The sequence below is a fragment of the Micromonospora acroterricola genome, assembly GCF_003172955.1.
GTDB classification, from domain to species: Bacteria; Actinomycetota; Actinomycetes; order Mycobacteriales; family Micromonosporaceae; genus Micromonospora; species Micromonospora acroterricola.
Genome location: NZ_QGKR01000364.1, coordinates 1 through 57,671 on the forward strand (window position 1 = coordinate 1; position 57,671 = coordinate 57,671).

Annotated in this window: 46 protein-coding genes (1 of these 46 running past the window's edge); 16 read left to right on the forward strand and 30 right to left on the reverse strand. The window is 71.8% G+C overall.

Going from position 1 to position 57,671, the window contains the following annotated elements; genetic code table 11:
- The 10 genes from DKT68_RS30240 to DKT68_RS30285 all read right to left on the reverse strand — a co-directional run.
- The coding region (locus tag DKT68_RS30240) for an ATP-binding cassette domain-containing protein (RefSeq protein ID WP_109820783.1) at positions 1–716 on the reverse strand (716 nt) is incomplete at its 3' end.
- Entirely contained in the window at positions 713–1,762 is a 1,050-nt protein-coding gene (locus tag DKT68_RS30245) for an ABC transporter ATP-binding protein (protein WP_109820784.1), read from the reverse strand. The genes DKT68_RS30245 and DKT68_RS30240, both read right to left, overlap by 4 nt.
- A complete protein-coding gene (locus tag DKT68_RS30250) occupies positions 1,759–2,646 on the reverse strand; it encodes an ABC transporter permease (RefSeq protein WP_109820785.1) in 888 nt (295 codons plus the stop codon). The genes DKT68_RS30245 and DKT68_RS30250 overlap by 4 nt, the downstream gene beginning before the upstream one ends.
- Positions 2,643–3,599 carry an ABC transporter permease gene (locus DKT68_RS30255; RefSeq protein WP_109820786.1) on the reverse strand — a complete coding sequence of 319 codons (957 nt, stop codon included), beginning with the start codon at positions 3,597–3,599 and terminating at the stop codon, positions 2,643–2,645. The genes DKT68_RS30250 and DKT68_RS30255 overlap by 4 nt, the downstream gene beginning before the upstream one ends.
- A 6-nt stretch (positions 3,600–3,605) precedes the next feature.
- A complete protein-coding gene (locus DKT68_RS30260) occupies positions 3,606–5,282 on the reverse strand; it encodes an ABC transporter substrate-binding protein (protein WP_109820787.1) in 1,677 nt (558 codons plus the stop codon).
- Between the two features lie 77 nt (positions 5,283–5,359).
- A complete protein-coding gene (locus tag DKT68_RS30265) occupies positions 5,360–6,586 on the reverse strand; it encodes an MFS transporter (protein ID WP_109820788.1) in 1,227 nt (408 codons plus the stop codon).
- 525 nt (positions 6,587–7,111) lie between these two features.
- On the reverse strand, positions 7,112–9,049 hold the full coding sequence (gene nhaA, locus DKT68_RS30270; protein WP_109820789.1) for a Na+/H+ antiporter NhaA: 1,938 nt from the start codon (positions 9,047–9,049) through the stop codon (positions 7,112–7,114).
- An 88-nt stretch (positions 9,050–9,137) separates the two neighbouring features.
- Positions 9,138–10,643, reverse strand: a complete 1,506-nt coding sequence (locus DKT68_RS30275) for a tripartite tricarboxylate transporter permease (RefSeq protein WP_109820790.1) — start codon at positions 10,641–10,643, stop codon at positions 9,138–9,140.
- A 20-nt stretch (positions 10,644–10,663) separates the two neighbouring features.
- Positions 10,664–11,125, reverse strand: coding sequence for a tripartite tricarboxylate transporter TctB family protein (locus DKT68_RS30280; RefSeq protein ID WP_201749250.1), 462 nt, complete (start codon positions 11,123–11,125; stop codon positions 10,664–10,666).
- Between the two features lies 1 nt (position 11,126).
- Positions 11,127–12,149, reverse strand: coding sequence for a tripartite tricarboxylate transporter substrate-binding protein (locus DKT68_RS30285; protein ID WP_109820792.1), 1,023 nt, complete (start codon positions 12,147–12,149; stop codon positions 11,127–11,129).
- Positions 12,150–12,295: 146 nt separating this feature from the next.
- Between DKT68_RS30285 and DKT68_RS30290 the strand changes: the two genes are divergently transcribed.
- Positions 12,296–12,979 (forward strand): response regulator transcription factor, encoded by a 684-nt coding sequence (locus DKT68_RS30290; RefSeq protein WP_109820793.1) that lies wholly within the window; start codon positions 12,296–12,298, stop codon positions 12,977–12,979.
- A gap of 6 nt (positions 12,980–12,985) precedes the next feature.
- On the forward strand, positions 12,986–14,467 hold the full coding sequence (locus DKT68_RS30295) for a sensor histidine kinase (protein WP_109820794.1): 1,482 nt from the start codon (positions 12,986–12,988) through the stop codon (positions 14,465–14,467).
- 23 nt (positions 14,468–14,490) lie between these two features.
- Here DKT68_RS30295 and DKT68_RS30300 read toward each other — a convergent pair whose 3' ends face one another.
- Positions 14,491–15,450: a TAXI family TRAP transporter solute-binding subunit gene (locus DKT68_RS30300; RefSeq protein WP_109820795.1), complete on the reverse strand. Its 960-nt coding sequence runs from the start codon at positions 15,448–15,450 to the stop codon at positions 14,491–14,493.
- 97 nt (positions 15,451–15,547) lie between these two features.
- On the opposite strand from DKT68_RS30300, the gene DKT68_RS31655 reads away from it, so the two are divergent.
- Positions 15,548–15,685 carry a hypothetical protein gene (locus DKT68_RS31655; RefSeq protein ID WP_201749251.1) on the forward strand — a complete coding sequence of 46 codons (138 nt, stop codon included), beginning with the start codon at positions 15,548–15,550 and terminating at the stop codon, positions 15,683–15,685.
- 278 nt (positions 15,686–15,963) lie between these two features.
- On the opposite strand, the gene DKT68_RS32310 is transcribed toward DKT68_RS31655, so the two are convergent.
- Together DKT68_RS32310 and DKT68_RS30310 are read right to left on the reverse strand one after the other, a co-directional pair.
- Positions 15,964–16,146 (reverse strand): hypothetical protein, encoded by a 183-nt coding sequence (locus tag DKT68_RS32310; protein WP_236647143.1) that lies wholly within the window; start codon positions 16,144–16,146, stop codon positions 15,964–15,966.
- Between the two features lie 2 nt (positions 16,147–16,148).
- On the reverse strand, positions 16,149–16,544 hold the full coding sequence (locus tag DKT68_RS30310) for a hypothetical protein (protein WP_146218454.1): 396 nt from the start codon (positions 16,542–16,544) through the stop codon (positions 16,149–16,151).
- 171 nt (positions 16,545–16,715) lie between these two features.
- On the opposite strand from DKT68_RS30310, the gene DKT68_RS30315 reads away from it, so the two are divergent.
- Positions 16,716–17,552, forward strand: a complete 837-nt coding sequence (locus DKT68_RS30315) for an aldo/keto reductase (RefSeq protein ID WP_109820797.1) — start codon at positions 16,716–16,718, stop codon at positions 17,550–17,552.
- A gap of 168 nt (positions 17,553–17,720) precedes the next feature.
- Here DKT68_RS30315 and DKT68_RS30320 read toward each other — a convergent pair whose 3' ends face one another.
- Entirely contained in the window at positions 17,721–20,249 is a 2,529-nt protein-coding gene (locus DKT68_RS30320) for an alkaline phosphatase D family protein (protein ID WP_146218455.1), read from the reverse strand.
- A 177-nt stretch (positions 20,250–20,426) separates the two neighbouring features.
- Positions 20,427–22,496, reverse strand: a complete 2,070-nt coding sequence (locus DKT68_RS30325) for a phosphocholine-specific phospholipase C (protein WP_109820799.1) — start codon at positions 22,494–22,496, stop codon at positions 20,427–20,429.
- A 183-nt stretch (positions 22,497–22,679) separates the two neighbouring features.
- On the opposite strand from DKT68_RS30325, the gene DKT68_RS30330 reads away from it, so the two are divergent.
- The 5 genes from DKT68_RS30330 (at position 22,680) to DKT68_RS30350 (ending at position 30,672) form a co-directional block, all read left to right on the forward strand.
- Positions 22,680–23,729, forward strand: a complete 1,050-nt coding sequence (locus DKT68_RS30330; protein WP_236647144.1) for an SEC-C domain-containing protein — start codon at positions 22,680–22,682, stop codon at positions 23,727–23,729.
- A gap of 89 nt (positions 23,730–23,818) precedes the next feature.
- Entirely contained in the window at positions 23,819–24,994 is a 1,176-nt protein-coding gene (locus DKT68_RS30335; RefSeq protein WP_109820800.1) for an ROK family transcriptional regulator, read from the forward strand.
- A gap of 70 nt (positions 24,995–25,064) precedes the next feature.
- Entirely contained in the window at positions 25,065–26,918 is a 1,854-nt protein-coding gene (locus tag DKT68_RS30340) for an alpha-galactosidase D (RefSeq protein WP_109820801.1), read from the forward strand.
- A gap of 80 nt (positions 26,919–26,998) precedes the next feature.
- Entirely contained in the window at positions 26,999–29,404 is a 2,406-nt protein-coding gene (locus DKT68_RS30345) for a glycosyl hydrolase family 95 catalytic domain-containing protein (protein WP_109820802.1), read from the forward strand.
- Complete coding sequence (locus DKT68_RS30350; RefSeq protein WP_109820803.1) at positions 29,404–30,672, forward strand: SGNH/GDSL hydrolase family protein; 1,269 nt, start codon at positions 29,404–29,406, stop codon at positions 30,670–30,672. Before DKT68_RS30345 ends, DKT68_RS30350 begins: the two co-directional genes overlap by 1 nt.
- 47 nt (positions 30,673–30,719) lie before the next feature.
- Here the strand turns inward: DKT68_RS30350 and DKT68_RS30355 are convergent, their stop codons facing one another.
- Positions 30,720–31,382, reverse strand: a complete 663-nt coding sequence (locus tag DKT68_RS30355; RefSeq protein WP_109820804.1) for an HAD family hydrolase — start codon at positions 31,380–31,382, stop codon at positions 30,720–30,722.
- A gap of 90 nt (positions 31,383–31,472) precedes the next feature.
- Between DKT68_RS30355 and DKT68_RS30360 the strand changes: the two genes are divergently transcribed.
- Entirely contained in the window at positions 31,473–32,012 is a 540-nt protein-coding gene (locus tag DKT68_RS30360; RefSeq protein ID WP_109820805.1) for a DUF2231 domain-containing protein, read from the forward strand.
- A 108-nt stretch (positions 32,013–32,120) separates the two neighbouring features.
- Here DKT68_RS30360 and DKT68_RS30365 read toward each other — a convergent pair whose 3' ends face one another.
- Entirely contained in the window at positions 32,121–35,486 is a 3,366-nt protein-coding gene (locus DKT68_RS30365; protein WP_236647145.1) for a S8 family serine peptidase, read from the reverse strand.
- A gap of 282 nt (positions 35,487–35,768) precedes the next feature.
- Between DKT68_RS30365 and DKT68_RS30370 the strand changes: the two genes are divergently transcribed.
- The gene (locus tag DKT68_RS30370; RefSeq protein ID WP_236647146.1) at positions 35,769–37,649 is read left to right on the forward strand and encodes a Xaa-Pro dipeptidyl-peptidase; all 1,881 of its coding nucleotides are present in this window, start codon (positions 35,769–35,771) and stop codon (positions 37,647–37,649) included.
- 204 nt (positions 37,650–37,853) lie between these two features.
- Positions 37,854–38,285, forward strand: coding sequence for a histone (locus DKT68_RS31300; protein ID WP_161556716.1), 432 nt, complete (start codon positions 37,854–37,856; stop codon positions 38,283–38,285).
- Between the two features lie 71 nt (positions 38,286–38,356).
- On the opposite strand, the gene DKT68_RS30375 is transcribed toward DKT68_RS31300, so the two are convergent.
- Positions 38,357–39,289: a diacylglycerol/lipid kinase family protein gene (locus tag DKT68_RS30375; protein ID WP_109820807.1), complete on the reverse strand. Its 933-nt coding sequence runs from the start codon at positions 39,287–39,289 to the stop codon at positions 38,357–38,359.
- A gap of 1,180 nt (positions 39,290–40,469) precedes the next feature.
- On the opposite strand from DKT68_RS30375, the gene DKT68_RS30380 reads away from it, so the two are divergent.
- From DKT68_RS30380 to DKT68_RS30390, 3 genes are all read left to right on the forward strand, one after another.
- Positions 40,470–41,126, forward strand: a complete 657-nt coding sequence (locus DKT68_RS30380) for a C39 family peptidase (protein WP_109820808.1) — start codon at positions 40,470–40,472, stop codon at positions 41,124–41,126.
- A gap of 249 nt (positions 41,127–41,375) precedes the next feature.
- Entirely contained in the window at positions 41,376–42,269 is an 894-nt protein-coding gene (locus DKT68_RS30385; protein WP_109820809.1) for a DUF1996 domain-containing protein, read from the forward strand.
- 73 nt (positions 42,270–42,342) lie between these two features.
- Positions 42,343–42,984 (forward strand): DUF305 domain-containing protein, encoded by a 642-nt coding sequence (locus tag DKT68_RS30390; RefSeq protein ID WP_109820810.1) that lies wholly within the window; start codon positions 42,343–42,345, stop codon positions 42,982–42,984.
- On the opposite strand, the gene DKT68_RS30395 is transcribed toward DKT68_RS30390, so the two are convergent.
- From DKT68_RS30395 to DKT68_RS30445, 11 genes are all read right to left on the reverse strand, one after another.
- Positions 42,972–43,793, reverse strand: coding sequence for an HpcH/HpaI aldolase/citrate lyase family protein (locus DKT68_RS30395; protein ID WP_109820811.1), 822 nt, complete (start codon positions 43,791–43,793; stop codon positions 42,972–42,974). The genes DKT68_RS30390 and DKT68_RS30395 overlap by 13 nt on opposite strands.
- Entirely contained in the window at positions 43,793–44,980 is a 1,188-nt protein-coding gene (locus DKT68_RS30400; RefSeq protein WP_109820812.1) for a CaiB/BaiF CoA transferase family protein, read from the reverse strand. Before DKT68_RS30400 ends, DKT68_RS30395 begins: the two co-directional genes overlap by 1 nt.
- Entirely contained in the window at positions 44,977–46,944 is a 1,968-nt protein-coding gene (locus DKT68_RS32315; protein ID WP_109820813.1) for an SUMF1/EgtB/PvdO family nonheme iron enzyme, read from the reverse strand. Before DKT68_RS32315 ends, DKT68_RS30400 begins: the two co-directional genes overlap by 4 nt.
- Complete coding sequence (locus DKT68_RS30410; RefSeq protein ID WP_109820814.1) at positions 46,941–47,879, reverse strand: ribokinase; 939 nt, start codon at positions 47,877–47,879, stop codon at positions 46,941–46,943. The genes DKT68_RS32315 and DKT68_RS30410 overlap by 4 nt, the downstream gene beginning before the upstream one ends.
- Positions 47,880–47,910: 31 nt before the next feature.
- On the reverse strand, positions 47,911–49,263 hold the full coding sequence (locus DKT68_RS30415) for an ADP-ribosylglycohydrolase family protein (RefSeq protein WP_109820815.1): 1,353 nt from the start codon (positions 49,261–49,263) through the stop codon (positions 47,911–47,913).
- Positions 49,260–50,426, reverse strand: a complete 1,167-nt coding sequence (locus DKT68_RS30420) for an ADP-ribosylglycohydrolase family protein (RefSeq protein ID WP_109820816.1) — start codon at positions 50,424–50,426, stop codon at positions 49,260–49,262. The genes DKT68_RS30415 and DKT68_RS30420 overlap by 4 nt, the downstream gene beginning before the upstream one ends.
- 2 nt (positions 50,427–50,428) lie before the next feature.
- Positions 50,429–51,721, reverse strand: a complete 1,293-nt coding sequence (locus DKT68_RS30425) for an ABC transporter substrate-binding protein (protein ID WP_109820817.1) — start codon at positions 51,719–51,721, stop codon at positions 50,429–50,431.
- Between the two features lie 30 nt (positions 51,722–51,751).
- Complete coding sequence (locus tag DKT68_RS30430; protein WP_109820818.1) at positions 51,752–52,591, reverse strand: carbohydrate ABC transporter permease; 840 nt, start codon at positions 52,589–52,591, stop codon at positions 51,752–51,754.
- 1 nt (position 52,592) lies between these two features.
- Positions 52,593–53,528, reverse strand: a complete 936-nt coding sequence (locus DKT68_RS30435; RefSeq protein ID WP_109820819.1) for a carbohydrate ABC transporter permease — start codon at positions 53,526–53,528, stop codon at positions 52,593–52,595.
- A complete protein-coding gene (locus tag DKT68_RS30440; protein WP_236647147.1) occupies positions 53,525–54,616 on the reverse strand; it encodes a LacI family DNA-binding transcriptional regulator in 1,092 nt (363 codons plus the stop codon). The genes DKT68_RS30435 and DKT68_RS30440 overlap by 4 nt, the downstream gene beginning before the upstream one ends.
- A gap of 199 nt (positions 54,617–54,815) precedes the next feature.
- Entirely contained in the window at positions 54,816–55,421 is a 606-nt protein-coding gene (locus tag DKT68_RS30445; RefSeq protein ID WP_109820821.1) for a TetR/AcrR family transcriptional regulator, read from the reverse strand.
- 142 nt (positions 55,422–55,563) lie between these two features.
- On the opposite strand from DKT68_RS30445, the gene DKT68_RS30450 reads away from it, so the two are divergent.
- The gene (locus DKT68_RS30450) at positions 55,564–56,667 is read left to right on the forward strand and encodes an aldo/keto reductase (protein WP_109820822.1); all 1,104 of its coding nucleotides are present in this window, start codon (positions 55,564–55,566) and stop codon (positions 56,665–56,667) included.
- Between the two features lie 115 nt (positions 56,668–56,782).
- Here the strand turns inward: DKT68_RS30450 and DKT68_RS30455 are convergent, their stop codons facing one another.
- Positions 56,783–57,671 carry the 3' portion of an alpha/beta hydrolase gene (locus DKT68_RS30455; RefSeq protein ID WP_161556717.1) on the reverse strand. 116 nt of this gene lie beyond the right edge of the window, so the window shows 889 of its 1,005 coding nt (coding positions 117–1,005); the start codon falls outside the window, past its right edge — the gene reads right to left on this strand; it ends in the stop codon at positions 56,783–56,785.

Here is a 57,671-nt window from a genome sequence, read left to right on the forward strand (position 1 = left end):
GGACGGGCGAAGATCCGCTCGCGCGAGCCCTTCTCCACGAGCTGGCCGAGGTACATGACGGCGATGTCGTCCGCCAGGTACTCGACCGCGGACAGGTCGTGGGTGATGAAGAGGCAGGCGAACCCGATGTCCCGTTGCAGGTCGGCGAGGAGGTTGAGCACCGACGCCTGCACGGAGACGTCGAGCGCGCTGGTGGGCTCGTCCGCGATGAGCAACCGGGGCTCGGAGATCAGCGCGCGGGCGATGCTGACCCGTTGGCGTTGCCCGCCGGAGAGCTCGTGGGGGTAGCGGCGCGCCACCTCGGCACGCAGGCCCACCCGTTCGAGTTCCGTGGCGACCCGGGCCTCCCGGTCGCGCCGCGGGATCCGCTTCCCGGCCAGCCGCAACGGCTCCGCCACGACCTCACCGACCAGCATGCGCGGGTCCAGCGAGGCGGCGGGGTCCTGGAAGACGATCGACACCTCGCTGCGGTGCGGGCGTAGCTGCCGCCGGGACAGGTGCGTGACGTCGGTCCCGGCGATCCGGACCACGCCCGCGGTCGGTTCCACGAGCCGCACCACGCAGCGGCCCACGGTCGACTTCCCGGAGCCGCTCTCCCCCACCAGGGCGGTGACCCGGCCCTTCGGGATCGTCAGCGACACCCCGTCCACGGCGCGTACCGGGCCGAAGTGCATCACCAGGTCCTCGACCTCCAGGGCGTTCGGCTCCGGCGTCATCGGTTCACCTCCTCAATCGGGGATCGGGGCGATGGGCACGGGTGCCAACAGGCCGCGAGGTGATCGGTCGTGCCGGCCCCCACCACCTCCAGCGGCGGGGCGGAGTCGCGGCACCGCGAGTCGGCAGCCGGGCAGCGGTCGGCGAACGTGCACGCGTCCGGCTGGGTCGACAGCACGGGCACCAGACCGGGAATCTCCTGTAGACGGTCGGTGCCGGCGTGTCGTCCCGGAGTCGGTGACGCCGACAGGAGCCCGGCGGTGTAGCGGTGGTACGGGTGCGCGAACAGGTCGGTGACCGGTGCCCGCTCCACCACCCGCCCGGCGTACATGACGACCACGCGGTCGGCGATGTCGGCGATCACGCCGAGGTCGTGCGTGATGATGAGGATGCTCGTGCCGAGCCGGTCGCGCAGGTCCCGCAGCACCTGGAGGATGCCGGCCTGGACCGTGACGTCCAGCGCGGTGGTCGGTTCGTCGGCCACCAGCACCTTCGGGCCGCAGGCCACCGCCATCGCGATCATCACGCGCTGGCGCATGCCACCGGAGAGCTGGTGCGGGTAGTTGTCGACCCGTCTCGCGGCGGACGGGATCCCGACGAGCGTCAGCAGTTCGACGGCGCGGGCCCGGGCCGCCCGGCGGGACATCCGCTCGTGGATCTGGAGCACCTCGCCGATCTGACGCCCGACGGTGAGCACGGGATTGAGGGACGTCATCGGCTCCTGGAAGATGTAGGCGATCTCCTTGCCGCGTACGCGGCGAAGCGCCGACTCGCGGCTGCCGACCAGCTCGGTGCCGTTGAGCCGCACCGAGCCGGAGACCCGGGCGCTGCCGGGGAGCAGGCCCGCGATGCTCATCGCGGTGACGCTCTTTCCGCAGCCCGACTCGCCGACCATCCCGACGATCTCGCCGGGTGCGAGATCCAGGCTCACCGCGTCGACCGCCGAGACGGTCCCCGTTTCGGTCGGGAACGACACCGAGAGGTCGCGTACCGCCAGGACCGGTGTGTCGACCGTGGCGGCGGTTCCCGCCCGTTCGGCCGTGGTCATCGCCGGTCTCCCTTCGGGTCGAGGGCGTCCCGGAGGGCGTCGCCGAAGACGTTGAACGCCAACGCCAGGCCCATGATCACAACGCCGGGGAGGACCGCCGCCCACGGGGCTCGGGCGGCGAACTGCTGGGCGGTGGCCAGCATCGTGCCCAGGCTGGGGGCCGGGGGTTGGATGCCGAGGCCGAGGAACGAGAGCACCGCCTCGCCCAGGATCGCGGCCGGGATCGCGACCGTGGCCTGCACCAGGATCACCGACGTCGCGTTGGGCAGGATGTGCCGGGCGAGCACCCACAGGTCGCTCGCGCCGTCCACGACGGCCGCGGCGACGAAGTCCAGCGACTTGAGCCGGAGCGTGTCGGAACGCACCACACGGATCACCCCGGGGATCTGGGCGATGCCGATGGCCACGGCGGCGTTGCCGAGGCTGGCGCCCCGGATGGCCGCCAACCCCACCGCCATGATCAGGAACGGGAACGCGAGCAGCAGGTCGGTGAAGCGCGAGATCACCGCGTCCCAGGCCCGGAAGTAGCCGGCTGCCAACCCGAGCGGGACACCGATGACCAGGGAGGTGGCCACCGCCAGAAGTCCCACCTGGAGCGACGCCCGCGCCCCTAGCATGATCCGGGACAGGACGTCCCGGCCCAGGTCGTCGGTGCCGAGCACGTGGCCGGGGCTGCCGGGAGGCGCGAACGTGCGGGCGAAGTCGGTCTGGTCGACCGAGTAGGGGGCGATCCAGGGTGAGAGCAGCGCGATGACGGCCGCCAGCGCGAGCACCACGAAGCTCACGACGGCGAGCGGGTTGCGCCGCAACCGCCGCAGGACGCGCATACGCCGGGTGATGTCGGCGGAGCCGGTCTCCGCCATCGGAACGGTGAGGACGGTCATGCCGGATCTCCCGTCACCCGGATACGCGGGTCGATGACCGAGTAGAGCAGGTCCACGAAGAAGTTGATCACAATGTAGGCCGTCGCGGTGAGCAGGACGACCGCCTGGATGACCGGGTAGTCCCGCTGGAACACCGCGTCGATGGTCATCTTGCCGAAGCCCGGTAGCCCGAAGATCTGCTCGGTGACGACCGCGCCCGAGATCAGCCCGCCGAGCTGGAGACCCACCACGGTCACCACCACGATGAGGCTGTTCCGCAGGGCGTGCTGGGTGATGACGGCGCGCGGCCGGAGGCCCTTCGCCTTCGCCGTCCGCACGTAGTCGGAGGAGAGCGAGTCCAGCATCGCCGAACGGGTCTGCCGCATGATGATCGCGGCGAGGCCCGTCCCGAGGATCACGGCCGGCAGGACGATGTGGTGCAGGTTGTCCACCGGATTCTCCAGGATCGGCACGAAGCCGGAGGCGGGGAACAGCCCGGTCGCCACGGACAGGTAGAGGATCGCGAGCAGCCCGAGCCAGAAGTGCGGCACCGACAGGCCGATCAGGGCCAGACCGTTGGCCACCCACTCCGCCGGGCGCCCGCGGCGGACCGCCGCGAGCACTCCGGCGCCGACGCCGAGCGCCGTGGCGAGCAGGATCGCCAGGACGGCGAGTTCAACGGTCACCGGCAGGGCGGTCGTGAGCATCGACGAAACTGGCGTACCGGTGCGGATCGACACCCCGAAGTCGCCCTGCGCCATACGTTCCACGTACTGCGCGAACTGCACTGGCAGCGGCTGGTCGAGCCCGTAGTGCCGACGGATGGCTTCGAGGGCCTCCGGGGACCGGTCCTCCCCGGCCAGCGCCAGGGCCGGGTCACCGGGGAGAGCCCGTACACCGAAGAACACCACGATCGTCGACAACAGCAGGGTCAGCGCCGACTGCCAGGCGCGGGTGAGGAGATACCGGGCCACGGCGCCCTACTTGGTGAATCCGGCGAAGGCCGCGCGGATCACGCCGTCCGGGAAGACCTGCAGGCCTTGGAGCTGCTTGCTGACCGCGGTCAGGTTCCGCTGCCGGTAGAGGTAGATCAGCGCGTCGTCCTGCTGGAGCAGCGTGACCACCTGCCCGTACAGCTTCTTGCGCTCCTCGATGTCACCGGACTGGCGGGCCTGGGTCAGCAGGGTGTCGAGCTGCGGGTTGCTGTAGCCGGAGACGTTCTGGCTCGCGCCGGTGCCGACGAAGTTCGTGATGTTGGCGTCCGGGTCGATCCGCCCGCTCCAGCCGAGCTGCAGCAGCTCGAAGTTGCCGCGGTCCTGCTCGTCGAGGAGCGAGGAGTACTCCACCGGGTTGATCTTCAGATCGAACCCGCCGTCCTTGAGCATCGACTGGAGCGCCTGCGCGAGGCGCAGCGTGTCCGGCGTGTTCGACGCCAGCATCGTGACCGTGTACGGCGTCTGCACGCCCGCCTCGCTGAGGAGCTGTTTCGCCTTGGCGGGGTCGTGCGCCGGGCAGGTCTGCGCTTCCGGGGACGAGAACGGGCTCGCGGGAGAGATGGGTGAGCAGGCGGCGGTGTGGATCCCGTTGAAGACGGCGTCGACCAGCGCCTTCCGGTCGATCGCGTGCTCGAAGGCCTGACGGACCTTGGCGTTCTGCGCGAGGGGGCGGTTGATCGGCTTGGGCGCGGTGCCCACACCGTCGACGTTGCCGATGTTGATGGTGAGGCCCTGGTAGCCGAGGGACTGCGACTGGAGGACGGAGACGGAGGATTCCTGCCGCAGGGAGGCGACGTCCTGGGTGGAGATGCTGTCGGCGACCTGGGCGTCGCCGGAGCGCAGGTTGGCGGCGCGGATGCTCGCGTCGCTCAGGATGCGCCAGGAGATGGCGTCGAGGTGGACCTTGTCGGCCTCGTAGTAGTTCGGGTCCTTCACGACGTCGATCGAGTTCTGCGGCACGCGCTTGGCGAACTTGAAGGGGCCGACGCAGACCGGCGCCGAGGCGAAGTCGTCGCCAAGGCTCTGCAGAGCCTTGGCACTCATGATCATGCCAGCGCGGTCGGCGAGGGCGCCGAGAAGCGGCGCGAACGGCTGCTTGAGCCGGAGGACGACGGTCTGCGCGTCGGGGGTGTCGACGCCGTCGATGGGACCGAGTTCGCTCTTGCGCGCCGACCGGGAGTTGGTCAGGTGCCGCTGCAGGGTGGCCTTCACCGCGGCGGAGTCGAACGGCGTCCCGTCCGCGAAGCGGGCGCCCTGGCGCAGCGGGATCGTCACCGTCCGGCCGTCGCCGCTCGTCGTGGGCAGGGCGGTCGCGAGCTGGGGTACGACCTGCGCCTGCTCGTTGACGTCGTAGAGCTTCTGGCACATCGCCTGGAACACGTAGCGGGAGTAGAGGCTCCGCGACAGCGTCGGGTCCAGCGCGTCGGGCTCGGCGGAGAGGGCGATGACGAGCTTGCCGCCCTGCTTCACGGCAGCGGGGTCTGCCGGCGTACCGAAGGAATCCTGGCCCGCCGACTGGCTGTCGCCGGACTGGGTGTCGCCCCCGCTGTTCGACACCGGTGAGCAGGCAACGACCGTGCAGACGACAGCGACCGCCGCCACAGCGGCCCGGAACGGACGGCGCCAGGGCCGGCTCGTTTCGCTGAGGGAGAGGTTCGTCATGGGGAGCTCCTCGAGTGGGCGATTCGGGGAGCGTATGTTGTATACGATGACCGACGCAAGACCTCCGTGGATGCCTCTCAGCCGGCGGGTCGCGGCCGAGCCGGGCCGGCCCGGAGCAGGCTGAAGAGGACGATCACCGCGAGCGCCGCCACCACCACGCAGAAGATCTCCCCGGCGGGGCGCAGGCCGATGACCTGGATCAGCAGGCCGACCCCGACAGCCGGCAGGCCCAGCATCGTGAACAGGATGGCGAAGAACGTGGACACCGCCGCCGCCTGGCGCTGCGGAGCGGTCTTCATCGTGATCGTCGCGATGCCGTCCCCGACCGCCACGCCGGACGCGACCCCGTTGATCGTCGCGCTGACGATCAACGTCGCCAGCACGGCCATCCACATGCTGAACGCCAGCAGGCCGGCCGCCACGATCAGGCCGGCGCAGGCCGAGGCCAGCGCGGCGCGTGACGACAGCACACGGGTCAGCAGCTGCCCGAACGCGGCGCCCGTGAAGGCCAGGAAGAGCACCAGCGCGGCCAGCGTGTGCGAGGCCTCGTGCAGGACCATGCCGAGGAACAACCCCGTCACGGCCGTGAGCACGCCCAGGGCGGCGAAGCCTGCGCCGGCGGTGACCGCCGAGCGGAGGAAGTCGCCGCGGATGTTCTGCGGTATGTACAGCCGCTGAAGCCGCAGGGTCAACGGGGAACGCTGCGCCACCGTCTCCGGCACCCCCGCCATCGCGATGATCGCGATGATCGCCAGGACCAGCACGATCGCCCAGGGCAGCCGGAGCGGTTCGGGCGCCACGTCCGACACGATCCCGGCCAGCAGGGTGCCGGCGGCGAGCCCACCCAGGTTGGCGAAGATCGCCACCGTGGCGGCCCGCCGCGGATGCCGCGGACTCTTGATCAGCTCGGCCAGCGCCGCGGTCGCCGCCCCGATGACCAGCGCGGCGGAGAGACCCGCGAGCACCCGGCCCACGACGATCATCGCCAGGTCCACGGCGGCCAGGAACACCGCGTCGGCGGCGACGGAGAGGACCAGCGCGGTGAGGATGACCGGACGACGGCCGATCTGGTCCGAGAGCCGGCCCAGGACGAGGAGCCCGACGACCACACCGAGCGCGTACACCGCGTAGACGACGGTCACGGTCAGCGACGAGAAGGCGAACTCCATCTCGTAGAGCGGGTAGAGCGGGGTCGGCACGGTCGTGCCCACGAGCGTGATCCAGAACGCGAACGCGACCCGCGCCGGGGCTGATCGCGAGCCGGACCGCGCCGTCCCGCCGTCGGCGCGGCTGACGTTGGACATGACCAGTCCCCCCGGGCTCGGACCCCTGCTGCGGGCCGGTTGCCGCACCCACCGCCCGGTACAGCATCGGCCGCGAGGTCTGGTGGACGTGTCGTAACGGTCCGAAACGCCCTCATCAGGTGGCGCAGGGCTCAGCACGGGCCCTGTCTCGCCGCCCGGCGGTGACAAGGCCCCGGCTCGGGGCGCAGCATCCACTTGCTCGTTGCTGGACGCGGCCGGGCCCGGTCGGTGTCATCGGCGCGATACCTGTGAGGCATAACTATGCCTCTGAGGTATCACGCTCGTTGACGACTTCGCCTCGCTCCTCGCGGCCCGGCATTCGCCGTCCGGCAGCTCCAGCCGCACCCGGTGCAGTCCGCCACCGTCCGGCGCGGCCAGCGGAAACACCGCCGACGTCGACGAGCGGGCGACGTCCACGATTCCAGGGACACATGTGCGTGCGGCCACCGCCGACACCCGGGAGGTGACCCCGGCCCTTGTCGACCGCGTCGCCGGGTGACGGCGGCAGGGCCTGCCGCTCAGCCGTCAGCTCGCTGGTCCGCCCTCGCCTCGGCGCCCGGGATCCCGAGGGTGGTACTCGGGGCGAAGCTTCGCGCTGGCGAACGCCGACTTCACCGCCGCCGAGAGCGCGGTGATGTCGTACGCGCCGTGGTGGCGCCTGCCATTGATGAAGAACGTCGGGGTGCCGGTGACGCCGCTGAGGTCGGCGGAGTCGACGTCCTCGGCGATCCGGTCGACGCCCATCCGTTTGACCATGTGCTCCCGGAACCCGTCGAGGTCCAGGCCGATCTGTTCGGCGTAGCCGAGCACGTCGGCGGGATAGAGTGCGTCCTGGTGCGCGAGGAGCAGGTCGTGCATCTCCCAGAACGCGTTCTGCTCGCCCGCCGCCTCCGCGGCCTCGGCGGCGAGTTGGGCATGCGGGTGGACGTCGGTGAGCGGCAGGTGCCGCCAGACGTACCGGACGTTGGCGAAGTCGGCCAGCAGTTCCCGGACCACCGGTTCGGCCTGCCCGCAGTAGGGGCACTCGAAGTCGCCGTACTCCACGACCGTCACCGGCGCCTCGAGCGACCCGCGCACGTGGTCGCGCTCCGGATCGACCGGCAGCATCAGGTCGACGATCCCCTCGGTGACGCCCAGCAGCGCACGCGCACGCCGTGCCGGCGAGAGTCGCCCGACAGAGCGGAACACCAGCCAGGTGACCAGGGACGCACCAAACGTCGCGACGAGGATGCCGAGCTTCGCCTCATCCAGGGCGGGCCCCTTCAGGGCATGGGTGGCGATCAGGAGCGCGACGGTGAACCCGATGCCGGAGACGGTGCCGACCCCCGCGACGGCGACCCAGCCGACGGGTGGCCGGAACCGGTTGCCGCTCAGCCGGGCCACCAGCCACGAGGCGGTCACGATCCCGACCGGCTTGCCGACGACGTACGCCACCACGACGCCGAGCGTGACCGGGGAGGTCACGGCCCTGGCCAGAAGCTCGCCGTCGAGCACGATCCCGGCGTTCGCCAGCGCGAAGAGCGGCACGACCACGTAGCTCGCCCACGGATGGTAGAGGGTCTGCAGCCGCTCGTTCGGCGACAGCGCCGAGGTGAGCCCGGCCCGGGCCATCCGGGCGAGCTGCGGGGTGGGCTGTTCCCGGAAGAGGCGGAACTGGTCGCTCGCCCGCTGCAGTTCGCCCCGACCGGGAGCGTAGGCGTAGGTCAGCAGCCCCATCACCAGGCCCACCACGACCGGGTCGACACCGGACTCCGACACGGCGAGCCAGGCCGCCACCCCCAGCAGCGCGTAGACCGGCCCGAACCGCACACCGCAGCCCCGGACGAGCAGGACGCCGCCGAAGATTCCCGCCGCGACGAGCAGCGCCGTCGGCGAAGGATGTTCCGGGTAGGCGATCGCCAGCACCGCGATCGCGACCAGGTCGTCGACGACGGCGACGGTCAGCAGGAAACCCCGCAGCCGATCGGAGAAGCGCGGCCCGAAGACGGCCAGCGCGCCGAGCGCGAGCGCCGTGTCCGTGGCCATCACCGCGCCCCAGCCCGCAGCGGTGGTCTGCCCGGCGTTGATCGCGAGATAGATCGCGATCGGCAGGAGCATGCCGCCGAACCCGGCCAGCATCGGCAACGCCAGTCGACGCCGTTCCCGCAGCTCGCCGATGTCGAACTCCCGTCGCAGCTCCAGCCCCGCGACCAGGAAGAAGAACGTCATGAGCCCGCTGTTGACCCAGGTCCGCAGGTCGTGTGACACGGGCCAGTCGCCGAGCTGGATCGAGAGCGAGGTGCCCCAGACCGACTCGTACGACGACACGTGCACGTTGGCCCACACGAGCGCCACCACCGCGGCGACCAGCACCACCCTGGCGCCGCCGGTCTCGGTGCGCAGGAACGCGCGCAGCGGGGCATTGAAACGGTCTTCCCAGGTGGTCCGGGCGGACCATCCCCCGCGCGGGTTGTCGCTCGTCACGGGGACAATCTTCGTTGACCTGATCGTCACGTGGTTCGAATTGGGGCACATGGCGACCGGCCGATACGAGCACGGGGTCTGAAGTCGTCTACTCCTCCTCGGCGAACACGACCGCGCGGCGCTGACGAATCGTCGGGAGGACGGCGACAAGGAGAGCTGCCAAGGCCAGGGCCAGGAGCACCGCGGAGATCGGTCGGGTCAGGAAGACCGACGGGTCACCGCGGGAGATGATGAGCGCGCGCCGCAGGTTCTCCTCCAGCAACGGGCCGAGGACGAAGCCGAGCAGCAGTGGCGCCGGCTCGCAGCCACACTTGATCAGGATGTAGCCCAGGATCCCGAAGAACGCGATCGCGTAGACGTCGTACGCGTTGAAGTTCAGTGAGTAGGTGCCGATCGCCGCGAACAGGATGATCATCGGGAACAGCACCTGGTACGGGATACGCAGCATGCGCACCCAGAGGCCGATCAACGGCAGGTTCAGCAGCAGGAGCAGCACGTTGCCGATCCACATCGACGCGATGAGGCCCCAGAACAGCGCCGGTTCGTCGTTGATGACGTTCGGGCCGGGTGTGATGCCGTGGACGATGAACGCGCCGATCATCAGTGCCATGACGGGGTGGGCGGGCAGACCCAGGGTGAGCAGCGGGATGAACGACGTCTGTGCGGCGGCGTTGTTCGCCGACTCGGGGCCGGCGACGCCCTCGATCGCACCGCGCCCGAACTCCTGCGGCCGCTTCGAGACCCGCTTCTCGACGGCGTACGAGGTGAACGAGGCCAGCACGTGGCCGCCGCCGGGCAGGACGCCGAGCGCGGCGCCGAGACCGGTGCCACGCAGGATCGGGGCGACGATCCGACGCCGGTCCTCGCGGGTCGGCCAGAGGTTCGTCACCTTGCTGACGATCGCCGTACGGGTCTGCTCGTTCTCCAGGTTGCGCAGGATCTCGGCCACCCCGAACAGGCCCACGGCGACCGACACGAAGTCGATGCCGCCGTACAGCTCGCGCTGCTCGAACACGAAGCGGGGCGTTCCGGTGTAGATGTCCTGCCCGACCGTGCCGAGCAGCACGCCGAGCGCGATCATCGCCAGTGCCTTGAGCGCCGTGCCACGCGCCAGCGCGATCGACACGATCAGGCCGAGCAGCACGAGCGAGAAGTAGTCGGCCGGGCCGAACTTCAACGCGACGCTGGCCAGGGGCGGAGCCGCGGCGGCCAGCACGACGGTGGCCACCGTACCCGCGATGAAGGACCCTATCGCCGCGGCCGCCAGGGCCGGCCCGGCCCGGCCCTGGCGGGCCATCTCGTGCCCGTCCAGCGCGGTGACCGCCGCGGACGACTCACCGGGCAGGTTGATCAGGATGGCGGTCGTCGAGCCGCCGTACTGTGCGCCGTAGTAGATACCGGCCAGCATGATCAGCGCCGTCACCGGCTCGAAGCTGAACGTGATCGGCAGCAGCATCGCCACCGTCGCCGTCGGCCCGATGCCGGGCAGCACGCCGACCGCGGTCCCCAGCAGCACTCCCACGAAGCAGTAGAGGACGTTCTGGATCAGGAGGGCCGTCGAGAAGCCCAGCGCGAGGTTGTCGAGAAGTTCCATGCCTCAATCCGGATGCCGCGTCAGAGCCCCAGCCACGGGCCCCATAGCGGGATCCTCAGCTGAAGTCCGACGACGAAGATGAGCGTGCTGGCCACGGTCAGCCCGGCGGCCACGGCCACGGCCGTGAGCAGGCGTACGCGTGGGCTGGCCAACGTGGTGAGCAGGGCGGTCACCGCCGATGTCGGGACGAATCCGAGGCGCCGGACGGTGAATCCGAAGAACAGGACCGCGACCACGATGAGGGCGACCGCACGCCACGGGATCGGTCCGAACGAGACCACCTCACCGGCGATGAGTCCCTTGATGACGATCGCCAGGCCCAGGACGGCCATGGTCGCACCGACCAGCAGCGGGAAAGCGCCGGGGCCCATCCGCGTCGGGGTGCCCAGCTCGTAGCCGAGCGACCCCACCACGAACGCAACACCGACCCCGACGAAGATCCCCCCGGCGAGGACGTCCGGGAACGACCGACGGCGCTCCACCTCAGGAGACCTTGACCCCGGAGTCAGCGATGATCTTCCCCCAGGTGCCGAGCTGCTCCTCGAGCTTGGCCCGGTGCGCCTGCGGGGTCGCGTCATCGGCCGGAACCGGCGCGGTGCCAAGCTTGGCCATCTGGTCGATGACCCCCTGGTCGGCCAGTGCCACCTTCAGCGCCTCGGACAGCTTCTGGACGATCTCCTGCGGCGTGTCGGCCGGGACGTAGAGACCGTGCCACACGCTGACCTGAAGCTGGGGCAGCCCGGCCTCGGCCGTGGTGGGCAGGTCGGGAAGACTCTTCACCCGCTCGGGCGTGGTGACCGCGTACGCCTTCACCTTTCCCGCGGCGATCTGGCCGCTGGTGTTGGTCGTCTGGTCACACATGAAGTCGACCTGGCCGCCGACAAGGTCGGTCAGCGCGGGGCCGGTGCCCTGGTACGGGACCTCCTGGAGCTTCACACCGGTGGTGCTCTGGAACAGGAGGCCGCACAGGTGGGATGCGGCGCCGATGCCGGCGTTGGCCAGCGTGACCTTGCTGGCGTTCGCCTTGACGTGGGTCACGAGGTCCTGGAGCGTCGTGGGCGCGAAGTCCTTGCGGGCGACGATCGTCATCGGCACCTCGGTGACGAGCCCGACCGTCTCGAAGTCCTCAAGCGGTTCGTAGCCCAGGCTCTTGTACAGGGCGGGCGCCGTGGACATGCCGATGTGGTGCATGAGCACGGTGTAACCGTCGGGGTCGGCCCGCGCGACGTCACCGGCGCCGACCGTACCGCCCGCGCCCTCGACGTTCTGGACGACGACCTTGCCGCCGAGTTTGGCGGCCATCGGCTCGGCGATCATTCGGGTGACCGTGTCCGTCGGGCCGCCCGCGCTGAACGGCACGACGATCGTGATGTTCTGGTCCGGGTAGCCTGCGGCGTCGCCTCCGCCGTTGGCGCCGCCGTTGCCGGAACAGGCGGCGACGAGCGAGACGACGCCGACCGCGGCGACCATCCGTGCGGTAGCCCGGTACCTGCTGGTCGTTTGCATACAGCGGCCTCCCCATCAGCGCATGCACATTCCTCGGTGAATGAGTGGCCTCAGTCTCGGCTCGCCGGGACGCGGATGGTGTCAGAGAAATCCCAAGAACTCGCGGGCCAGCACGAGCGCCGGCCCGGGCCGTACAATCCGCTGGCATGCGGATAACCGTCATCGAGGATGACGACCGCGTGGCGCGGGGTCTGGTGACCGTCCTGACCCAGGCAGGCTTCGAGGTCCACCGCATCGCCACCGCCGCGGAGGCCGTGCGCGCCGCGCCGTCCGACGTTGTCCTCGTCGACCTGGGCCTACCCGACGGCGACGGGCTCGATGTGATCCGCATGCTGCGTGACCACCCGCAGACCGCCGTCATCGCGGTGACCGCGCGATCCGAGGAGTACGAGCGGGTCCGTGGCCTGCGCGCCGGCGCCGACGACTACATCGTCAAGCCGTTCGGCATCCCGGAGTTGCTCGCCCGGATCGATGCCGTCCTGCGGCGTACCCGGGCCGCTCGCGCCCTCAGCCACTCCGACGAGCCGCTCGCCCTCGGCCCGATGAGGATCGGCGTCGGCACCCGCGAGGTCACCGTCGACGGCACGCCCGTGCCGTTGACCCGCAAGGAGTTCGAGTTGCTCCTGCTCCTGGCCCGGCGGGCGCCCAACGTGGTCAGCCGCGACGTCATCCTCGACCAGATCTGGGGCGCGACGTGGGAGTCCTCCAGTCGCACCCTGGACACCCACATCGCGGCGTTACGGCACAAGCTGGGGCCGAGCGTGGTCATCCGCACGATCCACGGCGTCGGCTATCGGCTCCTGGCCGACCAGCCGGAGCTGATCGGCTGACGCGCCGTGCACCGCCGCCTGCTCGTGGTCCTGGTTCCCCTCGCGGTGCTGCTCGTCGCGGCGCTCGGGGTACCGCTCAGCGTTACCGTGGCCGAACGGGAGATGCAGGAGACCTACGTCAACCGGCTCAACGACGTCGGCCGGTTCGCCTCGCTGGCCGAGACCGCGCTGTCGACCGGGCGAACCGAGGCGCTGCGGCAGGAGCTGACGCGATACCACGAGCTCTACGGCATCCCGGTCGCGCTGATCGACACGTCGGGCACGGTGCTGCTTGGGCCGGCTGACGCGTACGAGGAGGCGGCACGCGCCGAGCCGGCGTTGCCCCGGATCGTGACCGCGGCGCTGGCCGGGGCGCGGTCCGAACCGTCCTGGGAATGGGCGCCATGGGACGACTCCGCACTCGTCGTAGCGGAGCCGGTGGGTCGGGACAGTGAGGTCGTCGGCGCCGTCGTGACGATCTCCGACCTGTCGAAGACGCGCGAACTCATCCTCGTACGCTGGGCCCGGCTGGCCGGGCTCGGGCTGCTGCCGTTGATCGCACTGGCGGCCGTCGCCTGGCCGGTATCGGCGTGGGTGCTGCGGCCGGTGCGGAAACTGGACGCGGCGACCTCGCGGATCTCCGAGGGTGACCTGACGATCCGCGCCGACGCCGAGGCCGGCCCGGTCGAGCTGCGCCGGCTGGCAGAGTCGTTCAACACCATGATGGACGCCGTCGAGAACGCCGTGCAGCGGCAGCGGGCGTTCGTGTCCGACGCGTCGCACCAGTTACGCAACCCATTGACCAGCCTCCGGCTCGCGGTGGAGAGCCTCGCACCACACCTGCGGCCGGAGGGCGACGGGCGGCAGGTGTACGACGTCGCCGTCGACGAACTGAAGGCGATGCAGCGGATGCTGAACTCGCTGCAGGCCAGTGCGCGGATGGAGAGCATGCGGACGGCGTCGCCGGTGGATCTCGACGAGGTGCTGACGACCCGGGTGGACCGGTGGCGGGCATTGACGGCCACGGCTGGGCAGGCACTGACGGTCGACGTGCCGCCGGGGCTGCGATTGCTGGAGCCGCCGGGCGGACTGGGCAGCATCCTGGACGAGCTGATCAGCAACGCGTTACGGCTGTCCGGCGCGCAGGCGGTGGAGGTGACCGCCCGAGTTGTCCCCGGTGGTGGGACCGCCGGACACCGCATCGGCTCCGCGGCCGGAGGCGTGGTTACGGTCGCCGTCCGTGACGACGGCCAGGGCATCGACGTTTCCGAGCGGGCCCAGGCGCTACGACGGTTCTGGCGGTCCCCGCGGCACCAGAACGTGTCCGGGACCGGCCTGGGACTGGCGATCTGCGCCGACCTGATCGGGGCGGCCGGGGGCGAACTGCGGCTGGAGGAGGGCCTGCCGCGTCCGGACGGGTCCGGGCACGGGTTCGCCGCGGTGGTTACGTTGCCGGTCGTTCCGCAGGTGACCTCGCCGTCCGGTGCTCCCACGTCGGCGCCGGTTTGACGACCCGGGGTCCGTGTCTTAACTCAGCGCTTTCGGTCGCGGAACCAGGCCGCCGCGCCCGGATGGAGCGGGACCGAGGCGGTGGAAATCCCGGTACGCACGTTGATCTGCCACGCCTCGGGAAGGGCTTCGGCGTCGTCACGGCTGGCGGAGGTGATCGCGCCGGTGTGGGTGAAGATCGTGTCGGTGATCGCGTAGACCAGGTCGTCGGGCAGATCGTTGCGCGCGAGCAGCACGTTCGGCACGGCCACGGTGCGGGTGGCCGGGACGCCGGCGTAGGCAGCCGCGTGGATCATGGCCGGAGCGTAGGGACCCGGATACGCCGTGAAGAGCGCGTCCGCCTGCGCGTCCAACGGGATCAGCCGGATCGGGTGCCGCTGCGCCAGCTCAGTGATGGCGGGTGTCGGGACGCCGGTCAGGGAGAACATCGCGTCGATCGTGCCGTCGCGCAGCGCCGCCGCCGATTCGGCCTGGCTGAGATACCGGCCGTGGGCGTCCACCGGGCCGAGCTTCAGAACCCGCAGCGACGTGAACTCCGTGCCCGAGTCGCGGGCACCGAGGGATAGTCGCCTGCCCTCAAGACCCCGGAACTCGTCGATCGCCGAACCGGCCATCACCACGAGATGCAGGTGACTGTCGTAGAGCCGGCATATCGCCGACAGCCCTTCGGGCGCGCTGCCATCGGTTGTGATCAGCGCATCCAGGCTCGTCAGGCCGAGGTGCACCTCGCCGGCCCGCAGCATCCGGATGTTGTCGGTGGACGCCCCGCTCGGCACGGTGGTCACCGTGGCACCCGGCACCTGCTCGGAGATGTGGTCGGCCAGCGCACCGCCGATGCGCCGGTAGACCGCCCCCGCCGGCCCGGTGGCCAGTCGCAGATTGACGTCGCCAGCCTCGGGCTGCGGTGAGCAACCGACGAGCGCCCCTCCGGCGGCCAGGAGCACCGCCCGCCGGCCGAACCGCACCTCCGGGCCCAGCACCATGCCGAGATGATACGGACGGCGGCACGACCTGACCGCGACTCCGCACGCCTCGATCGCAGTGCGGCCGGCCTCGACACCGCCCGACAGGCAGGCCGGGATGTCCGGCTGGGGCACCGACGCCCACGGGCAGCTCCGCGCGATGATGCCGGTGCTGCTCGACGGCGTGCAACGGGAGGGCCGGCCTGGCGGTCACCCGACCGGTCGAGAGGGCCCCGGCCGTACCACCGCGTACTAGCCGCGCGCCCACTCCGGAGGTGGCACCACGGCGAGCTGCGGTTCCCCGGAGATCGGCTCGAGCGCGTGCACGACCCGGAGGTCTCCGTCGGCAGCGGCGTCCTCATCGGTCACGACTCGTCCGCTGCTTCCGTCGGCACTGACCAGCAGCCACCGGTCGGGATAGACGCTGCCGTCGTCGACAAGTGCCCGCACCCCGAAGGTACGCGCCAGGCTGACGGCGAGATCCCGCTCATTCCGCCCGGTGGCGTCGGCGAGTTCGGTGTCACCGGTGAGAATCTAGCCGAATCCCTCGTCCTCGTCAGGCGGGGTGAACATGGCCACCGGACGTGGATCGTCCGCCGCCCGGTCCTCGACCCGACCGACGTACACGGCGTCGGGGGTGATGCCGTAATCCTGCTGCAGGTGCCGGCGCAGCGCGTCCGCGGGCAACTCTTCCTCGAAGTGGATCTGGTACAGCACGTCTACCCCCGGTAGCTCTTGTGATTGCGGAACACATCGAGTGCGCGCTCCTGCGCGGCCTCGGTCAGGAACGGGTTCCGGGCCATGGCCGCCTCGGCCTTCTCGATGTCGCCGCCAGCGGAAATGTACTCCTTGAGCGCGCCGTACTCGGCTCGGCTGAGTTGTTCGAGCCCAGGCCCCGCCTCGGGAAAGACCGTGCCGCTCGGCTCCACGGCGTACGTGCGGCCGTTCACCTCGTACCGTTGACGGTCAGGGTCCCACCTTGCGCGGCCCGCGGCGATGTCGTCGAGGTCCTTGGCGACGTCGGTCCCAGGCAGAACGACGGTGTTGACCTCTTTCACATGGCGTCGGTCGAGCCGATGCGGCAGCTCCGCCAGAAGGTCCTGATGCTCCGTCAAGCCGGCGAACTCGCAGGGCTGACCCTCGGTGCACTGAGGGCGTCGAGCAGCGCCACGGATACCCGCTCCCACCAGCGGAATCTGAACGGCGGTTCTCTCGGATCGAGCCTCCGCCGGCATCCGGCTCGTGCGGGTAGGGTCCAGTCACGGGCAACGAAAGGCAGATCAACCATGGCAATTCCCCATCTGACGGCCGCCGACGGCACCACGTTGCCGGCGATCGGGCTCGGCACGTACCGGCTGAACGGCTCGGCGGGTGTCGACGCGATCGCTGAGGCGATCCGGGCGGGCTATCGGTTGATCGACTCGGCGGTGAACTACGAGAACGAGGGCGCGGTGGGTCGGGCGGCCCGTTCGGCGGGTGACGCGCGGGACGAGCTGCTCGTCACCTCGAAGCTGCCGGGGCGGCACCACCGCTTTGACGAGGCGCTGACCACCATCGAGGAAAGTGTGTTCCGCACCGGCCTCGACCGGATCGACCTGTACCTGATCCATTGGCCGAACCCCAGGGTCGACCTGTACGTGCAGGCGTGGCGGGCGCTGATCGAGGCCCGCGAGCGCGGTCTGGTCAGGCACATCGGCCTCTCCAACTTCCTGCCCGAGCACATCGACCGGCTGGTGGCCGAGACCGGGGTCGCGCCGGTGGTCAACCAGATCGAGGTGCATCCGTACTTCCCGCAGCAGGAGGCGATCGACTACCACCGGGCGCACGGGATTCTCGTGCAGGGCTGGAGCCCGCTGGGCCGTGGCAACGACCTGCAGCAGCACCCCATCGTGGCGGAGGTCGCGGCGGCCCACGGCATAAGCCCGGCGCAGACCATCCTCGCCTGGCACGTGGCCCGCCAGGTGATCCCGCTGCCCAAGGCCGCCTCCCCGCAGCGGCAGGTCGAGAATTTGGACGTCTTCGGCGTCAAGCTCACCGACGCGGAGGTCGAAGCCATCACCGCGCTGGGCCGCCCCGACGGGCGCCTCGCGGACCAGGACCCGGCGGTGTACGAGGAGTTCTGACCGCCCCGAACCGCTCAGCCGGCACCACGGTCTGGAGGTACGGAGCGTGACGTCCGAACGAGCGGACGCGCTGACGAGCGTGATGACTCTGAGGTATGGATATACCTGTGAGTCATCACGCTCACCAGTACGTCCGCCGCCGACCAGAGAGAGCGGCCGGAGTGTCGGTCAGAGCTGGCCGAGCACCGCGAACGGGTCGGCGCCGGCACCGCTGTCGACGGCCACAATCCGGCGCCGCAGCGTAAACGTCCCGCCCGGGGCGAGGGTTATCTGACGCTGGCTCATCACCCAGTTGTACGCGGCGTACGCGACGAAGCCGTTGTCCTCGTAGAGCAGGCCGTAGGTCTGCCGGTCCGAGCCGGTCATGCCGATCCACGGCGCTGCGGGCGGGTAGTCGGCCGGGGTGCTGCTGGTGATGGTGCCGTGCCCGGCGATCCCGCTGCGCTGGCCGGCGCCGTCGTGGTCGAGCGCGTCACCGGTCCAGAAGGTACGCGACGCCGTGCCGACGTTGGTGAAGACGCTCTCCGCCAGCACCCACGGTTCGTTCGGCCGGATGGTGTACGTCGTGACGACCTGGAGGTCGGCGACCGCCGTGCTGACGCCGGTGGCGCGGACAGACGCCAGCGGCCCGGTCGCGGAGAGCACCTCGACGGCACTGGAGCGGACGGTCCGCTGCTGCCACGCGTTGGTGCCGCGCGGCTGCGTCGCCGAGGCGTACGGCAGGTTGATCCAGTCGAGCTGGTCGAGGCGTCCGACCGCGGCCAGGTCCAGGGGCTTGCCAACGGTGACGCCGGCCAGTTGCGGGTCGTCGGTGCCGGTCGACACGGCGAGGGCCAGCAGGTCGTTGCTGAGCACCAGGTCGGAGGCCTTCGCCTCGGCCTGCGGGCCGGGGATGACGCGGCCGGTGCCGGCCGTGGTCGCCGCCCGGGTCAGCCGCAGGTCGAGCTTCGTCGGCGCGCCCTGGACGACCGTCGCCGGTCGGCTCACCGGCTCGTAGCCGACCCCGTTCACGGTGACGGTGTAGCCGCCGGGCGGCGCGAAGGCGAGAACCTCCCCCGACGGGTCGGTCGTGCTCGCCACGAGTCGGCTGCCGTCCGCCCGGAGCACGGTCACCTGCACGTTCGGAAGGGCGGCGCCGGTGGCCGCGTCGGTGACCCGTCCGACGATGCCGTCGCCGGCGTCGATCCGGTACGCCCCCGGCACGCCGTCGCGCACCTCGAACGCCGCGATCGTGTACGCCGGTGAGAGGGCGTCCCGCGCGTCCAGCACGATGCGCAGGTCGGCACGCCAGCGCCGCTCGGTGACGTCGCAGATCACGTAGCCACGGTAGCTGCCGTTGTAGAACCTGACGTGCGGGTTGGCCGCGAGGCCGGCCCGGACGTCGGCGTCCCACCCGGCGCCGGAGGAGATCGACGTGCCGACGAACTCGGTGGCGACCGTCTTGGCGGCGGGGTCGGTGAAGTCGGTCTTCAGGTCGTTCACCCAGTGGGTGTGCCAGTCTCCGCCGAGGACGACGGGATTCGACACCCGGTGCGTGGCGATGAAGTCGAGGATGCGGGAGCGGGCCGGCGGGTACCCGTCCCACTGGTCGAGGTTGACGATCTGCCCCGGGCCGAGGTCGTAGTCGAACGCGGCCATGATGGTCTGCTGGGCGATGACGTTCCAGCGCGCCTTCGACCGGCGCAGCCCGTCGAGCAGCCAGCGTTCCTGCTCGGGGCCGGTCATCGTGCGGGTCGGGTCGAAGACCTCGCCGGTCGGTTCCTTCCGCCCGCCGCCGAGCGCCTGGTCGCTGCGGTACTGCCGGGTGTCGAGCACGCTGAACTGGGCCAGCCGGCCGAAGTCGACCCTCCGGTACATGAGCATGTCCGGCCCGGTGGGGCGCTGCTCCGGCCGCAGCGGAAGGTGCTCGTAGTAGGCCTGGTAGCCGTTGGCGCGCCGCTCCAGGAAGGGCCGGCCGTCGCCCGCCCCGGACGGGACCGCTCCGGCGTAGTTGTTCTGCACCTCGTGGTCGTCCCAGGTCATGATGAACGGGAACCGCGCGTGCGCGGCACGCAGGTCGGGCGAGGTCTTGTAGAGCGCGTGCAGCCTGCGGAACTCGGTCAGGCTGCCGTTGGTGGTCTCGTAGATGTAGTCACCCAGGTGCACGACGAAGTCGAGCTCCTGTCCGGCCAGGTCGCGGTAGGCCGGGTAGGGGCCACCGGCCCAGGACTGGCAGGAGACGAACGCGAACCGCATGTGGTCGGCCTTCGCGCCGGGCGGCGGCATGGTCCGGGTACGCCCGGTGCGGCTGGACACCCCGTCGGCGGAGAAGCGGTACCAGTACCAGCGGTCGGGCGCCAGGTCGTCCACGAGCACGTGCACGGTGTGCGCCGCCGTCGGCGTGGCCGTCACCTCGCCGGAGCGGACGACGTGGCGGAACTCCGGGTCGCGGGCCACCTCCCACCGGACCGGAATGGGCTCCGGCGGCATGCCGCCGTCCGCCGCGTTGAGCGGGTCCCGCGCCAGCCGCGTCCACAGCACGACGCTGGTGTGGTCCGGCTCGCCGGAGGCGACGCCCAGGGTGAACGGCGCCGGGTCCAGCTCGTCGGCGTACGCCGCGGGGAGTTCGGCGACCAGTTGGCTCACCGCGATCACGCCGGCGGTACCGCCCGCGATGGTCAGGAACCGTCGACGGCTGATGGGGGATGGGTCGGGCACTGCCACACCTGCCTTGCTCGAGACGAAGATCGTCCCGACAGCCTCGACAGTCCGTCCGCCCGACTACTGAAGATCATGTGAAGGGCGGAGGTACGGCGGGTGGCAACATCCCGCTCAGCATCTGCCGGGGCCCGGCGGGGTCGAAGGACGGACGCCCTCCTTCGACCCCGGAACCACCTAGACGAGCCCGCCGAGGGACGGGTCGCTGATGCTGTCCTTGCCGTTCTCGACGTGCCCGGCGCAGCGGTACGCGAAGTCGGCGTCACCCGCGACGGTGACGGTCAGGTCGTACCAGCCGCGGGTGCGGGACAGGGTCCACTGTGCGCGTTCGGACTGGCCGGGGCGCAGCGACAGCTTGACCGGCCGGGAGTTGTACCCGTCCCGGACGGTCACCTCGACCCGCTTCGACCCGCGGTTCCCGAGCGTGAGGCCGACCCTGTACTCCCGCTCGTCGTATGCGGGGGTGATGTCGAGGTGCGACCGGCCGCCCGTGAACCGGCGGAAGAACCCGTTCGGCCCGTGGACCGACAGGTCGTACCCGGGGCCGATCTCCCAGGTGTCGGTGAGGTGCTTGCCCGGCTCAACCGTGTAGGTGCGCGGCGCGTCCGCGCTGCCGGCCTGGCGGACCTGGAAGACGGCGGCGGCGCCGCCGGAGTTGCGGAAGTCGATCCGGAACGAGCCGTCGCTGGCCTGACCGTCGGCGTGCAGGATGTACGGGATGGCCCGCGCCGGGCGCACCCCGCGCTCCTGCTTCGGCAGCCGCTGGTCGACCGGCGGCACCGGCACCTCGTCGGGGTGCCGCACCAGGTCCTCGGGCTTGAAGTCGTCGGTGTCGGGCAGCGTGACCTGCTGGGACCGGTTCGGGTGCCGGAAGTCGAAAGCGGTGGTCAGGTCACCGACGACGGCACGACGCCACGGGGTGATGTTCTCCTCGATCAGGTCCTTCCGGCCGTGCCCGAACCGCGTCTCGAGGAACTTGATCAGTGAGGTGTGGTCGAAGACCTGCGAGTTCACGTAGCCGCCGCGCGTCCACGGCGAGACGATGATCATCGGTACCCGGATGCCGAGCCCGTACGGGCCGGCCGGGTGGCCCGCGTCACCGGGGAAGATCTCGTTGGTGGTCGGCACGGTCGACTGCCCGTGCTCGCGCGTCTGCGGGGGCGTCGGCGGGACCACGTGGTCGAAGAAGCCGCCCTCCTCGTCGTACGTGATGAAGAGCGCCATCCTGCTCCACACCTCGGGGTTCGACGCGAGGATGTCGATGACCTGCGAGATGTACCACGAGCCGTACGCGGGCTCCCAGTTCGGGTGCTCGGAGTACGCCTCGGGCGCGGTGATCCAGGAGACCTGCGGCAGGCGTCCGGCCTCGACGTCGGCCCGGAAGTCGGCGAGCAGCGCCTCGGGGCTGCGGCCCTGGGTCCGCACCTCGGTGCCGGTCTTGGCCCTGTCCGCCAGGGGCGTTCCCGGCTGCGCGTTCTGGTACTGGTGGAAGTAGAGCAGCGAGTTGTCGCCGTAGTTGCCGATGTACGGGTCGTTCGTCCAACCCCAGGAGCCGGCGGCGTTGAGGCCGGTGCCGACGTCCTGGTAGATCTTCCAGGAGATGCCGTTGCGCTCCAGCCGCTCGGGGTACGTCGACCAGTCGTAGCCGGCCTCGGCGTTGGTGATGACCGGGCCGCCGCCCTTGCCGTCGTTGCCGACCCAGCCGCTCCACATGTGGTAGCGGTTGGGGTCCGTCGGCCCCATCAGGGAGCAGTGGTAGCTGTCGCAGACCGTGAAGGCGTCGGCCAGCGCGAAGTGGTACGGCAGGTCCTGGCGGGTGTGGTAGGTCATCGCGGTGACGCCCTTGTTCGGCACCCACTGGTCGAACCGACCGTCGTTCCAGGCGGCGTGCCCGTCGTTCCAGCCGTGCGGCGGGTCCGGCAGGAAGGTCTGGCCGAGGTCCTTCACCTCCGGCCGGAACGGCAGCAGCTCGTCGGCGCCGTCGGGCTGGTGCCACACGTCCTTGCCGGACGGCAGTGTCGCCGGATGTGGGTCCCCGAAGCCCCGCACCCCCCGCATCGTGCCGAAGTAGTGGTCGAAGGAGCGGTTCTCCTGCATCAGGATGATGACGTGCTCGACGTCGTTGATCGAGCCCGTCTTGTTGTTCGCCGGGATGGCGAGCGCCTTGCTGAGATCCAACGGAAGCGCCGCGCCGATCGCGGGAACGCCCATCGCCTTGAGAAACGTACGCCGATCCACCATGCCCATAGCTCACCCTTTGTGCGGTGTATCCGAGTAACTGGCGATCGGACGCTACCGACGACGGGTGGACGGCAGATGACCATGATCGGTTGGTCTCGCAACCTCTCGGCGACCGGCGTCGAGCCCGTGAGAGCGGCGTTACAGGTGATCTGCCGGCATCCCGGGAGCACCCCGACGTACCGTGAGATCGTGCCGACGAAAGACGTACTCACCAAGGCTGACCTCGCCGAACTTCGCCGCTCGGCGCTCGGGACGGCCAATCCGCTCGGTGTCGCCGCCGAGATCGCCGAGGCCGTGGAGCAGGACCGGCTGGAAGATCCGAACGACGCCGGGGACGCGCTGACCCTGGCCGCCGAGATCGCCGAGATCCGCGCGAAGCCGGACGCGGCGCTCCGGTACGCCGAGCGGGCTCTGGAGGTGTACCCGTCCGGGGACGACCCCCAGGCCGGGTTCGCCCGGGCGCTGCGGGCCCGCGCCCTGTTCCAGGCCGTGGGGCGCGAGGACGAGGCGATGGCGGAGCTGGGCGCGCTTCGCCCGTTCCTGCTGGTCCAGCCCGACGCCCCCGCCTACGTCAGCGCGGCGCTGGACGCCGGCGGTCGTTCGGCGATCGCCGAGCGGTGGCTGAGCGAGGCGGTCGACACGCTGCTCGGCGAGCGCGCCACCGCCGCGGGGGCGTCGGCGCAGGCCATCACGGCCGTCGAGCCCCCGGTCGAGGTCGGTCCTCCGGAATCGCCCGGTGTCCTCTTCTTCCTGCTGCAACAGCGGCACCGGGTCCGCCGGAATCTCAACCTGCCGCACGACCGGCACGACGATCTGGCGGACCGGTTGGAGAACCAGCTCGTGCGCCGGGCGGCGCAGCAGCAGGGCGGCGCGGCGGATCTGCTCTTCTGGCCCCGGGCCGAGTTCGACCGTCTGCTCGCGGCGCACCCCGAGCTGACCGACGTGTACGGGCCGGACTGGGACGAGCACCGCGCCCGGCTGGAGAAGGAACTGGTACGACTGGCGAGCGCCGGCCAGACCGGGCTGGGCGTGCTCAGCGCGACGGTCGCCGGGCTCGACGCCCACGCCAACCGACGCAACGGCGATCCGACCGATGCGGAGACCCGGGCCGCCTACGCGGGCGAGCTCGCGGCTCGACCGGGCGCGCGGATCGCCTGGCCACCGGAGCGCAACGGGCCCTGCTGGTGCGGCTCGGGCCTCAAGTACAAGAAGGACTGTCTGCCGCGCTCCCGGCGCTGAGCACCGCACGGTGTGCCGCGGACTCTAGGACGGAGCACTGAACAGAATCAATACTTGAAGAAGTTAAATATTCGTCCTAGGTTTCAACCATGTTTCCTGGGGACGACAGCGGCGCGCTGGCCGGGCCACCCGCGGCGCCGGCGGCGACGGCGGTCTTCACGACGGTGCTGACCGAGGGGCCGGTCAGTCGGGTCGCGCTCGCGCGCCGACTCGGCCTCTCCTCCGCCGCCGTCACGAAGGCCGCCCGCCCGCTCATCGACCTGGGCTACCTGCACGAACTTGCCGCCACCGAACGCACCGGGCCCGGTGCCGGGCGCCCGGCCAGCCCGCTGGCCGTCCGGGCCGACCGCGAGTTCTTCGTCGGCGTGAAGATCACCGCAGACGAGCTGATCGGTGTCGTCTGTGACCTCCGCGCGCAGGTACGGGCCACCGCCCGCCGGCCGCTGACCGATCCGGACGTCGCCGCCGTCCTCACCGACGTCGGCCGGCTCGCGGACGACCTGTTCGAGGCGTTCCCCGGCGACCGGACCCGGGTCCGCCGGCTCGGGCTCTCCCTCTCCGGCGACATCGACCGCACCACCGGCCTGGTCCGCTACTCGCCGTTCCTGCACTGGCGTGACGTGCCGCTGGGCCGGCTCGCGGCCCAGCGCACCGGCCTGTCCGTGACGGTGGAGAACGACGTCAAGGCGTTGACCGCCGCCGAGCACTGGTTCGGCGAGGGCGTGGGCGCCGAATCGTTCGCCCTCGTCACGGTGGGCACCGGCATCGGCTGCGGCCTGGTCGTCAACGGCCGGCTGGTGTCCGGCTCGTACGGGGTGGCCGGCGAGATCGGTCACCTCGCCGTCGACGCCACCGGCCCCGACTGCCACTGCGGCGGGCGTGGCTGCGTCGAGTCGATCGCCGGCACGGACGCCATCCTGGCGCAGGCCCGCGACCGCACCGGCCGTCCCGATCTCACCTTCGACGAGGCCGTGGCCCTGGCGCGCGGCGGTCACGAGCAGGTCCGGGCGGTCTTCACCCGCGCCGGCAGCGCGATCGGGTGCGGCATCGCGGCCGTCGCGAACCTCGTCGGCCCCACCCGGATCGTCGTGTCCGGCGAGGGGTTGGCCGCCTACGACCTGTTCGACAGCCACATCCGTGCGAGCTTCGAGCGGCAGGCCTTCGGCGCCGCCGCCCGCTGTCCGCTCTCCATCCGCCCGTTGCCGTTCGAGGCGTGGGCGCGCGGCGCGGCCGCCGTCAGCATCCAGTCGCTCGTCGTTCCCTGACCCACGGCTCAACCCAGCCCCGACCGTCCACAGCGCTCGACCCGACCCACCGTGCCCCAGGAGGTTGACCATGCAGCAACCGTCGACACCCCGCAGACGACTCCGCACCGGCGCCGGCCGACGGCGAATCCGACCCGGCGTACCCCTCGTCGCCGCCGCGGTGGCCGTGCTCCTCGGCGCGGGCGCCGTACCGGCCCAGGCCGCCCCGGCCGCGTCTCCGGCGCCGAGCGACGCGGCGCCGACCACCGTCGGCCTCGCGGAACGCCCCTTCATGGGCTGGACCAGCTGGAGCATGCAGTCCTCGAAGTACCCGGGCCTGAACCCCGACGGCGACTACAGCTACCTCACCGAGGCGAACGTCCTGAAGCAGGCGGACGCCCTCGCCACCAAACTGAAGCCGTTCGGCTACGAGTACGTCAACATCGACGCCGGCTGGTGGCGCGACAACGCGTGGGTGCCGACGTTCGACGAGTACGCCCGGCAAACGCCCGACCCGGTGCGCTTCCCCCGGGGCATGAAGGCCGTCGCCAACCACATCCACGGCAAGGGCCTGAAGGCCGGCATCTACCTGCCGGTCGGGCTGGAGAAGGAGGCGTACGCCAACGGGGCGGCGCCGATCTGGAACGCGGCCGGCTGCGCCACCGCCGACATCGTCTACCCGGACCTGCGCACCACCAACGGCTGGGACAGCGCGTACAAGCTGAACTTCGACAACCCCTGCGCCCAGAAGTACATCGACTCGCAGGCGCAGATGTTCGCCGACTGGGGATACGACTTCCTCAAGCTCGACGGCGTCGGCCCGGGTTCGTTCAAGTCCGGCGACAACTACAACAACGTCGCCGACGTAGCCGCCTGGCAGAAGGCCATCGCGACCGCCGGCCGCCCGATCCACCTGGAACTGTCCTGGTCGCTCGACATCAACCACGCCGCCGACTGGAAGCGGTACTCGAACGGCTGGCGGATCGACACCGACGTCGAGTGCTACTGCAACACGCTGGTCAGCTGGGAGAACTCGGTCGACGACCGGTTCGCCGACGCGCCGGCCTGGAGCCGCAAGGCCGGCCCGGGCGGCTGGAACGACCTCGACTCGCTCAACGTGGGCAACGGCGAGATGGACGGCCTCACCAGGGCCGAGCGGCAGACGTACGCGACGCTGTGGGCTATCTCGAAGTCGCCGCTGTACACCGGTGACGACATCACCCGCCTCGACGACTACGGGCTGTCGCTGCTGACCAACCGCGAGGTCATCGCCATCGACCAGAACGGCGGAGCACCCGCCCGGCCGGTCAGCGTCGCCGGCGACCAGCAGGTCTGGGGTGCGAGGAACCCCGACGGCAGCTACACGGTGGCGCTGTTCAACCTCGGCGACGCGCCCGCCTCCGTCACCGCCCACTGGGCGGCGTTCGGGTTCACCGGCAACGCGTCGGTCCGGGACGTGTGGAACAGCCGGAACCTCGGCACGCAGAAGAACGCGATCACCGCGGCGTTGCCGGCACACGGCTCCCGGCTGTTCACCGTACGGCCGGGCACCCCGCTGGCCACCACGAGCTACGAGGCCGAGTCCCCGGCGAACACCCTGAGCGGCAACGCCTCCGTCGCCGGATGCGACGCCTGCTCCGGCGGGCAGAAGGTCGGCAACCTCTACCTCGGTGGCACGGTGCGGTTCAACAACGTGACGGTGCGGAAGGCCGGTATCTACACGGTCACCCTCGCCTACGTCAGTGGCGACGCGCGCTCGGCGACCGTCTCCTCGAACAGCGGCAACGGCACGAGCGTGGCGTTCCCCTCCACCGGTGACTGGGGCACGGCCGAGACGATCAGCGTCCAGTTGGCTTTGAACGCCGGCGCGAACACCATCACCGTCGACAGCGGCACCTGGTACTCCCCCGACATCGACAAGATCGACGTACCGCAGACCCTCTGACGTCACCCGGCGCGGCCCGGCTCCGCCGCCGGGCCGCGCCACTCCGCGCATCCGCCGTTGGCCCAGGTTGGAGTACCGACATGGATTTCCGGAACACCCCATCGCGCCCGAGCCGCCGAGGCTTCCTCGCGCTGGCCGCCGCCACCGGCGCGGCCACCGCGCTGGGCGGTCTGCCCACGTTCGCCGCCTCGGCGGCGCCCCGGCGTCCCACCGAGTCGCCCCTGCTCGCCGCGGACGCCGCCGCGAAGAACCAGCTCTGGTGGCAGGCGCCCGGCTCGGCGACCTCGATGATCGAGCAGGGGCTGCCGGTCGGCAACGGCCGCCTCGGGGCGCTCGCGAGCAACGACCCCGGCCGCGAACTCCTCATGATCACCGACGCCACGCTGTGGACCGGCGGTCTCAACGACACGCTGGAGAGCGACGGCCAGTTCCCCTACGGCCGCGGCGACTTCGGCTCGTTGACCCTGCTGGCCACGCTCGCGGTCGACATCCCGGGGCACGACCTCGGGGCCGTCGACAACTACCGCCGCACGCTCGACCTGGCCCAGGGCCTGGTCACCGCCACGTACGACATCGCCGGCGTCACCTATCAGCGGCAGGTCTTCGCCAGCCGCCCGGACGACGCCATCGTGCTGCACTTCTCCCAGCAGGGCCGCGGCACCTACACGGGCGTCATCTCCCTGGCCGGCACCCACGGCGAGTCCACCACCGCGAACAGCGCGGGCCGGTACGCGTCGTTCGGCGCCTCCTTCGCCAACGGACTGCGCTACGGGGCCGCGGTCACCGCGTACAGCGGCACCGGGAAGATCGCGGTCACCGGCACGTCGATCTCCGTCACCGGCTGTCGCGAGTTCACCGTCGTCGTCAGCGGCGGCACGAACTACGCCCCCGACGCCACCGCCGGGTTCCGCGACCCGTCCGTCGACCCCGAGCGCCTCGCCCGGAGCAAGGTCCTGGCGGCGGCCCGCGAGTCCGCGCGCGACCTGCTGCACACCCACGTCGCCGACTTCCGGCCGGTGTTCGAGCAGTTCGCCGTCGACCTCGGCACGTCGTCCGCCGCGCAACGCGCGCTGGACACCTGGGAGCGGGCGCAGGCGCGCTGGCGGGACAACGTTCCCGACCCGGAGTTCGAGGCCGCGTACCTCCAGTTCGGCCGCTACCTGCTGATCTCCGGGTCGCGGGGCAGCCTGCCGATCGGCCTCCAGGGGCCGTGGCTGGACGGCAACGACCCGGACTGGATGGGTGACTACCACACCGACGTCAACATCCAGATGACCTACTGGCTGGCCGATCGGGGCGGCCTGTCCGACACCTTCGACGCCTTCGCGGACTACTGCGTCGCGCAACTGCCGGCCTGGACCGACGTCACGCAGCGGCTGTTCAACAGCCCCACCAACCGGTTCCGCAACTCCAGCGGCCGGATCGCCGGTTGGGCGGTCGCCTTCTCCACCAACCCGTACGGCGGAAGCGGCTGGTGGTGGCACCCGTCCGGCAACGCCTGGCTCTGCCAGAACCTGTTCGAGCACTACGAGTACACCCAGGACCGCGCCTACCTGGCGAAGGTCTACCCCGTCCTCAAGGGCGCCGTGCAGTTCTGGGAGACCCGCCTGGTCACCACCACCGTCACCGACGCGTCCGGCGCCACACGGGAGGTGCTGGTCGCCGACCGCGACTGGTCGGCCGAACACGGCCCGCAGGACACCAGGGGCAACACCTACTCCCAGGAGCTGGTGTGGAACCTCTTCGAGAACTACCGCACCGCGACCCGGGTGCTCGGCCGCGACACCGGCTACGGCGAGACCATCGACGGGCTTCGCCAGCGGCTGTACCTGCCCGAGGTCAGCCCCACGACCGGCTGGCTACAGGAGTGGATGTCGCCGGACAACCTCGGCGAGACCACCCACCGGCACCTGTCCCCGCTGATCGGCCTCTTCCCCGGCGACCGGATCCGCCCGGACGGCTCCACCCCGAAGGAGATCATCGCCGGGGTGACCGCCCTGCTCACCGCACGTGGCATGAACAGCTTCGGCTGGGCCAACGCGTGGCGCAGCCTGTGCTGGGCCCGGCTGAAGGATGCGGAGAAGGCGTACCAGCTCGTCGTCACCAACCTGCGGCCGTCGACGAACGGCAGCAACGGCACCGCGATGAACCTCTTCGACATCTACGAGACGAACCCGGGCCGCGGCATCTTCCAGATCGACGCGAACCTCGGCACCCCCGCCGCGATCGTCGAGATGCTGGTCTACTCCCGGCCCGGCCGCGTCGAGCTGCTCCCCGCGCTGCCCGCGGCCTGGGCGGCCGCCGGATCGGTGTCCGGCGTGGGCGTGCGCGGTGGGTTCGTCGCCGACCTGAGCTGGCGCGACGGCACGGTCACCGAGGTACGACTGACGAGCGTCGGCGGTCGCAGCACCACCCTGACCGCCGGCGGCGCCTCGCGCCGGATCACCCTCAAGCCCGGTGAGTCCGTCACGGTGCGGAGCCTCTGATGCGGGCCGGGCACGACCACACCCGGCGGGTGGCGGCAGTCATCCTCGCCGCGCTGGTCACGGCTGTCGGCGTACCCCTGGCGGCCCCGGCCGCGCAGGCCCGGCCGTCAGTGTCAGCGGAGGCGCGGACGCCGCAGGACCCGGCCCCGGCGGGCCGGGACAGGCACTTCGCGGTGACCTGGGCCGCGAGCGCCGACCGGCAGGGCGCCGGGCCCGCCGACCGCAGCTACCGGCTGGTCGTGCGCATCAGCGCCGGCGGGAACGCCCTGCGCATCCGCCTGTCCAACGCCTTCGGCGACCATCCCGTCACCTTCGCCAGCGCCTACGCGGGGTTGCGGCGCCAGGGCGCCGAGCTGATCCGGGGCAGCAACCGGCGGCTGACGTTCGCTGGGCAACCCTCGGTCACCGTTCCGGCCGGCGAGACGATCCTCAGCGACCCGCTGCCCGGGAAACTGGCCGCCCAGAGCGATCTGGTCATCAGCCTGTACGTCACCGGCGCCGAGGGACCGACGACCGGTCACGGCATGGCCATGCAGACGTCCTACGCGACCGCGGGCGACCACGCCGCCGAGGAGGCGGCGACGAGCTGGACCGACCCGATCAGCTCCTGGTACTGGCTGGACGCCGTCAGCGTGGAGACGTCCACGGCGATCAGCTCGGTGGTGACCCTCGGCGACTCCATCACCGACGGCTGGGCCTCCACCTCGGACGCCAACCGGCGCTGGCCCGACTATCTGGCCCGACGGCTCCAGGCCGCGCCCGACAGCCCCGTGAAGGGCGTGGCCAACGAGGGCATCTCGGGCAACAAGGTGCTCGCCGACGGCGCCGGACAGGCCGCCCTGCGCCGGCTGGACCGTGACGTGCTGTCCCACCCCGGGGTCCGCACGGTGCTCGTGCTGGAGGGCATCAACGACATCAAGGCGCACAGCGGCGTCACGGTGGACGACCTGGTGGCCGGCTACCGCGAGCTGGCCGACCGGATCCACGCGGCGGGCAAGTGCGTCGTCGGCGCCACGGTCATGCCGTTCAAGGGCTGGTCCGAGTACGACGCCGCCGGTGAGGCCGTGCGCCAGGGCGTCAACGACTGGATCCGGCACGGCGGCGCGTTCGACGCCGTGGTCGACCTCGACCGGATCACCCGCAGTCCGTACGACCCGCAGGCGCTCCTGCCGTTCTTCGACGGCGGCGACCATCTCCACCCCAACGACAAGGGCATGCAGGCGATGGCGGACGCCGTCGACCTGTCGGCGCTGCGCTGCGACCGCTGAGCAGTCCCCATCCGGCCGGCCACGACGGTGGCCGGCCGGATCGGCCGCTACCGGATGATCTCCGCCAGCGCGGACAGGTCGGTGATCTCGTACGCGATGGGGGCGTCGCGCGGCGCGTTCTGCCCCCGGTGGTTGACCCACACGGCCCGGATGCCCGCCGCGTGCGCCCCACCCACGTCGGCGGCGAGCGAGTCACCGACGTGCAGCACCTCGTGCGCCTCCAGCCCGAGGGCGGCGAGCGCCCGACTGAACATGGCCCGGTCCGGCTTGTACGCGCGGGCGGCCTCGCTGGTCACCACGGCCGTGAAGGCCACGCCGTGGTGCGCCATCGCCGCTTTCAGATCGTCCGAGTCCACATCGGACACGAGGCAGATCGGCACGGTGACGCGGGACAGGAACTCACGGGTGCCGGGCCGCAGCGGTGGCGAGCGCCAGTACCTGAACTGCGCCGCGCACAAAGCGGCCGCGTCACCGGCGCAGCCGACGTCGACCATCACCGAGGCCAGGCTCGACATCGCGCTGTCCCGCATCGAGCGGAACCGCGGCCCGGACGCGACAGCCTCGAACTCCGCTCCCCACGCCGTGGCGACATCGCGGCCCGAGACCGGCACCGACGCCCGAGCGGCCACCTGCTCCGCGATCTCGGCCATCATGACGTCGTCGTCCTCGACCACCGTGCCGTAGAAATCCAGCAGCAGCCCCTTGAGCACAGCCGCAGCCTACCCGCGGCCGGTGGCCGCCGGAGCGACCGCGAACCGGGGGCTGACATGCCCGCCCGGTACCGATAGCGTCACCCCGCAATGATCGAGATCCGTCCGTCACCACCGGAGGAGACGCCGATGTTCGAGGAGTTCATGGGCATCCCCGCCCACCCTCTCGTGCTGCACGCCGCGGTCGTGTTCGTGCCGCTGCTGGCCCTCCTCGCGGTCGCCTACGCGCTCGTCGCGCCGGTCCGGCCGCACACCCGCTGGGTGCTGGGGCTGCTCGCCCTGGGCGCGCCACTCGCCGCGCTGCTGGCCAAGCTCTCCGGTGACGCCTTCTTCGAGCGCATGCGGGCCGCCAACCGGGTAACCCCGGAGTTCGTCCCCACGATCGAGGCACACCAGCAGTTCGGCGACTTCACGCTGTGGGCCACCATCGGGCTGGCGGTCGTGGCGCTGGCACTGGTCTGGTTCGTCCCGCCCCGAGCTGCCGAGGCGAGCGCGACCGGAGGCGACGGCACCAGCCGGGCGCTGACCCTGTCGTTGCAGGTGTTGTCGCTGGTGGCCGCGGGCATCGCCGTGTACTACGTGGTCCGCACCGGCGACTCCGGCGCGAAGGCGGTCTGGACCGGTCAGTGACCTCGAGCCGCAGCCGGGAAACAGCGGGTTCGGCGGGACCGGGCTGACATGACCCCGTCGGGTCGCCCGGTGCGGCCCGGTGGAGAACCGGGCCGCACCAGCGGACGATCAGCCGGCGTTGTACGCCCGGATGATGGTCTGGTCGATCCCGCTACCGCCGTTCGCGGCAGCCTTCACCCGCAGCGAGACGGGCTTCCCGGCGGCGACCGTCGGCAGCTCCACCCGGTAGCTGTCCCCGGCGCCGGTGACCCGGGCCGTCTTCCAGGTGGCACCGTCGTCCGTCGAGGTCCAGACCTGGAACACCGTCACCCTCTGCGGCTTGACGCCGTGCGCCTGCCGAACGGCGAGCTCCGCGGTTCCTCCGGTGGCGTGGTTGGTGGTGTCCATCGGCAGGGCGTAGTCGACCGCGAGCAGCGGCAACGGCACGCTTCCGGTTCCGTCCGGCCCGGCGGACCGGAACGTCCACGAGGTGTTGACCTTGGTCGAGATCGGCAGGATCAGGCTCGTGTCGACGTCGAGGGTCAGCCGGTAGTCCGCCATCTGCTGCGGGACGGTGAAGTCGGCGAGCGGGCGGTCCCGTTGCTCGACCAGCGTGCCGTTGCGGTACAGCGACAGCGTGCGCTTGATCCCGATCGCGCTGCCCTGGAGGCAGTCGGCGCGCTGGTGCTGGTCGACGAGCGACGCCAGGTCGACGTGCAGGTTGCCCCGCGTCCGCGACGGTGGGGTGGCACAGCTCCAACCGTCGCCGGCCGGGTCGTCGTACCAGCCGGAGTGCAGGGGCTGCCGCGCCCAGATCTTGGACTGCCGGCTCCCCGGCTGGTAGCTGCGCGGCGCCTCCTGGGCCGACAGGCCACCGTAGACGCCCTCGTCGGCCCAGAGAATGCCGGGCGAGACGTAGTCGGTGCGGTACGACGGGAGGTTGCCCTCGTGGGTCTGGGTCACGCCCACCCCGTCGAGGGTGATGCCGGTGCGGACCAGCTGGGTGACCATCCCCGGCGAGTCCATCTGGTGGAATCGCTCGTCGATCCGGGCCAGCTTCGCCTGTTCCGCAGCGGTCACCCGGTACGCGGGATCGGCCGGCACGCCATTCGCGTACTCGTGGACGAGGTTGTAGCGGTACGGCTTCGCCGCGCCGGCCGGCGAGTCCAGATTGACGGCCGCCCAGGTGCGCCGCGTTCCGATGCCGGGCTTCGCCATCGGGGAGGTGCGGACGGTCGTCGCGCTCCCGTACCCGCTGATCTGGTTCCACCAGGACAGACCGTTCGGCGCGGTCTGGACGTTGGTGAAGTCGACCCGGGTGGGCTTCGTGGCGACTCCGTCGACCGTCGCCGTCACCGGCCTTGCTCGCGCCGGGTCGAGCGTCACACTCCGGGCGCCGGTGACGCTCAGGTCGGTCTCACCGACGAGCGTCGTCTCCAGCACGTCACTGTCGACGTAGTAGGCGACGGAGGAGCCGAGGATCGCGTACCGGCCGGCCGGCACGCGCGTGGTGAAGGTGTCTCCGGGCGCACCGCCGACGCCGCCGTGGTAGATCACCGGGTCGGTGAGGTTGGTGACCAGGATGTTGATCCAGCTCTCCGCGCCCTCCTTGAGGCCGGGCAGCGGCTTGGTGCGGATCGTCAGGTCGTAGCTGGGCGGCTCGACGTAGAAGCTCACCGGAGTGGTCGCGACCAACGTGCGGCCGGCGGTGCGGGCGGTGACGGTGGCCATGTAGAAGCCGGGCCGGCTCGCCAGCGCCGCGTGGTTGAACCGGAGCGACGCTCCTGCGGTTGCGCCCCGCTTCAGCGTCAGCCGGGTCGTCGAGAGTGACGCCGCGCCACGCGGTACCGACTGCCCGTCGTGGTTGACCACCGTCAGGTCGAGGTCGAGGACGGTCGTCGCGGAGGTCGGCGCACCGGTCCAGCTCAGCTTCGTCTCGCTGGTGCCGGACTGCGGGTACGCGAAGGTGCCGATGTTGACCACCGGCTGGTTGCTGAGCGGGCCACCCAGCGCCCGGGCCGCGTTGAGGCGACCGGCCCCGACGGCGTACGGGTCGACGCCGGCCAACGGGTCGGCGGCACCGACGAGTGCGGCCTTGAGCTGCTCCCCCGTCCAGTCCGGGTGCCGCTGGGCGAGCAGCGCGGCGGCACCGGCCACGTGTGGCGCGGCCATCGAGGTGCCGGTGGAGCCCTCGTAGTACCGGTCGATCGGGTCCTGGAGGTCGGTGCCGGCAGCCCGGGCGGCGACGATGTCGACACCGGGCGCAACCAGTTCGGGCTTGGCCACGTTGCTGGTGGTCAGCGGGCCGCGGCTGGAGAAGTCGGCGAGCTTGTCGTCGCGGTCGACGGCGCCGACGGTCAGTGCGCTGATGGCCGAGCCGGGCGAGGCGATGAAGCCGCCGCTGTTGCCGGAGGAGATGACGAAGAGCACTCCGGTCTGCTTGCTCAGCCCGTCGACGGCGAGCGAGAGCGGGTCGGTGCCGTCGTCCGGTTCCTCGCCGCCGAGGCTCATGTTGATCACGTCGGCCCGGGTGGCGGCCCACTCCATGCCGGCGATGATCCCCGAGTCGGTCCCGGAGCCCCGGTCGTCGAGGACCTTGCCGATCACCAGCTGAGCGTCCGGCGCCACGCCGCGACGCTGGCCCTTGGCGGCAGCGCCGGTGCCGGCGATGGTCGACGCGACGTGCGTGCCGTGGCCCATGTGGTCGACGGCGTCGCCGCCCTCGGCGGTGAAGTCGGCCCGGTCGGCGACCCGGCCGACCAGGTCCGGGTGGGTGAAGTCGGCGCCGGTGTCGAGCACCGCGACCCGGACCCCCTTGCCGGTGTACCCGGCCTTCCAGGCGTCGGGCGCGCCGATCTGGCCCAGGTTGCGGTCCAGGTCACCGTGCTGCCCGCCGCCGTGTCCGCCGGTCAGCGCGGTGGCGCGGACCTTGCGGTCGAGCCAGACCTTCTTGGCCCCGGCGAGCAGCGAGTTGGTCGCCAGCTTCGCCGTGGCCGCGCTCTTCTTCGGTACGTGGCCGGCGACCGCGCCGATGCTCGGCAGCGACAGCACGTCGCCGAGGGCGGCCACCCGGGCGGACGCGGTGGCGGGCTGCACGATGACCGGCAGCTCCGAGGTGTTCTCGTCGTCGTATCCGTCGGCGAGCAGCGCGGTGACGTCGAAGAGGTCGGGGTCGAGGACCGAGCCGATCTGGGACGCGACGCGGGCGGGGACGACGTGCAGGTGGCCGTCCGGACCGCAGGTCTGCCGGATCACCGCGTGCGGATCGACCGGCCGCACGGTGGCCTGCGGGCAGCCCGGTCCGGTGCTCCGTACGGTCACCACGTCCCCGGTCAACAGGGTGACGGTCCGCGGCCTCCCGTCGGCACGGGTGTCGGGTGCGCCGGTCACGGCGGCACCGCCGGGGTCGGCCGTAGCGGAACCGCCCGGCACGGCGGTCAACGCCGTGGCCGTGACGGCGACGGCCAGCAGCCACCGCGTGTGTCTGAGCATCATGTTTCCTGTCCTGTCTGGAGGGACGCGCCTTCTGGGCGACTCGGATCAAGATCCTATGGGCGCTGCCATCGTTTTCTGGACCCCTAAAATCCGCGTCGGGCGGCAGCGCGCGATCGCCGCGATGCGCCCGCCTCAACCGACCGACCATTGCGGACGAAAGGGGTAACCCCGTGAAGAGGGAGCGACGAGAGACCCGCTCGGACCTAGCATGGGCTGGAATGGATCTTCGTGATCCAACCCCGGGCGACCCCCGGCAACCAGTCCGACCGAAGGGAAACGCGCGTGCGTCGAACCCCCTTGGCACTACTCGGCGTCGGTGTGTCCGGCGCATTGCTGCTGAGCGCAGCTCCGACGGCAGCGGCGGCCCCACCCGCGGCGGCCGCACCGACCGGCATCGTGGTCGCCGACGGCATGACCCAGCCCGTGTTCTCGCTCGCCGACGCGATCGAGGAGCGGGTGTACGTCCAGACCCCGGTGGACACCGACCACGACGGCCGCCCCGACCGGGTGGCGATCGACATTTCGCGACCCCGGGAGACCGCCACCCAGGGCTTCAAGGTGCCGGTCATCTTCGAGCACAGCCCGTACCGCAAGGGCACCTGGGGTGACGTGCCGTACCCGAGCGTGCTGGTCGACGACCTGCCGCAGAACGGCTTGACCGATCGTTCCGGGCGTCGCGCGGCCGACGTGGAAGCCCAGCGGGCACAGGCGAAGGCCAACCTGCCCGGCTCGCTGGACGACTACTACGTGCCGCGGGGGTACGCGGTGGTGCTCGGGCAGAGCGTCGGCACCGGCGACTCGGACGGCTGCCCGACCAGCGGCGACCAGGCCGAGACGCTGGGCACCAAGGCGGTCATCGACTGGCTGAACGGCCGGGCGAAGGGGTACGACGCGAGCGGCGCCCCGATCACCGCCGGCTGGACCACCGGCGCGGTCGGCATGACCGGCGTCTCCTACAACGGGACGCTGCCCAACCAGGTGGCCACCACCGGGGTCCGGGGCCTCAAGACGATCGTCCCGGTCTCCGCGATCAGCAGCTGGTACGACTACTACCGCGCCAACGGTCTGGTCGTCGCCCCCGGGACGTTCCAGGGCGAGGACACCGACATCCTGGCCCAGTACACCGCCGGGCAGGCACGGGCCGAGGGGCCCTGCGCCGACGAGATCGCGAAGATCACCGAGGAGCAGGACCGGGTCACCGGCGACTACTCGGCGTTCTGGCGGGATCGCGACTACCTCGACGCCCGTGACGTGGAGGCGAGCGTCTTCGTCGTGCACGGCCTCAACGACTGGAACGTGAAGACCGAGCACTTCGCCGGCTGGTGGGACGAGCTGGCCAAGCGCGACGTGCCGCGCAAGATCTGGCTGCACCAGGGCGGGCACGGCGGCCCGGGCAGCAACGCCTCGGTAACCCTGCCCGACGGCCGGACGTGGACCTACAAGCAGACCGAGAACCGCTGGTTCGACTTCTGGCTGTGGAACGTGCGCAACGGAATCATGGACGAGCCGACCGCGGTGCTGCAGCGGGAGGACCGGGCCTACACCACGTACGCCAACTGGCCCGACCCGGCCGCCCGTACGGTCGGGTTGGCGTTCGCCGCCACCGACGCGGCGTCCCCGGGCACGCTGACCTCCGGAAAGCCTCCGAAGGCCAGGGTCGAGCAGAGTTTCGTCGACGAGGGCCGGACCATCCACCCGGACACCCTGGTGGCCAACCCGGACACGGCCAGCCCCAACCGGCTCGCCTACCGCTCCCCCGCGCTGACGCAGAACGTCCGCATCTCCGGGCGGCCCGAGATGCGGCTGCGCATGGCGATCGACAACAAGCCGGACGCGAATCTCACCGCGTACCTGGTCGACTACGGCCCGGCCGGCTCGACCGCCGCGCCGACCGTGGTGACCCGGGGCTGGATGGACCCGCAGAACCGCAAGGATCCGGCTCGCACGGCGCCGGTGAAGCAGGGCAAGCTGTACGACTACCGGTGGACCCTTGAGCCCAAGGACTACGTCTTCCCGGCGGGCCACCGGATCGGTGTGGTCGTCTTCTCCAGCGACCAGGAGTACACGCTGCTGCCGCTGGGCGGCACCGAGCTGCGGGTCGCGCCGAACGACAGTGAGCTGCGGCTGCCGGTGGTCGGGGGTCGCGCCGTACTCGGCTTCTGAGCCAGTTCTCCCCCGCGGGTGGGGCGGTCCGACGTTCTCGGGCCGCCCCACCCGCGCGTTCCGGCCGCCTCTGGCCCGTCCCGGCCCGTGCGGCGTTTGGCGGGCGGGGGCGCGGGAAGACCTCGCCGATCGGGCCGGGCGGCCCGCCGACACCTGTCGCCCGGCAGTGCTGGCGATGCCGGCGTCACCCGAGGAGGAGCGAGGATGAGCCCACGCAGGACGTTCACCCCGGCGCGCAGGTCCCCCGGGCCGGCCAAGGCCACCGAGGCGAAGAAGATGCCGCCGAGCCGGAAGGTCGCGGCGAAGAAGGTCGCCACCGCCACGAAGCGGGCCACCGGCGCGACCACGGCCAAGGCGGCCGGCGAGAAGCCCAAGGCCACCACGTCCCGCGTCGCGCGGAAGAAGGACACCTCCGCCACCACGGCCACGCCCACCCGCACGCCGACGGCGAAGGCGGCCGCCGCCAAGAACGCTCCGCCGAAGAAGGCGCCCGCCACGAGGGCGGCGGCCAAGAAGGCGCCCGCGAAGAAGGCCTCGCCGACACGGGCGCGCACCACGTCCGCCACCAGGGCGCCGGCCAAGAAGGCGACCACGATGGAGTCGTTCGGCAACCGGCGTACGCCCCGCAAGGCCTGATACCGCTCAGACACGACGGTGCCGGGTACGGACGGTGCACGCGATGGTCGGCCCGGGGAGCCGACGTTCGGTCAGGCGGGCGGGTCGGGGCAGCAGACGGTGAGCGCGCCGGGCACCGACCGCACCTTGAGCTTCCCGACGGCGGTACGCGCGCCACCGTCGAGCTCGTACATCCGGGGCGTGGCGAAGCGGACCCGCACCCGGCGCCCTCGGGTGATCCGGACGAAGGGCGAGTCCGTCGAGCGGCCGGCGGCCATCCGGCCGAGGGTGCGGGCCCAGTCGATCGCCCCGCTCGCGGTCGACACGCCCACCTCCAGGCAGCCGTCGTCCGGCCGGGCGTCGTCGAAGGCCGGGATGCCACCGGTGATCGTGCCGACGTTGCCGAAGAGCACGCAGCTCGCCTCGCCGTCGAACCAGGTGACCCCGTCCACCCGGATCCGCGTGTGCACCAGCTCTCCTCGAACGTGCCGCAGCCCCGTCCAGACGTACGCGAGCCGGCCGAGCCGGCTCTTGAGATCCCGGTCCGCCTCACGGATCAGGTCGCCGTCGAACCCGGCGCCGGCCATTACCGCGAAGTGCTCGCCGTTGAGGCGGCCCAGATCCAGCCGGCGCCGCCGGCCGTGCAGGCCGATGCGCACCGCCTCCGCCAGGTCCTCCGGGATGCCGAGGTTGGCGGCGAAGAGGTTGGCCGTGCCCGCGGGCAGGATGGCCATCGGTGTCCCCGAGCTGGCGAGCGTGTCCGCGCAGCGCTGCACCATGCCGTCCCCACCCCACACGAAGACCAACCCGGCACCCTTCTTCAGCGCCTTACGGATCTTCTTCGGTGCCTTGCGGCTCTTCGGCACCTCGTACCAGAGCAGGTCGTCGACGCCGGCGCCGGCGAGGGTCGCCCGCAGCTCGTCGAGGCCGCCACCGAGACTCTTGCGGCGGTGGGCGACCACCGCGACCGTGCCCAGTCGGGCGGCGGTCACGGCGGTGGCGGGGGCTGCTGTGCTCGTGCTCATGGCCGCCGGTGTTACCCAACCGGCCGATTCGCTACGCCTCGGCGCCACACCGCACCCCGCACGGGTGTCGGCCCGGTCGTAGGGTGTCGCCCAGCCCATGCACGGGTGGGCTCGATGTCCGGTCCGTGCAGCGCCCTGATCCGCGTGCGTGACCCGGAGCAGACTGATGCGTGGCCGCACCCCGCGGTCGCTGGCCGGTCCGGAGGCGGTCGGCCGCCGCTGGGCGGTCGAGGTGACCGCCGGGCCGGGTGGCGACGCCGTGGATCATGCTCCGCTGGGTGCGACCTGCCTGAAGGTCCTGCGGTCAAGCCGCTCACGGGTGGGTGCGGCGTGCCGGCGGAGCGGGGCGTGGTGCCGGCAACCGCACCGGGGAGCGGGGGTGGCGACCTCGGCACCCTCGCGGGACGGGTAAGTGCGGGCCAGCCGCAGCAGGGGACAGCGGCTCAGGGTGTTGCGCCGTTCAGGCGGCGTGCGGGAGCCGGTTGCCTTGGAAGCCTGATACCTGTGAGGCATATGTATGACTGTGAGGTATCACGCTGTCCCAGACGACTCCCGCCGCACCGGCGGTCAAGATCCGCGCAACTCACGGGAGGGTGCCGCCTCGATGCGTCGGCAGGCAGCACTTTCCCGGAAAGTGCGCAGATCTTGGGCCCGTCTGGTCCGGGGACATGAGGGGCTGGCTGTCCGGTTCAGCGCGGCCCGGCTGGGGCATGCCGTCCGGTATGGGGCCGGCGTCCCGTGGGCTGGGGCACTCTGACGGTGGAATCGGGGCGGGGTCGGCGTCGTTATACCTGGCATGGCACCGCGGGTCCGCGACCCCGGTGCACGGCAGCCGCAGGGAACACCCGCAGGTCCCCTGTGGTTACATCCCCGGTAGCCGTTGACCAGTGGGAACACCGCCCCGGTCACTCCGTAGCCGCCGGTCGCCGGGAACACCTGGCAGGCCGCCTCGGTTACATCCCCGGTAGCCGTTGACCAGGGGGAAACACCGCCCCGGTCACCCCGTAGCCGCCGGCCGATTGGAACATCTGGCAGTCCGCTGCGGTTACATCCCTCTGGACGTCCGAGCAGGCCCCCGGGCCGCCGGGCAGATCCCCTTCTTCACGATCTTTCCCGCATGGCACACGCCCCCGGATTTTGTGTGCCTGCGTTTCCCCCTGATGCAGAGGAGCACGCTGTTATGCGTACCGATCTGATTCGTAAGACTGCTCTGACCGCTGCTGGTCTCGCGTTCACCGGTGGCGCCATCGCCGGTCCGGTGACCGCCGCCTACGCGTCGGAGGCGAAGCCGGCCACCCAGACCCAAACCGACCGTAAGGGGCACGGTGAGCGTCAGCTAGGTGTGCGCTATGAGGCGCAGCCGAACTTCTACTACTGCGGCCCCGCCGCCACGCGTAACGCCCTGTCGGTGCAGGGCAAGGACATCAGCGTGGACGCGATGGCCAAGGAGATGGGCACCACCGAGGCCGGCACCAACTCGATCAACGACATCACCCCGGTGTTGAACAAGGAGACCGGTAAGAACGACGCCTACCACAGCGTGGAGATCAGCAGCCCGAACGCTGACGACAAGCAGACCGACCGGCTGCGCGCCGACATCGTGCGCACCGTGGACGACGGTCGGGCTGTGGTGGCCAACATCGCCGGCACCAGCACCGACACCGACGGTGGCGTGCACTCCTTCGAGGGTGGGCACTACATCAGCGTGGTCGGCTACCGCGACAACGGCACGATCGTGAAGATCGCCGACTCCGCCGACCCGAACACGGCCTCCTACGAGGTCACCGTCGAGCACCTCGCCGACTGGATCGCCACCCGCGGCTACGCCACCAGCTGACAACAACCCACTGACACAACGCAGACGAAGGGCCGGACCCCAACCGGGGTCCGGCCCTTCTGCGTCGTCATTTCCACCAACTGCGGCACGTATTGACAAGCGTCGACTTCCGGGTGAGGCTGGGCATGTGAGAGCGCTCTCTCGCACCCGGGCTCAACAGACCACCACCAGTCTGGCCAGGGCAAACTCCGATGTCTTCGGCGGCGGCGCCGGAGCTGTCCCTGACCCGTCCCCGACAGGAGTCACGAGATGGACAGGGCCGCACCCCTCTCCGGCATCCCCCGCCGGCTGCGCCTCGCCACGGCGATCGGCGCCCTGCTCGCGCTACTCGGCACGTACGTCTTCGCCACCACCACCCGGGCCGACGCCGACCCGGGCGTCAACGTCATCCGGGTCGCCGAGTTCCCCGCTGACTGCACGTACAGCCACCGGCTCCCGGACGACCCGATCATCTTCCCCGGGCTGCCCGGCGCCTCACACATGCACAGCTTCTTCGGCAGCACGGTGACGAACGCCCACACCACGCTCCCCGACCTGGTCAGCTCTCCCACGACCTGCAACCCGCGGACCGACGTCTCGTCGTACTGGGTGCCGACCCTGTACAACAACAACGTGCCGGTCGAGCCGACCATCGTCACGTTCTACTACCTGGGTGAGGGCGTACGCGCCGACGTCGTCGCGGCCACCCAGCCCATCCCGCAGGGACTGCGGATCGTGGCGGGCAACGCCAAGGCGGCCGGGCCGAACGAGAGCATCGCCCGCTGGTCCTGCCTGCACGCCGGGCAGGTGCCGCCGTCGAAGAACTTCGTCACCTGCCCGGCGGGGACGATGATGGAGTCGTACCTGGACTTCCCGCAGTGCTGGAACGGCCGCGACCTGGATTCGCCCGACCACAAGAGCCACATGGCGTACCCGGTGAACCAGGCCTGCCCGTCGACGCACCCGGTGCACGTGCCGAAGCTGCGGCAGGTGCTGCGGTACCCGGTCAACGGCAACCCGGCGCTGTTCCGGCTCGCCTCCGGTCCGGGTTACACGATGCACGGTGACTTCTTCAACGCCTGGCCGGTGGCGGAGATGGCACGCCGCGTCCAGGACTGCATCCGTCCCGTGATCAAGTGCGGCCACGACGGCCGACCGATCTGAGTCGACCCGTTCAACCCGACGGCGGGCCCGGTCACGCCGGGCCCGCCGTCCCCCGGGTGGAAAGGAGGGCCGGATGCGCACCCTCGTCAGCGCACCGTCCGCTCTGCTCGTCGCGGCCCTGCTCCTCGCCGGCTGCGCCACCGGGTCACCGGACCCCGCCGCCACCGCGCCACCGTCCGCGACCGCGCCGCTGACGGCGGCGCCGTCGAACGCGGGGTCACCCACGGGTACGGCCGGACCGTTCAGCGCCACCGACATCGCCTGGCTCCAACTGACGGTGGCGATGGCCGACCGGCTGTTGCCGGTGCTCGACCTGGTGCCGGGCCGGACCACCGACCCCGCCTGGCGGCGGCTGGCCACCCAGGTCGAGGCCACCCACCGCGCCAACCTGGACCGGTCCCGCCGACTGCTGAACGACTCGGGCGGGCCGACGACCAACCCGCACGAGGGTCACGACATGCCGGGCATGATCACGGCCGAGGAGCTGACCTCGCTACGGTCGGCCACCGGGACGTCGTTTCAACGGCTGCTCGCCGGGCACCTGCGCGCGCACCTGACGCAGGCGGTCCGGATCGCCACCGCCGAGCAGCGGGGCGGCGTACACCCGGGGACCATCGCCCTGGCCGCCGCCGTGGTCCGGAACGGCGCCGACGACCTCGCGCGGCTCGACCGGCTCCACCCCCCGAACGGCCGGCCCGCCGGTCAGGCGGCGTAGCGGGCGGCCAGGTCCACCGTGCGCCGGGCGGCGGCGACCATCGCCCGGTCGGCGAAACGACCGTCGGGCAGCACCACCGTTCCCGAGTCCCGCCGCTGCGCCTCGGCCACCGCGGCCAGCAGCTCCGCCGCGCGGGCCACCTCGCGGTCGGCCGGCCGGAACGCCTCGACGATCACGGGAAGCTGGCGCGGGTGGATCGCCGCACGGCCGAGGAAGCCGAGCCGACGGCCCACCGCGCAGGAGGCGGCCAGACCGGCGACGTCGGCGACGTCCGGGTAGACCGACATCGCGGGCGGGACCAGGCCGGCGGCGCGGGCTGCGACCACGACGCGGCCGCGCGCCCAGAGCAACCCGTCGTCGTCACCCACCCCGAGGTCCGAGCGCAGGTCGGCCTCGCCGAGCCCGATCGAGGCCACCGCGGGGTGGGCGGACGCGATCGGGTACGCGGCCTCCAGCCCGAGCGCCGACTCGACCAGCGGGTGCAGCGGCACGTCGACCCGGTCGGCGAGCGCCGCCACCGTCGCGGCCGACTCCACCTTCGGCAGCCGCAGCCCGCCCAGCCCGGGCCGGCCGCACACCGCCGACAGGTCGGCGTCGACGTCCGGCCCGGTCAACTCGTTGACCCGGACCTGCACCGGCACCGCGTGCGCCTCGGCGAGGAACTCGGCGACCGCGTCCCGGGCGTACGCCTTGCGTCCGGCGACGACGGCGTCCTCCAGGTCGAGGATGACCGCGTCGGCGCCCGAGGTGACCGCCTTGGCGAACCGGTCCGGGCGGTCACCGGGCACGTAGAGCCAGCTCAGCAGCATCAGAGCACTCCCCGCTCGCGCAGCGCGGCCAGCTCGTCGGCGCTGAGGCCGAGCGCGCCGAAGACCGCGTCGGTGTCCTGGCCGTGCCGCCGGCCGGCGTGCCGGATCTCCCCCGGGGTGTCGGTGAGCCGGAACGGCACGTTCTGCATCCGCACCTCACCCAGCTCCTCGTCCGGGACGGTGCGCACGGTGCCGAGCGCCGCGTACTGCGGGTCGGCGAGGATGTCCCGCACGTCGTAGACCGGCGCGACGGCCGCCTGCGCCGCCTCGAACGCGGCCACCACCTCGTCGCGGTCCCGCTCCGCCACCCAGGCGCTGACGGCGGCGTCCAGCTCGTCGGCGTGCGCCGCTCGGCCGCTGCCGGTGGCGAACCACGGCTCGTCGATCAGCTCGGGTCGGCCGACCAGCCGCAGCACCCGCTCGGCGATGCTCTGCGCGCTGGTGGAGACGGCCACCCAGCGCCCGTCGGCGCACCGGTACGTGTTGCGCGGGGCGTTGTTGTTGGACCGGTTGCCCAGCCGGGGCTGGATGTAGCCGAGCTGGTCGTACCAGGTGATCTGGGGGCCCAGCATCGCCATGATCGGCTCGATGATGGCGAGGTCCACCACCTGTCCGGCGCCGGTGGCGTCCCGGGCCCGCAGGGCCAGCATCACCGCGTACGCGGCGGCGAGCGCGGTCACCGAGTCGGCCAGCCCGAACGGGGGCAGGGTCGGCGGGCCGTCCGGTTCGCCGGTGGCCGCCGCGAAGCCGCTCATCGCCTCGGCGAGGGTGCCGAAGCCGGGCCGGCGGGCGTACGGGCCGACCTGCCCGAACCCGCTGATCCGAGTGACGACCAACCGGGGGTTGACGGCGTGCAGCTCGGCCGGGCCGAGGCCCCACCGCTCCAGCGTGCCGGGGCGGAAGTTCTCCACCAGCACGTCGGCGTCGGCGAGCAACCGGCGCAGCAGCGCGGCCCCGTCGGGGTCGGACAGGTTGAGGGTGACGGTGCGCTTGTTGCGGCCCAGCACCTTCCACCAGAGGCCGACGCCGTCCCGGGCCGGCCCGTGTCCCCGCGACGGGTCCGGCTTGGCCGGGTGCTCCACCTTGATGACGTCGGCGCCGAAGTCGCCGAGGAACGCCGCGGCGAGCGGCCCGGCGAAGAGGGTGGCCAGGTCGACGACCCTGATCCCGTCCAGCGGCGCGGTCACCGGGTCACCTCCGCCGGGTCGGGCTCGGGCAGCAGGTCCGCGGCGCAGCGGAAGCCGACCTGGTCGGAGCGGGTGAGCCCGGCGCCGGTCAGCAGCAGCTTCACCGAGACGTCCGCCGGCTGGGGGCCGCCGTCGAGATACCAGTCGGAGCCGTCCGCCCGGTGGTCCGCGCCGCCCTTGAGGATGGCGAACCGCGTGCGCCCGTCGGAGTGCTCGCTCTCGGTCAGGTTCCACACCAGCGGTTCCCGGCGGACGAGCAGCCCCGCCTCGGCGGCGACCTGCCACTCGTCCTCGGTCGGCAGCCGCAGCCCGGCCCACGCCGCGTACGCCCGGGCGTCGGACAGCTCCACCCCGGTCACCGGGGCGTCGGCAGGTCCGCGTCCCGCGGTGAACCGCTCCGGGCGCACCGGCCGGTAGCCGGTGGCCCGCAGGAACTCGGCGTACTCGCCATGGGTGACCTCGTGGACGGCGATGGCGAACCGGCCGAGCCGGACGTGGCGCCGCACGGTGCCGGTGTGGTGCAGCCGGGGCGGCAGCGGCTTCCACTCGTCGACGTAGGGCGCCTCGCCGTACAGCCCGGTCTCCCGCACCCGGTGCCGGACCACCAGCTCACGCTGGCCGGCCTCGACGGCTGCCATGCCGGGCGGCGGCTGTGGCAGGGGCGCCCACGGGGTCCGGACGCGCACCGCGGCGCGGGCCGGGAAGGACGGGTCGCCGGTGGGTGGCTCGTGCCGCCGCACGGCCGCGTCGGTCACCGCCACCGCGGCGATGGCGCCGGCCGGCAGCGGGCCGCCCACCGCCAGCCGGCCGTCACCGGTCTCGCTGACGGTCAGTTCGACGCCGGTGACCAGGTCGACGAAGCGTCCGTCGGCCCGAACGTCGGTGACCAGCCACGGGCCGTCGTGGTCCGCGCCCCGGTTCACCACCGTCCACAGTGGGCTGCCCTCGTGCGTCCAGCGCGACGCGTACACCTGGCCCTCGCCGGCATGGTCGGCCAGCGGGACCCAGTCCTCGGCGCGCAACCACGCGGCGTGGCTGCTCTGCACCCGGCGCATCGCGCGCAGCACCGCCCGGTCCCGGTCGTTCCAGCCGACCCAGACGCCGAAGACGCTCTCCCAGACCAGCACCCCGACCCCGTTGAGCCAGGCGGAGTGCAACTCGTCGAGGTGGTCACGGTGCCAGCGGCGGGTGTGGTGCAGCATGTGCCGCCGCTCGAACCACTTGGCCCGCAGCACGCCGGGCACCTCCGAGTCGGCGAACCACTGCGCCCAGGACATCGCGTGGTCGGCGATCCGCGCCAGCGGGACGCGGCTCTCGCCTTCGAGCACCATTCCGGGGCGGACGGCGTCCAGCGCCGCGCGCAGCTCTCCGGCGCCCTCCTTCAGCGTGTCCAGGAAGACCCCGTCGACGCCGAGCTTGCCGGCCAGGGCGGCGACCTCCTCCGCGTCGCCGGTCGGCTCTCGCCGGGTGCCGGTGTCCCACGGGTTGTAGTCGATGAAGACCCGTACTCCCCGCTCCTGGAACGCCCGCACCACCTCGGGCAGCTCCGGCACGTCCCGGTACCAGTCGAACTGGTTGCGGTCGTCCAGGCCGATCACCGGGTACGCGTGCCACAGCACCACCCCGTCGAAGCCCCCGAAGTCGCGCCCGGCCCCGTCGAGGAACTCGTCGACGGTGAAGACGCCGCGCTCGTGGTCGTAGAGCGCCTCGTCCCAGAGCCACGCCAGGCAGACGCTGAAGCAGTCGCCGGCGATCTCGTCGTAGTGCGTGCCGGTGTAGCCGAGCCGGGTCCGGGCGTCGGCCCGCCAGCGGGTGAGCTGCTCCCGCCAGGCCGGCCAGTCGGCCGGGTCGCCCGGCGCGGCGAAGATCTTCGCCTCGTCCAGGCTGGTCAGGTCGACGTGCCCGCCGAGCGGCACCTCGGTCGGCCGGTCGATCGGGCGGGGAACGTACGGGTTGAAGCTCACGGGGTACCTCGGTAGGTCGCGTCGTAGAGGGCGTCGATGGCGGAGCGCTCGGGCAGAGCGGTCGACGCGCCGGGCCGCTGGGCGCAGGCCGCGCCGGCGGCGCACGCCCAGCGCAGGCTCGCCGTGACGGTGTCTTCGGTGCTGGCGCCGCCGCGCTCGGCCCAGCTGACGGCGAGCGCGCCGGTGAAGGCGTCGCCCGACGCGGTGGTGTCCACCGCGTCGATGAGCGGGGCCGGGACCGCCAGCCGCAGGCCGTGCCGGTCGGCGTACGCGGCCCCGCGCGCGCCGAGGGTCAGCACCACCCGGGGCACCAGCTCCAGCAGGGCGTCGAGCAGCACCGGCGGATCGTCGGAGAAGATCCCCGCCACGACCGCCGCCTCGTGTTCGTTGACCACGAGCACGTCGACGAGGTCGAGCAGTTCCGTCGGCAGCACCGTGGCCGGCGCGGCGTTCAACACGACGGTGGTGCCCTCCGCCCGGGCCCAGCCTGCGGCCCGCACCACGGCTGCCAGCGGCACCTCCAGTTGGAGGAGCAGCACGTCCGCCGCGGCGACCGTCGCCCGGTCGTCGGCGTTCAGCTCGGTCAACGTCCCGTTGGCGCCGGGCGCGACCACGATGAAGTTCTCCGCGTCCCGGTCGACGGCGATCAAGGCGACGCCGGAGGGTCCGGCGACGGTCCGCAGGCCGCGAACGTCCACACCCGCGCCGGCCAGGCTCGCCCGCATCTGCGTACCGAACTCGTCGTCCCCGACGGCGCCCACGAAGTCGCAGGCGGCGCCGGCGCGGGCGGCGGCGACCGCCTGGTTGGCGCCCTTGCCGCCGGGCACGGTACGGAAGTTCCCGCCGAGCACCGTCTCGCCGGGGCTGGGCAGCCGCGACGCCGTGACCACCAGGTCGAGGTTGCTGCTGCCCACGACCGCCACCCGGGCGCTCATGCCGTGCTCCCTTCCGTCCGCCGGTGCCGGTTCACGATCCGCTCCCCGGCTGGGCCAGGGCGTGGGTCCGCGCGGCCAGCTCGTCGAAGCCGATCCCGTCGAAACCGGCGATGCTGCTGGCCAGCCGGTTGCGCAACGGGTCGATCCACCGCGTCGGCAGCCCGGACGCGCCGGTCAGAGCGCCGGTGACCGCGCCGACCGTCGCGCCGGTCGAGTCGGTGTCCCAGCCGCCGCTGACCACCGCGGTGATGGACCGCTCCAGGTCACCGCGCCCGTACGCCAGCGCGGCGGCCACCAGCGCGGCGTTGTTGCGCACGTGCACCCAGTGCAGGTGGCCGTGCCGGGCGTACAGCTCGTCGACCACGCGTTCCCAGTCGTCGGTGCCCCCGCCGAGGGCGCGCGCGTCGCGGACGGTGGTCGCGAACCGGCTGCGCGGCGGCAGCACCGCCTCGGCCGCGTCCAGCACCTCGTCCACGGTGGAGGCGACCGGTGCGGCGGCGGCCAGGGCGGCGGCCCAGATCGCTCCGTGCACCCCACCCCGGACGTGGCTGACGGTGGCGTCCCTGAAGGCCAGCTCGGCGGCCCGGTCCGGCCGGCCGGGGTTGACCCAGCCGTACACGTCGGTGCGGATCTGCGCGCCGATCCACTCCCGGAACGGGTTGTGCCGGCGGGCGCTCCACGGCGGCGCGAGCCCGAGCAGCAGGTTCCGGTACGCCACCCGCTCGGCGGTGAAGACCCGCCCGGCGGGCAGCCAGTCCAGCCAGGCCTGCGCCACGTCGGCGCTGGTGAAACCCCGCCCGTGCGTCTCCAGCACCCGCAGGGCCAGCAGCGCGTAGTTCAGGTCGTCGTCCTCGGGCATGCCGTCGATGTTCTCGGCGAGGCTGGTCGGCGCGCTGCGCCGGTTCCACGGCCAGCGGCCGGCGACGTCGGCCGGCAGCCCCTCCGCGGTGAACCAGTCGCGCAGCGGCCACCGGCCGGTCGCGGTGAGGATCTCCCGGATCCCCTCCCGGGGGATCTTCTCCACCGGCTTGCCGAGCAGGCAGCCGGCCGCCCGGCCGAGCCACGCGCCGTGCAGCCGGTCGTGCGTCACGTCGGTCGGCAGCGACCAGGTCGCCGGCCACCCGGCCCGGAGCGCGTCCAGGTCGTCGGGCTCGTCGGCGGCCGCGACAGCGGGCAGCGCGTCGGCGGCGTCCAGCAGTTCCGCCGCGAGCGCCCGCAGCGCCGGCGACGCCGGGGTCGGCGACGCGCCGCTGACCGGCGGGGTCGGGTCCCCGCCGGCCGCCGTCCACCGCTCGGCGAGCCGGGCGACGTCGCGCCCCTCGTCCCGGCTGGCCGTCAGCTCGTGCGGCAGCAGGTCCTCCGGCTGCACCCAGGTAATCCTCACCGGGCCGACTCCCCCGCCGGACCGTCCCCGCCGGCCAGCCCGGCGAAGCGCTCCGCGCGCCGGGTGAACCGGGCCTGGTCCCGCTCGAAGACCTCGCCGGCCACGGCCGCGAGGACCCGGGCCGGCTCCACCAGGTCGGTCTTCGAGGCGGCGGCGACCACGTCGGACCACTCCGCGGGCACCGCGGCGGCGCCGCCGAGCGCACCGGCGATAGCGGCGGCCATGGTGGCGGTGGAGTCGGCGTCCCGGCCGTAGTTGACCGCGCCGAGCACCGCCGGGCGGAACTCGCCGCCGGCCACCAAGAGCATGCCGATGGCCACCGGCAGCTCCTCGATGGCGTGCAGCCGGCTGGGCCGACGAGCGCCGAGCCCGGGGTTGCGGTACTCCTCCCCCACCGTGTCGTAGGGGGCGACCGCCGCGCGCAGCGCCGGGATCGCCTGCTTCCAGTCGTGGTGGCCGCGGGCCTCCTTCACCACCGCGTCGATGGCCGCCCGGGTGCCGTCGCGGGCCAGGTCCAGCGCCGCGGCGACGACGTCCTCGACGCCCGCGCCGGGGGTCGCCGCCGCGGCGACCGCCGCCGCGAAGACGGCGGCGGCCTCCCGCCCGTAGCTGTGCTGGTGCGCACCGGCGATCTCCACCGCCTCGGCGTACGCCCCGGCCGGGTCGCCGGCGTTGACGATGCCGACCGGGGCCATGTACATGGCCGCACCACAGTTGACGATGTTGCCGACCCCGGCCTCGCGCGGGTCCGCGTGGGCGTGGTGCAGGCGGGTGACCAGCCACCGCTCGGCGGCCGCGAGCCGGTGGAAGGTCACCCCGTCCCGCTCCAGGTCGGGGATGTATACCACCCGCTCGATCAGGTCGGGGACCAGCAGCTCCACCACGTCGTACGCGTCGAGGTGGTCGCGTTTGGCCGCGTAGGCGCGGACCAGGGCGTGGGTCATCAACGTGTCGTCGGTGATGTGCCCGTCGCCCTTGTGGTACGGCGCGAGCGGTCGCGCGGTGGCCCAGTCGGCGTGGTACGGGGGCACGATGCCCTCGACCCAACCGCCGAACCGCGCGCGGATCTGCTCCGGCAGTGCCGTTTCGGTGGCGCCGCCGAGGGCGTCTCCGACCGCGGCGCCGACGAGGCAGCCGACCGATGTGTCGAGCAAGAGTGACATGTCTACCTCAGAACCTGCTTGCCACCGTCGACCAGCTGCGTACCGAGCTGATCGAGGGTGATCTTGTTGGCGAAGTACTGCTGGAGAGCCGGGGTGGCGTACTTGGTCTTCCACTCCGGGTAGCCGTCGGCCTGCTGGAACGGGGCGACGGTCAGGTCCGCGGCGCTGTCCGCGGCGACGTCCCAGCCCTGCTTGCCGGCGGTGACCTTGACCAGTTCCTCGTTGGCTTGCTTGCCGGTCGGAACCAGCCAGTCACCCTTGGCCAGGGCGGCCATGTTGGTCGGGTTCAGGAAGTACTCGAGGAACTGCGCGGCCTGCTTCTTGTGCTTGCTGTCCTCCGAGACGGACAGCGTCTGCGGGTTGGCCGCCTGCTTGGCGGAGAGTCCCTTGACCGGGGGCAGGGTGACCCACTCGAAGCCGGCCGGCGCCTGCTCGACCATCTGCTGACGCAGCGACACCGAGCCGGGGAGCATGGCGTACTTGCCGCCGAAGAAGCCGGGCAGGGTGTCCGCGCCGCTCATGCCGAGCGCCTCCGGCGAGGCGGACTTCGCGGTGTAGATCATGTCGTGGATGCGCTTCGGGATCTCCTTCTCCGCGTCGCCGACCTTGACCTCGGTCCTGCCACCGTCGGTGTAGAAGAACTTCCCGTCGTAGTTGAGTGCCAGGTTCAGCACCCGGTTCGTCGGGGACTTCAGCGCCCACGCCACGCCGTACTGGCCGGGCTTGGTGAGCTTCTGCGCGTTGGCCTGGAACTCGTCCCAGGTCCAGCCGCCGTCGGCGGGCGGCACCGCGACGCCGGCGGCGTCGAGCAGCTTCTTGTTGGCGATGACGACCTGCGACTCCAGCAGGAACGGCACCCCGGCGACCTTGCCGTCGACGGTGGCGGTGTCCCAGACGCCCTGGTCGATCTGGCCCTTCAGGTCCTCGGAGACGAGCCCGGAGAGGTCGGCCAGGTAGCCCTGCTTGCTGAACTCGCCGATCGCGGACGCCTCGTAGTGCACGATGTCCGGCGCGTCGCCGCCCTCGAAGGAGGTCAGCAGCTGGTCGTGCACCGAGTTCCAGTCGCCCTGGACGTACTCGACCTGGATGTCGGGGTGCTCGGCGTTCCACTTGGCGACGAGGTCCTTGTTGACCTGCAGCGACTCCTTCTGCCAGGCGAGGCTGAGGAAGCGCAGCTTGACCGGGCCGGACGTGGCCTCGTCGCCGCCGCCGTCACCGCACGCGGTGAGCGCGCCGAGGCCGACGACCGCGACCGCGGTGGCCGCGGCGAGTCGACGGAATCGGGTACGGAGCATGGGGGTACCTCCTTGGTGGTGGGTGGGGGTTCAGCCCTTGACCGCGCCGGCGAGCGACCCGGACGAGAGCCGGCGTTGCATGAACGCGAAGAAGATCAGGCTGGGCAGCGTGGCCAGCAGCGAACCGGCAGCGAGGGGCCCGAGTCGGGCGGTGCCCTCGATGCCGACGAACCGGGCCAGCGCCACCGGCAGGGTTGCCAGTTCCGGGGTCTTGATCAGCACGAGCGCGAAGAAGAACTCGTTCCAGGCCGAGATGAAGGAGAAGAGTGCGGTCGCGACGAGGCCCGGGGCGAGCAGCGGGAAGACCACCCGGCGCAGGACCTGCACGCGGCTCGCGCCGTCCACCGAGGCGGCCTCCTCCAGCTCGCGCGGGATGTTGCGGACGAAGCCCTGCAGCATCCAGAGCGCGAACGGCAGCGCCCAGACCACGTAGATCAGCACCAACCCGGCGTGCGTGTTGGCCAGGCCGACCTGCCGCAGCACCAGGAAGATCGGGATGATCAGCAGAACGAACGGGAAGAGCTGGGACAGCAGCACCCAGCCCAGCGCCGCGGTGCCGAGCTTGGAGCGGAACCGGGCCAACGCGTACGACGCCGGCATGGCGACCAGCACGGTCAGCACCGCCGAGGCGAGGGAGACCTGGAGACTGTTGAGCGCCGCCCGGCCCAACTCCTGCTCGGTGAAGGCCTGGACGAAGTTCTGCACGGTCGGGTCGCTCGGGATCAGCGTGGGGTGCAGCCGCACCAGCTCGCGGGGCGGCTTGAACGCCGTCGAGACCAGCCAGACCAGCGGGAACCCGAGGAAGATCAGGTAACCGGCGAGCGCCAGGTACTGAAGCGTCCGGCTCGTGCGGCTCGGTTTTCCGAACATGTCAGTTCGCCTCCCTCAGCCGACGCCGGAGATAGACGGCGAGCAGCGCGATGATGAGCACGACCATCACGTTGCCGAGCGCGGCGGCGTAGCCGTAGTTGCCGTAGCGGAACGCCTCCTCGTAGGCGAAGAGCATCGGCAGCATGGTCTTGCCGCCCGGCCCGCCCGCGGTCAGCACGTAGACCAGGCCGAACGAGTTGAAGTTCCAGATGAAGTCCAGCGACGTGATCGCCACGATCACCGGGGCCAGGGCGGGCAGCGTGACATGCCGGAACCGGTGCCACGTGCTGGCGCCGTCCACCGCGGCCGCCTCGTGCAGCTCGCGACCCACGCCCTGGAGGCCGGCGAGCAGGACGACGGTGGTCTGCGGCATGCCGGCCCAGACCCCGACGAGGATCACGGCGGGCAGCGCGGTGCTGAAGTCGCCGAGCCAGTTGGTTCGCAGCCCGTCGGCGCCGATCCGGTGGAAGAACTCGTTGAGCAGGCCGGCATCCGGGTGGTAGACGAGCTTCCAGAGGATGCCGACGACGACCGGCGGCATCGCCCACGGCACCACGGCGAGCACCCGGGCCACGCCCCGGAACCGCAGCTGCTGGTTGAGCAGCAGGGCCAGACCGAGGGCGAGCAGGAACTGGAGCACGGTCACCCCGACCGCCCAGAGCAGCCCGATCTTGAACGAGTTCCAGAACAGCTCGTCGCCGAGGAGTTCCCGGTAGTTGGCCAGGCCGGTGAAGGAGACCTCGACGTTGCGCCCGGCGCGGGCGTCGGTGAAGCCGAGGTAGATGCCGCGCAGCAGCGGAAACACCGACAGCACCAGGATCGGCAGGAGCGACGGCAACAGCAGCAGGTAGATGGCGGTCCGGTCGGAGCGGAACCGGCTCGGCCGGCGGGCCGGGCCGGCCCGCTCGACGTCCGGGCGCTCGGCCAGCGTGGTCATGAGGTCACCCCTTCGCTGGACGGGTGGGTGGTCGGTGGGCCGGCCGGACGAGGGGCCGGCGGCGTGACGCCACTGGACGCGCGGATGGCGAGGCTCGGTGGCACCTGCTCGCGCCGCGGCGGCAGGGTCGGGTCGGCGATGCGTTGCAGCAGCAGCTCGGCGGCCCGGCGACCGCGCTCGGCGGAGCCGAGCGAGACGCTGGAGAGCTGGGGAAACATCATCCGGGCCAGCTCGGTGTCGTCCATGCCGACCACGGCGACGTCCTGTGGCACCCGGCGGCCGGCGGCGAGCAGGGCGTGCAGCGCTCCGACCGCGATGAGGTCGTTGGCGCAGACCAGGGCGTCCGGGTCGGTGCGGGCGAGCAGCCGCTCGGTGGCGGCGCGGCCGGCGGCGTACTGGAAGTCGCCGACCTCGATCAGGTCCTCGTCGAGCGGGATGCCGTGCTGGAGCAGGGCGGCCCGGAAGCCGGCGTCACGCGCGGCGCCCGGGACGGTGTCGAGCGGGCCGTTAACGAAGCCGATCCGGCGCCGGCCGGTGCCGACGAGGTGGTCCACGGCCAGCGCCACACCGTGCCGGGAGTCGGTACGCACGTTGTCCACCGCGGCGTCCGCGCCGAGCTGCCCGACCACCACCACCGGCACCGGGCTGTCCACCAGCGCGGTCAGGTGGTCGTCGGTGACCCGGATCGGCGAGACGATCATCCCGTCCACGTAGCGGTTGGCCAGCCGGCGCAGCAGCGCGGTCTCGTTGTCGATCCGCCCGCCGGTGGCGTGCACGAGCAGCTGCCGCCCGGAGGAGGCGACCACGGCCTCGATGGCGCGCATCATCTCGACGTAGACCGGGTTGCCGATGTCCTCGACGGCGAGCGCCACGAGGCCGGTGCGCTGGGACTGCAACGACCGGGCGATCGCGTTCGGCACGTAACCCACCTCGGCGGCCGCGGCGCGTACCTTGCGGATCGTCTCCGGGCTTCCGCCGATCCCGTTGAGGACCCGCGAGGCGGACGCGATGGAGACGCCGGCGCGGGCGGCGACGGTGTGCACGGTGGGCCGGCCGTCAACCGGTTCCTGTAAACGTTTACGACCCACGTTCGGCACCTCCACCCGATAGCTGTAAACGTTTCCGGGAGTCTGCGCCGCCTGCGGCGGAGAGGTCAAGGGCTCGTTACGAAAACGTTTCCAACATGGGTCAGGCCGGACCCGCCTGGTTGATCAAGAGGTTTGCGTCATTCCGCCCCGCCGCTCAAAACTCGGGCGGAAGGACATCTCAGCTCACGGTGTTCGCCGCTCAGGCGGTGCGGGCACCGGCCCGGAGGAAGTCGATGGCGAGGTCGAGCACGGCCTCCAGATGATCGATCCTGCCGGTGGTGAGCAGCAGCAGCACGCCGCCCTGGATGCCGGCCAGCAGCGCCGCGGCCGCGCGGTCGGCGTCCACCTCGGGGGCGATGTCCCCGGTCGACTGCATGTGCCGGATGCCCTCGGCGATCGCGTTCTGCCAGCGTGACATGAGCCCGGTCACCACCGCCTGCGCGCCCGGGCCACGCCGGCCCGCCTGGCCGAGCAGACCGTTGAGCGGGCACCGCACGCCCTGCGCGAGGTAGCGCTCGATCAGCCGGTCGCGCCAGGCCAGCCAGGCCGGCCAGGACGTCAGGTTGCTGAGCATCGGCTCCTGGTCGATGAGCACCTGGTCGGCCTCGTGCTGGGCCACGGCGAGCAGCAGCTCCTCCTTGCCGTCCGGGAAGTAGTGGAAGAGCTGGCCCTTGCTGGTGCCGGTGCGGGCCATGACGTCCTCGAGGCGGACCTCGTCGACGCCGCGCTCACGGATCTCGGCGGCGGCACCGGCGACGACCCGCGCCCGGGTCGCCTCGCCCTTGCGGGTCAACGCGCGTGTCATGAGACCTCCGCCACCGATCCTCGTCTGGACCTGCCAGTCCAACCCTAGCTCGCTCTTTGGACTTGCCGGTCCATTTTTGCCGAGCAAAAGTCTGGGCCACGCGGTCCACTCCGGGCCGGCGAGCGATCGGAAGGACGCAACCATGAACCAGTACTACCTGCTCGGACGGTCCGGTCTGCGGGTGAGCCGACTGGCACTGGGCACGATGAACTTCGGCGTCGACGGGTTCCACGCCGCGTACGGCAGGACCGAGGAGGAGGCCGAGCCGATCTTCCGCCGCTACCTGGAGGCGGGCGGGAACCTCATCGACACGGCGGACTTCTACACCGCCGGGGAGAGCGAACGCATCCTCGGCCGCCTGATCGACCGCGCCGGTGTCCGGGATCGACTCGTGCTCACCAGCAAGTTCACCAACACGATCGACCCGAGCGACCCGAACGCCAGCGGCAACGGCCGCAAGCACATCGTGCGCGCCCTGGACGCCTCGCTGCGCCGGCTCGGCACCGACTACATCGACCTGTACCTGCTGCACACCTGGGACCGGATCACCCCGGTCGAGGAGGTCGTGCAGACGTTCGACGACCTGGTGCGCGTCGGCAAGATCCGGTACGCCGGCCTCTCCGACGTGCCGGCCTGGTACGCGGCACGGGCGCAGAGCTACGCCGAGGCGCACGGTCTGGCCCCGATGATCACTGTGCAGCTCCCGTACTCCCTGGTCATGCGCGACATCGAGGCGGAGTACGTGTCGATGGCCCAGACCCTCGGCATGGGCCTCACGGCGTGGAGCCCGATCGGCGGCGGCCTGCTCAGCGGCAAGTACCGGCGGACCGGCGAGGGCATGAGCGGGACCGGTCGGTTGACCAATCCCGACGCCCCGGGTCGGGAGATCAACCCCAGGGACTGGCAGGTGATCGAGGCGCTGGAGGGCGTGGCCGCGGACCTGGGCCGCAGCATGGCCCAGGTGGCGATCAACTGGGTGGCCACCCAGCCCGCCGTCGCCTCGGTGGTCATCGGGGCGAGCAGCCCCGAGCAGCTCGACAGCAACCTCGCCGCGCTCGACTTCGAGATCCCGGCGGACGCCCGTCGCCGTCTCGAGGAGGCCGGCGCGCCGCACGTCGGGATGCCCTACGGGATGTTCACCCCGCAGTACCAGTCCTGGGTGGTGAGCCCCGGCCTCGGCATCGGCGACAAGCCGGCCGGGTACGCGCCGCCGGTGTTCAACGGCGCCACCCAACCCGCCAACTGACAATCGACCGACATCTGCCCGCTGCGGCAGCGCCGGCAGGCCCGTCCGCGCCTGACCGGGAACTCGGCGGTGGTGGCAGGGGCGTACGCCCCTGCCACCACCTCGGCGTCGACGCCTACCCGGCGGCGGCAGTCGTCGGGGCAGGCGCCGGTTCTTCCTCGTAGAGCGCGACGTACCGGCGGCGCAGCTCGGATCCGTCGACGCCGAGCGCGGCGAGGGCGAGCACATCGTGACGCACGCCCAACGACTCCGGCAGCGTGCAGACGCCGAGCGTGATCCCGTTGGCCCTGGCGATCCCGCCCGGCACGCCCACCGCCGCCGCGGGGTCCACCACGCCGTCGAGCGGGCTGATCGCGACCGCCGCGCTGAGCAGACCGGTGCGTCGCGGCGGAACCGGAAGGTTGCGCGCGATCATCAGGTACTGCGTGACCGCGGACAGGGAGTAGCCGCGCGAGGTGACACGGTCGGGCAGGAGGCGGCGGCCGTACAGCACGGTGAGCGGTTTGACGGCGAACGCCGGCGCCTGGCGTGGGTCCGGCCTGAAGAAGGGCGACAGCAGCAGCAGACGCCGCACGACGTCGCCGCGGACCTGGGCCAGCCAGGCGGCCAGCACCGCTCCGCCGGAGATGCCCACGACACCCACCTCCTCCCCGAGCCCCGCCGCGACGGTCAGGGCCTCCGCGGCGTACGCGGTCAGGTCGCCGGCCTCGACCCGGTGGTGGGCCCGCCGGTCGACGGTGCCGTGGTGGGGCGCCCGCGGAATCCACACGTTGTAGCCCCGGTCGAAGAACTCCTTGGCCAGCTCGTCGTACTGGTCCGGCGCGTGGGTGTATCCGTGCAGCAGCAGCACCGCCCTGCCGGTACGGGAGCCGTGGCTCAGCAACCGGCTGCGTGACTCCGGCCGGACCAGCGGGTCTACGGCCTCGGCCGCCATGATGGTCTCGGCGACGCCGGTGGCGGCGGCGAAGTCGAGCGGGTGCGCGGGTGCCCCACGCAGTTCACGG

Excerpts from the sequence above, each read along its gene's own strand:
- DKT68_RS30245 (WP_109820784.1), bottom strand. The coding sequence starts at position 1,762 with ATGACCACGGCCGAACGGGCGGGAACCGCCGCCACGGTCGACACACCG.
- DKT68_RS30250 (WP_109820785.1), bottom strand. The coding sequence starts at position 2,646 with ATGACCGTCCTCACCGTTCCGATGGCGGAGACCGGCTCCGCCGACATC.
- DKT68_RS30260 (WP_109820787.1), bottom strand. The coding sequence starts at position 5,282 with ATGACGAACCTCTCCCTCAGCGAAACGAGCCGGCCCTGGCGCCGTCCG.
- DKT68_RS30265 (WP_109820788.1), bottom strand. The coding sequence starts at position 6,586 with ATGTCCAACGTCAGCCGCGCCGACGGCGGGACGGCGCGGTCCGGCTCG.
- DKT68_RS30275 (WP_109820790.1), bottom strand. The coding sequence starts at position 10,643 with ATGGAACTTCTCGACAACCTCGCGCTGGGCTTCTCGACGGCCCTCCTG.
- DKT68_RS30285 (WP_109820792.1), bottom strand. The coding sequence starts at position 12,149 with ATGCAAACGACCAGCAGGTACCGGGCTACCGCACGGATGGTCGCCGCG.
- DKT68_RS30290 (WP_109820793.1), top strand. The coding sequence starts at position 12,296 with ATGCGGATAACCGTCATCGAGGATGACGACCGCGTGGCGCGGGGTCTG.
- DKT68_RS30300 (WP_109820795.1), bottom strand. The coding sequence starts at position 15,450 with ATGGTGCTGGGCCCGGAGGTGCGGTTCGGCCGGCGGGCGGTGCTCCTG.
- DKT68_RS31655 (WP_201749251.1), top strand. The coding sequence starts at position 15,548 with ATGTCCGGCTGGGGCACCGACGCCCACGGGCAGCTCCGCGCGATGATG.
- DKT68_RS30315 (WP_109820797.1), top strand. The coding sequence starts at position 16,716 with ATGGCAATTCCCCATCTGACGGCCGCCGACGGCACCACGTTGCCGGCG.
- DKT68_RS30325 (WP_109820799.1), bottom strand. The coding sequence starts at position 22,496 with ATGGGCATGGTGGATCGGCGTACGTTTCTCAAGGCGATGGGCGTTCCC.
- DKT68_RS30335 (WP_109820800.1), top strand. The coding sequence starts at position 23,819 with ATGTTTCCTGGGGACGACAGCGGCGCGCTGGCCGGGCCACCCGCGGCG.
- DKT68_RS30340 (WP_109820801.1), top strand. The coding sequence starts at position 25,065 with ATGCAGCAACCGTCGACACCCCGCAGACGACTCCGCACCGGCGCCGGC.
- DKT68_RS30345 (WP_109820802.1), top strand. The coding sequence starts at position 26,999 with ATGGATTTCCGGAACACCCCATCGCGCCCGAGCCGCCGAGGCTTCCTC.
- DKT68_RS30350 (WP_109820803.1), top strand. The coding sequence starts at position 29,404 with ATGCGGGCCGGGCACGACCACACCCGGCGGGTGGCGGCAGTCATCCTC.
- DKT68_RS30360 (WP_109820805.1), top strand. The coding sequence starts at position 31,473 with ATGATCGAGATCCGTCCGTCACCACCGGAGGAGACGCCGATGTTCGAG.
- DKT68_RS30365 (WP_236647145.1), bottom strand. The coding sequence starts at position 35,486 with ATGATGCTCAGACACACGCGGTGGCTGCTGGCCGTCGCCGTCACGGCC.
- DKT68_RS31300 (WP_161556716.1), top strand. The coding sequence starts at position 37,854 with ATGAGCCCACGCAGGACGTTCACCCCGGCGCGCAGGTCCCCCGGGCCG.
- DKT68_RS30375 (WP_109820807.1), bottom strand. The coding sequence starts at position 39,289 with ATGAGCACGAGCACAGCAGCCCCCGCCACCGCCGTGACCGCCGCCCGA.
- DKT68_RS30380 (WP_109820808.1), top strand. The coding sequence starts at position 40,470 with ATGCGTACCGATCTGATTCGTAAGACTGCTCTGACCGCTGCTGGTCTC.
- DKT68_RS30385 (WP_109820809.1), top strand. The coding sequence starts at position 41,376 with ATGGACAGGGCCGCACCCCTCTCCGGCATCCCCCGCCGGCTGCGCCTC.
- DKT68_RS30390 (WP_109820810.1), top strand. The coding sequence starts at position 42,343 with ATGCGCACCCTCGTCAGCGCACCGTCCGCTCTGCTCGTCGCGGCCCTG.
- DKT68_RS30395 (WP_109820811.1), bottom strand. The coding sequence starts at position 43,793 with ATGCTGCTGAGCTGGCTCTACGTGCCCGGTGACCGCCCGGACCGGTTC.
- DKT68_RS30410 (WP_109820814.1), bottom strand. The coding sequence starts at position 47,879 with ATGAGCGCCCGGGTGGCGGTCGTGGGCAGCAGCAACCTCGACCTGGTG.
- DKT68_RS30420 (WP_109820816.1), bottom strand. The coding sequence starts at position 50,426 with ATGTCACTCTTGCTCGACACATCGGTCGGCTGCCTCGTCGGCGCCGCG.
- DKT68_RS30425 (WP_109820817.1), bottom strand. The coding sequence starts at position 51,721 with ATGCTCCGTACCCGATTCCGTCGACTCGCCGCGGCCACCGCGGTCGCG.
- DKT68_RS30430 (WP_109820818.1), bottom strand. The coding sequence starts at position 52,591 with ATGTTCGGAAAACCGAGCCGCACGAGCCGGACGCTTCAGTACCTGGCG.
- DKT68_RS30435 (WP_109820819.1), bottom strand. The coding sequence starts at position 53,528 with ATGACCACGCTGGCCGAGCGCCCGGACGTCGAGCGGGCCGGCCCGGCC.
- DKT68_RS30445 (WP_109820821.1), bottom strand. The coding sequence starts at position 55,421 with ATGACACGCGCGTTGACCCGCAAGGGCGAGGCGACCCGGGCGCGGGTC.
- DKT68_RS30450 (WP_109820822.1), top strand. The coding sequence starts at position 55,564 with ATGAACCAGTACTACCTGCTCGGACGGTCCGGTCTGCGGGTGAGCCGA.